Below are 57,671 nucleotides of genomic sequence, written 5' to 3'. Positions count from 1 at the left end.
GCGAATACCTGCAGTCCTTTGACCGTGGGGCGGCAGAATGGCGGCAGGTCACCAATGATTCCTGGAACCGACTGCCACTCGTTTGCCCATGGCCATCGAGTTATCGCGACTGCCTCTCATTTTCTCTCCAAGGCGCGTTTCACCCGCGCCAGGGTGGCGATGATGCGGCGGGGAGTCAGGGTGCATTCCCAGATGCGCAGGACCGACCAGCCATCCCTGCGCAGTACACGACTGACTTTGCGATCTCGCGCTTGGTTGCGGAGGATTTTGGCTGACCAAAACTCCCCGTTCTGTCGCGGCCGGGTCCCATGCCTGGGGCAGCCGTGCCAGAAACACCCGTCCACAAAGAGGGCCACACGGGCGCGCCAGAAGACGAAATCCGGACGGACTTTGAGAGCGATTTTGGCGGTTTTTTTTGGCTTTTCACCTGCTCTGCTTCTGGGGGATGCGGACGAGGTCGTCCGCACTCCGCCCGCTGTCGCTGCGGCGACCTTGACGATTGCGTGCCGCCGCCAGCCTTTGATGTCCGCCTCCCGCAGGGCGGCCATGAGTTTCAACTCAGTATCTTTGTTACCTGTGGAGCGGATGCGCGCCATGACCTCGCTGCGCTTCTCGGGGGTGAAGATGTCGGTCATGAGGAGGCAATATTACAACGTGCAGGCCTTCGTGGCTAAGTCGTTTTGTCTTTTGCATCTCTGTGGGGATTCCTTTATGACTGGGGCGGTTTTATAACATGCGTTATCGTCTGCACGAACATCCGGCGTTTCCGGGGCTGCTGTCCAAAGAGGATCTGTTTCTCCTGGTGGAGAGGGGGTCGCTGGCGCGAGGAGATTTGTGCGCAGATACGGTGACCGGGCGGGACCATACAGTGGGGGATGTGATTGGGGATATGAGGGCGGCAAGGGCGCGGGCGGGGGCACAGATCGAGAGGCCGATGTTCAGGGAAATCCGTGCGGACGCACCGGGGGAGATGGAGGAAGATCTGCCATGGGAAGAGGATGATGACGATACGGGAGAACTGCCGCTGGACGAGGGGCAGTTCACGTTGGCGGGGGAGCTAATCCTGCATCGCTCCCACCCAGCGTGGCTTGGGGCGGGAAAGTCGCTTTTTTTGGTTTTCCTCCTGGGGATCACGACCTGGATGCTACTGCAGATCCAGCCGGATTATGCGTTGCTGAGCGGGGTGTGCGCAGGGGGCGTTTTGATGGCTGTGTGGGTGGCGCGGGCAACGAGGGTGTATGTGGTGACGGAGGAGCGGGTGGAGGTGGTGTGGGGGATCCTGGGCCGCAGTTCCAAGGAGGTGCGGATCTGCGACATCCGCAGCATCGATGTGTATGAAAGCGGGCTGAAGGGGCTGCTGGGGCTGGGCACAGTGGATTTTTCTTCGGCGGCAAATTCGGGGATCGAAGTGCAGTTTCGCGATATCCGGGGGGCGCACGCAGTGAAGGAACTGGTTCGGAAGTTGCAAAGAGGACAGGGTAAGAGGGAGGATTGAAGGGGGCCCCCGAAAATCAGGCCAAGGTGGATGGGACAAAGGAGTTGCGGAACGCTTGGGGGCGTGTGAAATCTTGTTTCTATGATGATCTCGGATTCATTGTTGGAGCTTGCGCAGAAGATTGCGACTGAGGCTCATGAGGGGCAATTCCGGCGGGGCGGGGTGGTTCCGTACATTGAACATCCGAGGGCAGTGGTGGGGCGGGTGGGGGATGACAAGGATGCGCAAGTGGTGGCTTGGCTGCATGATGTCCTGGAGGACTCTGGCCTTACGGCGGAATCGCTGGTGGAGGCGGGGATCCCGGCGCATCTGGTGAAGGTGGTGGTGCTGATGACGAAGACAGAGGGGACGGATTATGAAGCGTATCTGGAGGGGATCGCGGGATCGGCGCTGGCGAGGAAGGTGAAGATTGCGGACATGCTTTCAAATCTGGCAGACGGGCCGAGTGAGAAGCAGATGAGGAAATATGCAAAGGGGTTGTTGAGGCTGGTGGGGGCGGAGGAGTGATCATCATTGCGGGAATGGAATGCAGCATGGCCTATGAAGACCTGAAGCGGGGCGGGAATTCAGGCGGAAGAGGCTTAATTAGGTGAGGTGTGCTAGAATCTTGGGCCATGAAACGCGGAGGGCACCGCCGGGGGCTTCAACAGCCAGGAATTTCATCTCACTGCAACGTGCAGTCTGAATCGATTTATATTACGAAAATCGTAAACGGTTGACGTTTAAAGAGGGGTGGATATTTTCATCTTCATGAAGGTGTCAACATTACCTGCTGTTTCAACCCATGCGGCCATTCCGCTTATCCGTCTGATGGTGGGTGCGGTCTTTCTGTCGGAAGGTATCCAGAAGTTCCTTTTACCTGCGGAAGTGGGTGCGGGGCGGTTTGCCAAGATTGGTCTGCCGGAGCCGGAACTTCTCGCTGCGTTCGTGGGTGGATCTGAGATTATTTGCGGGGCCTTGGTATTGGTTGGTTTCATGACTCGCCTTACCGTGCTGCCTCTGCTGGCCATCATGTTCACGGCTCTGTGGACCACCAAGCTACCCATTCTCACGAACAAAGGTTTTTGGAAGATGGCGCACGAGGCACGTACGGATTTTTCCGTGGTGATGGGCTCGCTGTTTTTGCTGCTGGTAGGAGCTGGAGCGTTTTCAGTGGATGCATGGATGCGCCAGCGCAGAGATGCAGCTGATTCCTGAGGCGTGGTTCCAATGGAAATCCTGGTCATAGCACTGGTGGCGTTTCTGGCCTCAAGCCTGACGCTGTTTTCCGGGTTTGGCCTGGGAACGCTGCTGATGCCGGTCATCGCACTGTTTTTTCCGCTGGATACCGCCATAGCCATCAGTGCGGTGGTGCATCTCGCCAATAATTTGTTCAAACTTGGGTTGTTAGGCCTGAAGGCAGATTTTCAGGTGGTGATTCGCTTTGGTGTGCCTGCCATCTTGGCCGCAGTGGCAGGAGCCTGGTTGCTGGGCTGGTTAGCGCAAATGACGCCCCTTTTGGAATATAACCTGGCAGGGCGGGAGATTTCTGTGATGCCCGTGAAGGTGGTCGTTGGATTGCTCATCATCCTGTTTGTCATCTGGAGTTGATCCCGGCCTTTGAGCGGATGGCGCTTGATGTCCGGTATCTGCCTCTGGGGGGATTTATCTCAGGCTTCTTTGGCGGACTCTCTGGCAATCAGGACGCTTTTCGCAGTCTGTTTTTGTTGAAAGCGGGTCTGTCCAAGGAAAAGTTCATTGCCACGGGGATCGTGCTGGCGGCGGTGGTTGATGTGGCGAGGCTGCCTGTCTATGCGGGTGATTTTTTACGATCAGAGCGTTCGGCAGACTGGCCGCTTATTGGGCTGGTATGCCTCTCGGCTTTTCTGGGCGCATTCCTGTCCGCCCGGTGGTTGAAGAAGATGGAGTTCGGCTTGATGAAAAAGCTCGTTAGTGCACTCCTGCTCCTGGTGGGAGCCGGATTGATCTCCGGCTTGTTTTGAGCGCCCGTTCTTTAGCATGTTGCCATGCTTCTCCGCCTTTTTTTCGACAGCCTCATGACCTGATCCTGATTTTTTTCTTTTATTGTGATAGATCAATCCGCTTGAATAGTTTTACGCCGTCCGTAATCGCTTCTCGTTTAACACCTGCTTTTTTTCACTCCCGTTCTGCATGAATTTAGCCCGTTTCGCCCTTCGTCATCCTTGGACTGTTCTTGTCGCCGTGGTGGCCGTGTGCTTGGGGGCATGGCTGGGTCTGCAACGGATGACGCGGGACATTTTTCCACCGCTGGGCATCCCCACCATCTATGTGGCGCAGCCGTATGGAGGCATGGATCCTTTGCAGATGGAGGGCTACCTGACCTACCGTTACGAGTACCATTTCCTCTACATTGCCAATATTTCTCATGTGGAGAGCAAGTCCATCCAGGGAGCTTCCATCATGAAGCTGCAGTTCCATCCCGGCACGGACATGAGCCAGGCGATGTCTGAGACGGTGGCACAGGTGAACCGCTCACGCGCCTTCATGCCGCCCGGCACGGTGGCTCCGTTCATCATGCGCTTTGATGCGGGCAGTGTGGCGGTGGGGCATCTGGTCTTTTCCACGGACGATCCTAATATTACGCTGAACCAGATGCAGGACCAGGCGCTGAACCGGGTGCGCCCGGCCTTTGCCACGTTGCCAGGCGTGTCCGCACCGCCGCCGTTTGGCGGGAGCTCGCGCGCCATTTTGGTGAATGTGAATCCGGACCGCATGAAAGCCTACGGCCTATCACCGGATGATATTGTAAAGGCGATTTCGCGGGGCAACCCCATCAGTCCATCAGGAAACATTAACCTGGATGGTCTCTACCCGATTGTGCCGACAAATGCGATCGTCTCCAATGTCAAGGACCTGGAGGCGGTGCCGCTGAAGAAGACGGAGGCGGGCGCGGTCTTCATCCGGGATGTGGCCACCGTTTCTGACGGGGCGGATGTGACCACTGCCTATGCCCTGGCCAATGGCAAGCGCACCGTTTATCTCCCGGTGACGAAACGTGCAGAGGCCTCCACGCTGGATGTGGTGAAGAAGGTGCGGGAGAGCATTCCTGAATTTCAGAAACTGCTGCCGGACGGCATCAAGGTGGACTTCGCCTTTGACCAGACGCCGGTGGTGAACCGCACGATCCGGGATCTGGTCAAGGAAGGGGCCCTGGGGGCTGTGCTCACCGGCCTGATGGTGCTGGTGTTCCTGCGGGATCTGCGCACGGCCTTCATCGTGATCATCAACATCCCGCTGTCCCTGCTGGCGGCGGCCTTTGGCCTGTGGATCACGGGGGAAAACATCCACCTCATGACCCTCGGTGGCCTGGCCCTGGCGGTGGGCATCCTGGTGGATGAAGCCACAGTGACAGTGGAAAACATCCACACCCATCTGGGGCGTGGCAAGTCCCTGGCGCGCGCGGCATTGGACGGTACGCTGGAGACGACTCTGCCGCGCTTGCTGGCCATGCTTTGCATTTTGGCGGTGTTCATTCCAGCCTTCTTTATGGAGGGCGCGGCAAAGGCTTTGTTCGTGCCGCTGGCCCTGGCCGTGGGGTTTGCGATGTTCGCCAGCTTCATTCTTTCCAGCACCCTGGTGCCAGTGCTGTCGGTGTGGTTTCTGCCCAAGAATGCAAAGCATGAGGAGAACCGTCTGAGTTTCTTTGGCCGTGCCTACCAGGGGTTGGTGAAGGGGGCGGTGGCCATCCGCTGGATTTTGGTGCCAGGCTACCTGGCTGGGGCGGTGCTCATCATCATGAGCTTTGGCCCGTTTCTGGGGACCGAGATTTTTCCGAAGACGGACAGCGGCCAGTTTGCCATCCGTTTTCGTGCACCGAGCGGCACGCAGGTGGGCATCACGGAAAAGATCGCCCAGCAGATCCTCAAAACCATCGCGGATGAAGCAGGCGGCGAGGACAAGGTGGACATGACCATTGGCATGGTGGGCGTGCATAACTCCAGCTTCCCGGTGAACCTGGTGCATCTCTGGAACGGAGGTCCGGAGGAGGGCTGGCTGGCGGTGCAGCTCAAACCGGAAGCGGGAGTGGAGGTGGAAGCTTTTCAGGAAAAACTGCGCGGCATCTTTGCCCGGGATCTGCCAGATGTCCGGCTGTCGTTTGAGCCGCAGGATATTGTCAGCCGTGTGATGAGTTTTGGCTCGCCAACTCCTGTGGAGATTGCGGTGAGCGGGCCCAGCCTGCCTGCCAGCAAGGAGCATGCGGAGAAGATCATGGCCAGACTGAAAGAGCTGCCTTTCATGCGCGATGTGCAGATCGCCCAGACGCTGGATGCACCGACGGTGAATGTGCAGATTGATCGTGAGCGGGCGGGATTGCTGGGGGTGGATGTGGAAGATGTCACGCGCTCCCTCGTCGCGGCGACAACCTCAAGCCGTTTCACGGCCCCGGTGTTTTGGGCGGACCCGGGCAGCGGTATCAGTTTCAACGTGCAGGTGCAGATTCCTGAGGAGCGCACCCAGTCCATCGAGGACTTGGGCAACATGACGGTGACCTCCAAAACCGGCACGCCGGTCTTGCTGCGGAATCTGGCGAAGATTGAAAAGGGGACGGCGGTGGGAACCTATGAGCGCTATAACCTGGTGCGGATTGTCAGCGTGACCGCCAACGTGGTGGATACTGATTTTGGCAGCGCCATCAAGGCGGTGAACAAACTGCTGGCAGAGCTGGGCCCGGCGCCGGATGGCAAGACACGGGTGGATGTGCGCGGACAGGTGATCCCGTATAACCAGCTATATGAAGGATTCAGCAGCGGCCTGGTCATTGCCATTGTGGTGATCTTTTTGCTGCTGTGCGCCAACTTCCAGTCCCTGCGGCTTGCATTGGTCGTCATCTCCACCATGCCGGCGGTCATCGCCGGGGTGGTGCTGGCGTTGTTCTTTACCGGGACGACTGTGAACATCCAGTCCGCGATGGGGTCCATCATGGCCGTGGGTGTGGCGGTGGCGAACGCGATCTTGCTTGTCACCTTTGCAGACCGTTCCCGCATCAGCCATCACGGAGACCGTCGCCTGGGCGCGGTGGAGGGTGCGGTCAGCCGTCTGCGGCCGATTTTGATGACCAGCTTTGCCATGATCGCCGGGATGATGCCGCTGGCCCTGGGCCTGGGCGAAGGCGGCGCGCAGTCCGCTCCCTTGGGCCGTGCCGTGGTGGGCGGTCTGGCCCTGGCCACGGTGGCCACCCTGCTGGTCCTGCCCGCAGTCTTTGCCATGTTTGCCAGCAAAAAACCGACCTCCGCCTCGCTGGATCCCGATGATGAGGAAGGCGCTTTTTTTGAAGCTCATGCTGTCTGATGACGAGCCCTATTCAGCCCCATTCCTCACACCGCCTTTTTCGTTCCGCAAATCTTGTTAATCCTGAAATCTTGTGAATCCTGTTTATATCCTCACCGCCCTCCTGTTGATGCCGCTCGCTCCCAACGTGCTAGCTGTGGAGCTCCCCGCAACCAAGCCGCAAAAAGGCACCATTCACCGCTGGATCAGCCTTCCTGCCAGCCTGGCACCTTGGCAGCAGGTGGCGCTGAAAGCACGGGTGGCAGGGTATGTGAAAAGCGTTTCTGTAGATCTGGGAGACACGGTCTCTGCCGGACAGCAGCTCATCGAAATTGAAGTGCCCGAGCTGGAAGCCGGAATCATCAGCCGCCGTGCGGAAGTGACCGCAGCGGACATCGAAGTGAAGCGTCTGCATGAAGCCCGCAAGAAGTCTCCTGACCTGATTCTTCCCCAGGCAGTGGATGATGCGGAGGCCAAGCTAGCCATCGCAAAAGCTGGCATGCAGGAGGCAATGACGCTGCTGGATTTTGCCCAGATCAAGGCACCCTTTGCAGGTGTGGTCACTGCCCGCAATGTGGATCCAGGTGCTTATGCTGCTGCCGGTGGCGAAACCCTGCTGCACATTATGGACACAAACACGCTGCGCATGCGGGTGCCGGTGATTGAACTGGAAACAGGTTTTCTAAAGGTGGGTCAGCAGGTGGAAGTGAAGGCTGAAGCCCTGGCAGGCAGTGTGGTGAAGGGCAGCATCAGCCGCATTTCCGGCGGACTGGATGAAGCGACGAGGACCCTTATTGTGGAAGCAGACCTCAAAAATGAAGATGGCCGCATGAAGCCCGGCCTGTATGTGACGGCGCGTCTCGCCGTGGAGCAGCATGATGATGCAACCATCATCCCGGTGGCTGGTCTGGTGAAGGAGAAGGCCGCCAGCTTTGTCTTCAAACATGTCAATGGCAAGGCGGTGAAGACCGCAGTGAAGCCTGGATTCAACGATGGCGTGAATGTGGAACTGCCAGAGCTGAAACCTGAAGATGTGATCTTGCTTCCTGGCACTGTGGTGCTGGCAGACGGGCAGGATGTGACGGTGAAATGATCCCTTTTGAAGGAATGAATGACCCATTTCCGAGTTTGTGACAAACTATTTGTTAGATCTTAGCCTGCCATTTTTGCATGAATGTTTTTTCCAAAAGTCCCTTGTTCCGGAACCCGACCCTCGGTCTGGGACATCTGGCCCTGATGTTTATCTGTACCGGGGGCCTGCTTTCGGCGGCTCCGATGCATGTTAATCTGACGACGGTCATGAAACTGGCAGGAGCCAATAATGATGAGATCGAGCAGGCGCGGGTGAGGCATGTGGAGACCATCGCGGAGAGCAAGCAGGCCTGGCAGCGCTTCTGGCCCACGCTTTCGCTGAATGCCGGATACCGCGGGCATGAGGGAAATGTGCAGGACATCGGAGGAGCCGTTTTCAACGCACGCAAGCAGCAGTACACCGTGGGCACTGGAGTGATGATTGACTGGTCGCCAGGGGACATCTATTACAGCGCCCTCGCCGCCAAACAAAAAGCCCTGGCTGCTGAGCACCTGGCGGAAAAAACCCGTCGTGACATTGTTCAGGACGCGATTGAGCGATACTATGATCTGCTGGCAGCCGAGGCGGACATGGCGGTGATCGAGGATGATCTGCGGCTGACCCAGGACTATGAAAAACAACTGACCGGTGCGGTGGATGCAGGTACAGCTTTCCGGGCGGATTTGCTGCGGGTGACCACGCAGGTGAGCCGGGCCAAAATAGCCGTGAGGCAGGTTCAGGAGCGGCGTGATATGGCGGCTGCGGCACTGGCGGAAATTTTACGGCTGTCACCAGATACGGCGTTGAGGCCAGCCAAGTCGGATCTGGTGCCAGTCTCACTCATGAGCACATCAGGCGTGGCGACGCTGATTTCGCAGGCCAACCAAAATCGTCCGGAACTCAGGGCCACAGGTGCAGCCCACACAGCAGCGGCTTTGGAAAGTGATCGCACCCGCATTGCGCCCATGATCCCCAGCGTGCAGGCTGGCTACAGTGTCGGCGGTCTTGGCGGCGGTTTTGCCGGAGAGTTTGGCAACTTCGATGACCAGCAGGACTTTTTCGTCGGTCTTGGCTGGAAGATCGGCCCCGGTGGGTTGTTCGACCGGCAGCGGCAGAAGATCGCCGATGCGCGTGAGCAGGGCATCGCTCTTCAGGCAAACCAGGTCAAGGCGGCCATCGGCAGGGAAGTGGTGGAGGCCGTGCTGAGGGCTCAATCCGCGAAGGATCAGCTCGGCATCAATGACGAAGCGGTGGGCGCTGCGGAAGAGATGGTTAAACTGGCCAAAGACCGCCAGGCCAGCCAGCTCGGTGTCGTGTTGGAATATTTGTTAGCCCGTGAGGAACTGACCCGTGCCCGCCAGGGGCGGGTGAAGTCTGTGACGGACTTTAACAAAGCCCAGCACGAACTGAAACGGGCGGTGGGGAAGTAAACACGGCCATTCTTTTGACTGGCCTCAAGGAGCTTTGATGTCCGGATTCACCTTTTGAAGGGCGACCCACAAGGCAGGATCCTGGGGGTGGCCGTTGAAGAGGATCTGCCCGTTGGGGGCGATGAGCACCATGCGGGGGATGCTTTCGATTTCCAGCAGCTTGGTGAATGGACGCTCGGCCGGCTCGATAAGCCACGGGAACTCGATGCTAAGCTCATCATGCAGCTTGGCAGTGACGGCCTGGGCGTCTTTGTCATCTTTGTTCATGCCGGCGACGACGATGCCGTGCTTGGACAGTTCGGAGGCTTTCTTTTTGAGCTCGGGCATGAGCTGCATGCAGGGGCCGCACCAGGAGGCCCAGAAGTCCACCAGGAGGGCTTTTTTATCGCCAAGCTGATCCGCCAGGGTGGTGGCCTCGCCATCATGAGTGGTGATGACCTGGCCGAGGTCCACTTTGAGGCTGGCCATCTTGGCCTCAATGCGTTTTTTTTCGATGACCTGGGTGAAAATCTGAGCCTGGCCGGGGTTCAGCCAGATGGCTTCTAGAATTTGCTGTTTAAATTCGGCATCATCGTTTTTCGCCTGGGCCTGGAGAGCTTTGGAATAGGCGATGAAGGAACGGATTTCATCAGCAGACTTCAGGCCTGCGGACTGGGTGCGGTCGAAGTTTTCGGCCAGGACTTCCAGCTCCGGGAGGATTTTTCCCAGCCATTCGGCGTCCTGGTTGCGCAGGCCCCAGACGAGTTTGGCCTCAATGATCTGCTGGCGTGGGATGCCTGCCATGCCGGCTTTTTTGGTGGTTTCCAGCAGTTCATCGCCGCTGGCCTTGGGATCAAACAGGCGCTGCATCAGTTCCTGAGGACTTTGAGCGGTCTCCTGGGCGTGAAGGCTGGCGGTCAGGAGGGCAGCGATGAGGAATGGGCGAAGGGGTTTCATGGACAGAATAGGATACGTCAGCTAGGTGGGGATATGTCGAGACGGATTTGTAAGCCCTTTTTCATCGTCGGCCCCACGGCCAGCGGGAAATCGGCGTTGGCGGTGGCTTTGGCGCAGAAGTGGGACGGTGAGATTGTGAACGCGGATGCTTTTCAGCTCTATCGCGGCATGGACCTTTTGACGGCGAAACCGGGTAAAAAGGATTTCCAAACGCTGCCACATCACCTCTACGGCGTCTTGCCGCTGACGGAGGCCTGCGATGCCCAAAGGTACCGTGACATGGCTCTGCCTGTCATCGCAGACATCATGGCTCGGGGAAAGCTGCCCATCGTGGTGGGAGGCTCTGGCTTGTACATCAAAGCACTGTCCCATGGCTTGGCTCCGCTGCCGCCGACGGACCCAGAACTCCGGGCACGCGTGGTGGCAATGGCTGCGGAAGAGGCGAGGGAGATGCTGTTAAAACTGGACCCGCAGGCGGCTCAGAACGTGCCGCTGGCCAATCCTAGATATGTGAGCCGCGCCCTGGAGATCTGCCTGCTGACCGGGCAGCCGCAATCGGCCCTGAGACAGACCTTTGCGCAAACGGAGCCTGCCGGGGCAGGGGTGCTTTTGCAATGGGAGCGGGACGTGCTTTATGACCGCATCAACAGGCGCGTTCACATCATGCTGGAGCAAGGTCTGCTTGCGGAGGTATCCGCCCTGCCGGAGCTGGGCATCACCGCGCAGAAAGCCATCGGGCTGCGGGAGATGCAGGCGCACCTGCGCGGGGAGATGACCCTGGAGGCGGCCACGGAGCAGATGCAGCAAAACACCCGCCGCTATGCCAAGCGGCAGGGCACATGGTTTCGGCGTGAGACCTGGCTGCAAACGATTTGCCTGAATCCCGAGTCCACGGCAGAGTCCCTGCTCGAAATCCTTTCTGATCACTTTCCATGCCTGCCACCCCCACTGCCATCCAGTCCGTCGCCGTCAATTTAGGCCCCCGCAGCTACACGGTGCAGGTGGGCAGCGGAATCCTGGCTGGCATTGGCGAAGCAGTGACCGCGAAAATGGGCGGGCGGAAAAGCTGCGCCGTCATCACCGATTCCAACGTGGCCCCCCTCTATGCAGACACCGTGCTGCAGAGCCTGCGTGAGGTCGGCATCGCGGCGCATCTCATCACGGTCCCAGCCGGGGAGGCCAGCAAATCTTTGCTTTGCGCACAAACCGTCTGCGGGGAGATGGTTCGGGCTGGCCTGGACCGCAAAAGTTTTGTCGTTGCCTTGGGCGGCGGAGTGATCGGGGACCTGGGGGGGTTTTGTGCCAGCATTTTTCAACGGGGCATTCCTTACATGCAAGTGCCGACGACTGTGCTTAGCCAGGTGGACAGCAGCGTCGGTGGCAAGACGGGGGTGAATCTTCCCGATGCCAAAAACATGGTAGGCGCCTTCCATCAGCCGCTGCATGTGGTTGCGGATGTGGCCACGCTGGATTCGCTGCATAAGCGGGAATGGAACGAGGGTTTTGCCGAGATCATCAAACATGCCTGCATTCGCGATGCCTCCATGCTGGACGCGATTGATGCCGTGGCTGACGGGGCAGGGGATGTGGCGGAACTGATCCGGCGCAATATCGCGATCAAAGCGGCGATTGTGGAGGCGGATGAATACGAAACCCTAGGGCTGCGTGCGCTGTTGAATTTTGGCCACACGCTTGGCCATGCCGTGGAGGCGGCCGCAGGCTACGGAGTCCTTCTACACGGGGAGGCCATCTCCTTGGGTCTGCGGGCGGCACTGTGGCTTTCGGTCAAACATGCCGGACTCCCGAAGGCAGACGCTGCACGCATTCTGGCCCTGCTACAAAAATTTGACCTGCCAACGCGTCTTCCTGACGGCTTCGATACGGCGGAACTGCTGCGCATCACACGCATGGACAAAAAATTCGAGACCGGTAAAATCCGCTTTGTCCTTCTCCCCAACCTCGGGGATGCCTACGTGAGTTCAGACTTAACCGAACACGATCTGGTCGCTGCTGTGGATGAGATCCGGAAGTGAAGCCGGATTGCGAAAGTCTCTGCAAAATCACCTTCCTGCTGCTGCCAAAGCCCACTTTTTGGGTGAGGGACGCCGAACCAGTGAGCTAGGCCGCAAACGTGACCGCCGGGTTGTCGTCAAAGCCACCCAGAGAAAGGCGTTTTTTTTTTCGGCCTCAGCCAGCTTTTCTTCCAGTTGGGTAAACTTGTCCTGATCGACAAAAATCATGTTTTCATTGGATGGCTGCTCTGCCGGTGCTGGCGGTGCCGCCGGAATGAAACGGGAAGGCAGCGAGGCCCCGCCGCCGCTTAGATCCGGCATCGGGGTGACAGGAGATGATGGCATGCCGCCGTCTTCATCACTCCCGGAAGGGGGAGGAGGCGGGGTCGGAGCGCTCTGGTGAGATTCCAAGTACAAAATGCGTGCCTTTGCAGCAGGCAGTTCACTGCACATCTGCTTGGCGATGTCCAAAGCGGTTTGGAGTTCGTACTCACGCCTGGTGGACTTGGCCAGGAGTTCGTTAAACCGCTTTTCTTCCACGCCAAGCTGATCGCTGGCCATGTGCCGGAAGAGATCAAACTGACGCTGCATCTCCATGCGCCAGGCATTGGATTCCTGGCGCACTGTCAGCAGATCCTTCTGTTGAAGGACGATCTGCTTTTCGAGAGCTTCTTTGTTTTTAAGGAGCTTTTCTTCCACGCGGCGCAGGAGCCAAAGGCGGACCATGGCGGCTACGAAGAATGCCGCCATCAACGAGGTGGCGAAGACATAGATTTGGTGTTCGGTGGGACTGGCCATCAAAGGCGGAATGGAAGCAGGTCATAAACCAACTCGCAAGACATACTGTGTGACATGCAATAATTTCAGCTAAAAGCCTGTCGTCTTATGAAAATCAGGAACTTCTAAACGTCTGACAGGAGGTCGAGTTGAAAATCTGAAGACCTTGGCAGGTATTCCCCACTTTTTTTGTTTTTAAAAGATGCCAACGAAAAGAAATACTGATATTCTTATCATGCTAAATGAATGACCATTGACGGCTTTCAATAGTACATTTAGCATATTTAATAATCAAATTTGACTCTCAATTTATAACTATTTATGGCCAAACTGGTAATCATTGACGACGAGGCTGCCATCCTTGAGCTGATGAGCAAGCTGTGCCGTGCGGCCGGCCATACAGTATTTGGTTGCACCACGGGTATTGACGGCATGGCGGCGATACGCAGCCAGCAACCGGACCTGGTGATCGTGGATCTGCGGATCGGCGATGTCAACGGCCTGGACTTGGTAAGCATGTGCAAAGAGCAGTTTCCGAGCACGGCTGTCATCATGGTGACCGGGCATGGCACCGTGGAGACTGCTGTGGAGGCGATGAGGCTGGGGGCCTTTGATTATCTGACCAAGCCCTTCGATTTGGGAGACCTGATTAAAACGGTCAATCAGGCCTTGAACCGCAACAGTCAGAACGGAAGCCAGGTATCAACCTCTCTCAGCAGCACTGCCAGCGTGCGCAGCCCTGCATCCTCAAAATTGATCGGCCATAGCGAAGCCATTCAGCGCATCTTTGAGATTGTCCGACGGGTTGCGGATAATGACAGCCCCGTGCTTTTGGAAGGGGAGTTTGGCGTAGGTAAGCACATGGTTGCGCGCGCTTTGCATGAAGCCAGCCGCCGGAGCACGGCACCCTTCAAAGAGCTGCAGTGCAGCGCCATGCCTGAAGAAGCTCTGGAAGCTGAGCTTTTTGGACATACCAACGGCCAGGGAGGCATTTTTAGCCGTGCCAGCGGCGGCACGGTTCATTTGGCGGAAGTGCACGTGCTGCCTGCCCGCATCCAGGCCCAGTTGAACACATTCCTGGATGAAATGCAGTCCCGGCGCAGTGCCTGGAGCGGTAACAGCGTGGCGGACTTCCGGCTCGTCGTCAGCACCACCATCTGTCTGGAGGACGCCTCCCAAAAAGGCACATTCCGTGAAGACCTCTACTACAAGCTGTCCGTCGTTCCTCTGAAAATCCCGCCGCTGCGGGATCGTCGTGAGGACATCAAACCGCTGGTGGATCATTTCCTCAAGGAACTCGCAGACCGCACTGATTCGAGATCCAAGGCCCTGGATACGTACGCGCTGGAGTTTCTGGAAAAGTATCCATGGCCAGGGAACATTTCCGAGCTGAGAAACGCTGTCGAGCGCGCCTGCGCCTTTGCTGAGAATGACCGTATCCGTCCGGCAGACCTGCCAGCGAAGGTCACCCAGCAGGTGGAAGTGCCGACTTCATCGGTTTCCGGTGGCACCACACAGCTTCCCATTGGGTCCACGCTGGATGATTTCATCCGCGGCCAGGAGCGCCTGTTCATTCAGGAAACGCTTAAATACAACAATGGCTCTCGCGAAAAAACGGCTTCCATGCTCGGCGTCAGCATCGCCACTCTGTACCGCAAGATGGGTCTCAATGTGGACCGAAAGACCACGGCGTAGTCCTGATGCCGGATTTTCCCGCTTCCACAGCCATAGGCTGTGGGAAGGACGATTGAATGAAAGACCCCGGCCGGGTGTCTAAAGTCAGAACTTATCCATGAAACGCCGTCTCCTTCTTGCCACCCTTGTCTCCCTGTCCACCCTCAGCCAGGCCCAGTCTGATGCCACCCCCACCGCCGAGGAGATTTTGGGACTGGTCCGGCGCAGCTACGCCATGCAGGATCACAGGATGACAGGCAAGCTCCGAGACCGGGAAACCGGGAAGGAAGAGCCCCTGGAACTGACGCTGACAAAATCAGTGATGCGCTTCCGCTTTACCAATCCGCCGCCGGAGATCGTCCACTTGGATCTGACGACTGTGCCTGCGACCCTTTGGGAAGTGAAACCCGGCGGCAGCAGTCAGGTCCCGATGAGCAATGCAAGCAAGTCCGTGCGCGGCATGGATTTCAATTATGAAGACCTGTCCCAGCGTTTCCTGTACTGGAAAAACGTCAAACTGCTGGATGCCAATGCCCGCATCACGGCTGCCCGCGTGAAGTGCTGGCTCATCCGTGTGACGGCACCGGATACCAAGGGCGCTTACTACACCGTGGACCTTTGGGTGCATCAGGACAGCGGCGGGGTCGCCAAGATGGAGGCCTACAATGCCGCCGGGAAAATGGTGAAGCGGTTTGAGGTGCTGAAAGTCTGGAAAGTCGGTGAGGCAAGCGCCTTGCGTGAGATGAGGGTGCAATCCTTCAACCCCCTCAATGGTGATACCAAAGGGATGACTTACATGACCATGGACAAGCCGGAAAAACAGTGAGGAAACTGGCTGACGAAGTCAGCACAGGCACCTTCCTGATTTTTCATAAAACTGCTTGGCACAGCCCTCTGGCACGGTAAGCCAGACTGTCCCGTGTCCGAACCGTTTCCCTTTGCCCAGCTTTGGTCCCAAGTGCGCCGCAAGTCCTGGATGTGGCTGTTCAAGCGCCAGCAGATTGAGTCCGCAGCGCGCTGGACAAAGCTGCACACAAAGATCAAAACGGTGACTTTGATCAATCCGCTGGAGCTGGAGCTGGCAGGGGCTGTGGGCCGCAGTGACCTGACGCACGAAGAGCCGCGTCTGCGCCTGCGCCTGGCCGCCAACGGCGACATGTGCGTGACGACGGAGTGCACCTGCCATGCCGGTGCCCTGTGTGAGCATGCCGCCGCCTTCATGCTGGTCTGTGACGTGCAGGCCAACCGTGAATTGATCGAGCGCATGGCTCGGCCTGGTTTGGCTACTGTGGGGGAGGATGCCCATGGCGGCACGGCGAGCGGTGCGGATGATGCGGAGCAACTGGCCAACGACAGCCCCCGGCCGCATCTGCGCCTGCGCCGCATCACGGTGGAGCGTCCGCAGGTAAAAATTGGCCGCAGCCAGCTCGCCCAGGTGCAGTTGAGCATCGGCATTGCAGAGCTTTTTATCAGCTATGAAGGATGTAGTCAGCGCTTTCAACTGCCAGGGCGCAACGCCGGTGCCCGTTGGAAAGACGGCGACGGGCGGACTTGGGCGCTGACCCGAAACCCCAGGCTGGAACGTCTTTTCCTGTCTGATCTCATCCAGACCCGTTTGCTGCCGCTTACGCAGGCCCTGCCAGACGCACGCCTCACGGAACCAGCCGGGCCCTTGTTCACCATGGACGAGCGTGAGCATTCCTTGCATTGGTCCACCTTTTTGCGGGATTACGTCCCCTTGCTGCGGAGTGAAGGCTGGGAGGTGGAACTGGCGGAGGACTTTGGTTTTAGCATCCATGAAACGGGTGAAGACGCCTGGTTCACTGAGCTGGAGGATGATATTCATGGGCGTGACAGCTTTTCCCTGGATCTGGGCGTGGATGTCAAAGGGGAACGCATCTCCCTTGTCCCGCTGCTGGTGGATTGCATTGACCGTGGGCTGACAACGGCCCTGCTGGAGCAGAACCTGGATCAAAATTATCTCATCGCCCTTCCGGGGCCCGGAAATCCTGTGCTGGCCGTACCTGCACGGCGTCTGCTGGTGCTGCTGCGCTTTTTGGATGAACTTCTGGCCACCCGTCCCGCACAGAAGAACGGCCGCCTGCAACTGGACAAGCTGCGCGCTGCCCAGCTCGCCAGTCTGGACGGGCTGCCCATCCGTGTACCGGCAGAGCTGGCGGTGCTGAAGGAGCGGCTGCAGGCCTTTACCTCCCTGTCTGTAGTGCAGCCTCCTGCCAGTTTGCGCGCCTCCCTGCGTCCCTATCAGCAGGAGGGCCTGAGCTGGCTGCAGTTCCTGCGGGCATTTGGCCTGCATGGGGTGCTGGCGGATGACATGGGTCTGGGCAAGACTGTGCAGACGCTGGCCCACCTGCTTTTGGAAAAGGAATCCGGGCGCATGGACCGCCCCTGCCTCATCCTGGCACCCACCTCCGTGCTGAGAAACTGGGCGCGCGAGGCGGCCAAATTCACCCCTCTGCTGCGTGTGCTGCTGCTCCACGGGGAGGAGCGCCGCAGCGAATTCCGCCGCATTGGCAAATATGATTTAATCATTACCTCCTATCCGCTGCTGGTCCGGGATGCGGATGTGCTGGGGGCGGTGGACTGGCATCTGGTGGTCCTGGATGAGGCCCAGCACATCAAGAACCCAAAGAGCAAGGTGGCCCAGGTCTGCGGCACGCTTAAAAGCCGCCATCGTCTCTGTCTGACCGGAACGCCTGTGGAAAACCACCTCGGAGAGCTGTGGAGCCTCTTCCAGTTCCTCATGCCCGGCATTCTGGGGGATGCGGAGGGCTTTCGCAGCTTTTACCGCACTCCTATCGAAAGGGATGGTGACTCCGAGCGCCAGCAGCAACTGGCTTCCAGGCTGCAGCCGCTGCTCCTGCGCCGAACCAAAAGTGCGGTGGCCAAGGATCTGCCGCCCAAGACCGAAATCTTGCACACCATTGAGCTGGGCAAGGCGCAGTCGGACCTTTATGAGACCATTCGCGCCGCCATGGACCAGCGGGTGAAGGAGGCCATTCACGCCCAGGGGCTGGACCGCAGCCAGATCATCGTTCTGGATGCCCTGTTAAAATTGCGCCAGGTCTGCTGCCACCCGCAGCTCCTGAAGATGGAAGCGGCACAAAAGCTCGCGGAATCTGCCAAGACCGCTTTCCTCATGGAAGACCTGTTGCCGGAGTTGATTGATGAAGGACACCGGGTCCTCATTTTTTCCCAGTTCACCCAGATGCTGGCCATCATTGAAGAGCAGTTGAAGGAAGCCAGGATTCCCTTTGTCAAACTGACCGGCGAGACCAAGGACAGGGAGACGCCCATGCGCCGTTTCCAGGCCGGGGAGGTGCCGGTCTTTCTCATCAGCCTGAAGGCCGGCGGCTCCGGGTTGAATCTCACCACGGCGGATACCGTCATCCACTATGATCCCTGGTGGAACCCGGCCGCCGAGGCACAGGCCAGCGACCGGGCACACCGCATCGGCCAGACCAAGCCGGTCTTCATTCATAAGCTGATCTGCCAGGGCACCATCGAGGAGCGCATCGTCGGCATGCAAAAGACCAAGGCCGCTCTGATCGAAGGACTCTTGTCCGGTCGCACGGAAAAACTGCGCCTGACCCAGGACGACATCCAGCGGCTGCTGGAAGCCTCATAAGGCCAACCTTTTTGCTGGCCGTCCCCAACTGTTTTCGCTAAAACAGCGCGATGATCGAAATCGAAGTGTATGCCCGTGGGCTCCGTGCGGAGTCAAGACTGCTGGAACTGCGCGGCCAGATGGACATGCAACCGCATGTCCGTTACAAGGTGGATGCCCATCATGATCTGGTCTATTTTGAACTGGATGAGCCTGCCCAGATTTCCTTAAAGGACATCATGGAAGTGTTCACCAACATTGGCCTGGAGCCCCGCCTTGTCGGCCAGGTGCCGGAAGGTGTCCAATAAGGCGGGGGCTGCCTTTCTACCTGCGCACTCCTGGCGGTGGATTTGTCACTGCGCGGGGCGCTGGGTTGCGGCGGAACATGCGGGAAAAAAATCCGCCCTGGGCTTGGGCCTCAAGGTCCATGACTTCTTTGTCATGAAGGATGCGGGCGCTATCCACATCCACACTTTCAGGGAAGCGCGCGGCGGCATCGGCCCCCACCTGGGTGCGTGCGTCTTCGCCTAATGATGTGCTGCGCAGCCCGACATTGTCCGTCACCACTTGCGGCTGGATGAAGATGATCAGCTCGCTGCGGGTGCTGTTGTCTTTGGTATCCTTGAACAGGTTCCCCACGCCGGGGATGCGGCTCAGGAAGGGCACTCCGCCTGTCGCCTTGTCAGTCTTTTCGGAGATGAGGCCGCCCAGGACAATGGTGTTTCGGTCCGGCACCGTCACCGAGGTCACGATCTGTTCCGTGCCGATGATCGGGATGAGGTTGGGCTCCACAAGCTGCGTGCCAATGACCGTGTCGTTCACCTGGGCGATGGTCAGGGTCACCTCGCCGTCCACGTTGATGAGCGGCACCACTTCCAGCTTTAGCACCACATCGCGATATTCGATGTTGGTCGTGACATTGTTGCCATTGCCGATGTTGTTGGTATTGACCACCGACTGGACCGGCACGGGGATGAGCTGGCCGGAGGTGATGGTGGCTTTTTTATTGTTCAGGGCAAAGACGCTCGGTCGCGAAAGTACCTTGAAACGGTTGGTCGTTTCCAGCGCTGTCACAAAGATGTCCAGGCTGTCGCCGATGGCACCATAGACGTTCAGGCCCGCTGCGGGACCGAAGGCATTGCTGATCACATTGTTGCGCAGGTCTCCGATGGCGCGGTTGGCCGTGTTGCCCAGGATGTCCTGGCGGGAATTAATGTTGCTGCTGCTGAAGTTGGTGCCGTTTTTATTTGTTAAAGCGCTGAGGTAATCAATGCCAAATTGGAATTCGTCGCCCAAAGTGAGCTGGCCGATGACGGTGGAAAGGTAAACCTGTGAGGGCTTGCGGTCCAGCACGTCCAGGAGCCCGTTGACTTTGTCAATCGCCTCCTTGCGGCCCATGACCAGGATGGAATTGGCCATCGGATCGGCCACCACGCGGGTTTTGCCCACCAGCACGGAGATCGGCGCATTGTCCTCACTGGGACCCTGGATCAGGTCTGCCCGTGAGGCACTGCCGCCGGTGGCGGTGTCATCGGCACCCGTGGCACCGCTGGTGGTCAGGACCTGGCCGCCGCGCGTCCCGGTGGTGGTGCGTCCAGTCAGAAGCTGGCTGCTGCTGGCCAGCGGCTGGGAACGTTGTTGCTGGATGGTGCCGCCCCCTGGGAGTTGCGTGGTGCCGGTATTGGTGTCTTGCAGCAGATCAGTGATGGCACTGAGCACATCCACCGCAGCGGCATAACGAAGTTTGCGTTCATAAGGGGCATCCACCTGCAGCGGTTTGTCGAATTCGGAGATCAGACTGGCGATGTAGGCATAGTCCTCCGGGGAGGAGACCACCAGGATCTGATTCAGCCGCGTATCCGCCACCACCTGGGCAGATGGCATTGCCATCTGGGCATTGCCCGGATTTCCTGAATTGTTATTGCCGCTGTTGTTGGAAGACGGTGAGCGTGGTTCTTCACGCCTTTCCTCCCGGTTGCGCCCATCGCTGGCCGCACTGCCCCGGATGGTATTGATGCCCTTGGTCTCCTTCTCCTGCGCCTGGGCAGTCAGCGTGGCCTGGATGATCTGGGCAATGGTGGCCGCCTCGGCGTATTCCACCGGGATGAATTTGGTGACCAACGCCGAGCCTGAATCCCCCACATCAATGGCCTCGCGGATGCTGATGAGCTGCTTGATGACCGTGCTGCTTTCCGTCAGCAGCAGGCCGGGTGGCGTCAGCACCGGGGTGATGCGGCCATAGACGCTCAGGCCCACATGGCCGGAGAACATGGCCGCCGCCTCTTCCGGGTCCAGGAAATCCAGCTTCATGAAATAAGTCACGATGGTCTCCCCCATCGGCAGGTCCAGGGCTGATGTATAAAAGCGTACGCCATGAGAAAATTGCACTGCGTTGGCGCTCTGGTTACGTGCTGGAAGAATGCGCGCACTTTTGCCATCCGCCTCCATGACGATGGCATAACCATTGGTCAGAAGAGTCGCCTCAATGAGCTTCACGGCTTCCTCTTTGCTCACCGCTCTCGGAGTGGCCAGGCTGACTGGAGCTCCGTCATTGAAGATGTTCGTGTCCTTGATCAGCGTAACATTGGTCAGCAGCTCATAGATGCTCAGCATGTCCGCCACGGGATTATTGGGAAATTGGAGGACGATGCGGTCACCCTCCATGCGTATGGTCTGCGCCAGTGTGCTCTGGATATTGCTGCCGCCAGGTCCCATGCCTGGAGCACCAGGGGCACCTGCTGCGGTGCCGCCAAAGCCTGGACCGCCTTCACCGGGACGTCTGCGGCCACCAAAGCCGGGGCCTCCCGGGCCGCCTGGAAATCTGCCACCAGGACCCATGCCGCCCTCAGTTGGTGGTCCGGTCCGTTCACCGCTGCCCTCGGGAGCAGGTGCGGGCGGTGCTGGATCCGCCGGCGTATTTTCTGCCGGGGGAGCCGGAGCCGGGGCTGCCTCCTGGCTGAGAACTGGCCCTGCGGAAATCAGCATGGCACTCAAGGTAAGAAGCGGGTGGGGGCGGAGCCGGGAGAGGAACATGAAAATGGGGTGGCTGGGAAAAGGGTAGGGGTGTGAGAGGAGAGGTGGCAGCGGTCACTTGCCGCCTTTGTCCTCTTTTTCGATGCGCTCCACCTCCTTGCGAATGATGTTCCTCCGCTCCTCTTCGGGAGCATTGCGGAATTTTTCATCGCTGAATTTCGCGCGGAGGGTTTCTCGCAATTTTTCGCGCCCCTTTTCTGACAGGGCTTCATAGCGCTTGCGGTCCTCTTCCGAAGGCCCCCGGGAACTGCCCCGGAAGCGTTCTCCACCCGACGGGCCGCCGCGGTCACTGCGCTCGGAGGACTTGCCGTCGCTCTTCATGTCCTTGGCATTCAGTGCAGCATAGCGCACGCTGACCACCTCTCCACCGATAGTAATGCGTGCCTGGCTGCGGGTGATGTCCGGGGCCGGCATGGCCTCTTGCAGCGTCCAGCCCTGGAAATTGGGCTCCGAGCTGACGATGTGGGACTGCTTGGTCTCCATGTTAAAGACCGTGGCCACCGGCTTCCCGTCAATATAGGCGATGCCAGTCAGCACCAGGTTGTCCGACATGTTCACCATGCGGGTGAAGGGCGAACTTGCCACCACCGGGGTGAGCCGCGCTGCATCAAAAGGTTGCGGCAGATCAGGATCAGGATCAGCCGCCATCAATGCCGCTGCGGGCAGCAAAAGAAAAATGGCAAGGGGCAGGGAAGTCTTCATGGGCTGGGTGGGTTAAAGGCCGGTTTCAGGTTTAAACCACCGTGCGACGGTCAGGTTGCACACGACTTGTGGGGTGACTTCCCGTGAGCGGGTGTCTATCTCGATGTCCAGCAGCCGGATGGCCTGGAACTTTTCCGGCGACTGCATGGTGGAGAGCCAGCGCAGCACGGTGATCTGGTCTCCACGCAGACGCATGGAGACAGTCACTTCCCGGAAGTTTTCGTTCGGCGCAGCCAGGGGTGGCAGGGTGGGCTGCTCGGCGGTGATGCCATATTCCAATGCCTGGTTTTGCAGATCCTCCAAAAGCTGGCCCTGGGCCCGGCCCAGGCTTTCCGTGGTGGGCATTTTTTCCACCAGCCAGTTGCGGCGTTTTTCCCAAAACTCACGGTCAGCCATCCAGGTGGCGTTTTCATTTTTTTGGGCCTGCAAGGTGGCGATCTTTTGCAGCGCGGTGCTGCGCCGTTGCAGGAAGTCATTCACAAAGACGGCGAAGACCATGAAGACCAGCACGCCCACACAGCCGAGCAGGAGGTTCTTTTCACGGGGTGTCAGTTTTTGAGCCATGGGGGTGGGGGTCAAAGGGGGCTTTGGTTACTGCAATTTCCCTTGGGCGCGGAACTGAGCCGTTTTTTCACGAACCGTCGGCTGGGGTTTGCTCCATTGGTACTGGCCCAGGATTTTGTGCTTTTGCAGGTCCTCCACAAACTGGACCGCCATCTGCGCATCCCTTGCTTCACCCCGAATTTCCAGCTCTGTGTCCTTGGCCTCAAATTCACGGATCACGATGCCGCTTGGCGGCATGAGCTGGGTCACTTCCGCCAGCAGGACCATGGGATAACGTTTAGGCTCAATGGCAGGTGCCAGGGCCTTCCAGCGCTCCACCGTCTTTTTCACCTGCATCGCGGGTTCCGAGGTTGCTTCCACCGCCTCGGCCAGTTCGGCCGCAGTGCGCTCTTGCAGATTCAGATAAGCGAAGGCCATGAACATCAGCGCCACCAGCAGCGCCCCGCCCAGGATGCCAAAACGCACCAGCTTGGCCCGGCGTGCTGTACTGTTCTGAGACTCCCGCACGCTTTGGGGCAGCAGGCGGGGCCAGGCCCGTGTGTCCAGCTCCGCATTCGGCGGCAGTTGCGCCACCACTTTGGAGGGCAGGTCCGTTAGTTTTTCCAGGGTTCTGGAGGTGTCCTGGCTCCAGGAGGATCCCGCCAGTGTGATGCCCGAAATGGCACCCACTCCCAAGTCCTGCTCCAATGCCAGACGCGATAGCAGAATCTCCTGTGCGATTTCCTCCGGTGAAGACGTGGCCGGGGCAAAGAGGTGGCTGTGATAAAGCTTGCCTTGGTAATTCGCTGCCAGGACCAGTGAACCGTGCTCCTCAGTGATGAGCAGATGCCCGTTGGGCAGCATTAGCAGACGGAGCGCGGAAGTGTAGTCAGATGCTTGCGGCAGCGCCAGATCCTGCGGAAAAGGCTCCGCCAGGATGTCCACACTGACCGTGGCCACGGAGGCATTTTGAGTGAGCAGATGCCAGCGGAAATTGCGGTTCGCTCCACCTTCCAGTTTCAGACCTTTCCGGTCCAGGTGGGTGATGATGATCTGCTCCAGGATTTCATGATCCGCGTTTGGCAGTACCAGTCCCACCGTCCGGCAGGCGGAGGCCGGCAGGCCCACAATGAGTGGCTTGCCCTGGCTGGAGACAGATGCCGGGCTTTCCACCGCTTCACCGCCGCTTGTACTCCTCGGTTTCCAAACACGCCAGGTGGCATCAGGTGAGGGTAAAAGAAGTGTAGTGGCGGCAAACGACATGCGATGGGGGATAAACGTTGTTTGCGCCCAGGAGTTGCGCGGGAGTTGCACAAAGAAAGACCTTATTCTTCCAGCCGGGCCAGATAGGTCAGGGACCGGTCCTCTCCACGGCGGGCGATGACGATGATCTGGGCGCGTTTTTCCCCCACGTAACCGGTGCTGGTGATGCGCCGCAGATCGTCATCACTGGTCAGGATGCTCTGCATAGCCCGGGCGCGGTCGCCGGTCAGCCCCAGCATGCGGAAGGCCTCCCCGTCGGAGATGCGCTGATCATCCTCCGTCCCCGCGATGCCGTCCGGCCCGTCGCGGCGGCCAATGTAGCTGTCCACATCCGTCTCAGACGCGCCTGCCACGGCGATCAGCGTCTCTTTAAAAGCTGTGCGCAGGTCAATCGTGCCGTCTCCAAAAACGCTGAAATACTCCCGCCAGTCCGGCTTCAGGCGGTCCACCATGCCCATGCCGCGAACTAGCAGCATCTCATCCACATTGATGAACCCCTTTTGGCGCGGCAGCTCAAAGATGCCCTGGCTTTCATAAAAGGCCGTCTCGGCTCCGTTGCTGCGCACTTCATCATCGCGGTCCACCCAGTCGGCCAGGGATTCGCTGGCGATGGTGGCCTCGTCACTGTTCAGCCCCCAGCGAACAAAGAGTTCATACACCGCCTCGCGCAGCCGCTCATCCGTGATGTAGTTGATGGGTATGCGCGCGCCTTCGTAATTGATCACTACATCAAAGCCGCTGTCCGGGGTGAGCTTTTGCTTGAGCACCTTGTCCCCGCGCCGCGCACTCGGGTGCAGACCCACGGCCAGGCCGCTTTCCGCCAGGTGCAGGGCACGAAATTCAGCCGAGGCGAGAATAGCCTCCTCCGCGCTGTACCGGATGTATTCCCCCACGCCCATCACAGTGATGGCCATGAGCATCAATGCCCACACCATGATCATGAGAGCAGAGCCGGAGCGCTTTTTGAAAGGCTGGATCGAAGAATGTTTCATCGTGAGCCCCCTCCTCCCGTAGAACCACCGCCACTGCTTTGACCTCCGCCCGGACCTCCACCTGGGCGTCCGCCACCGCCACCTTGTCCGCCCCCTGGCCCTCCTCCTCCGGTTTGGCCTCCACCACCGGGACGTCCACTGCCACCATTCTGACCACCGCCACCAGGCCTGCCACCACCGCCTTGATCTCCCCGGCCTCCGCCTTGATTGCCTCCCGTTTGACCGCCCTGGCTGGAGCTTCCTGAACTGCTCCCGCTGCTGCTGGAAGTACTGCCACCAGTGCCTGCGATGATATGGATAGTTGGAACACTATAGACCATCCGCATCGGTGTGCTCCGGTCGCGCATTTGAAGCTGGATTTCGATGAGGTCCGGCCAGTCACTGTCATCCCATTCCTCCAGCCAGGTTTCATCGTCTTCTTTGTAAAAGCGCCACTTGAGCTGCACCACGTCCGGCAGCAGCGGCATCCAGTAGCGTCCCTGTTCGTCGGGGGCGCTCAGGCCGGTGGTCTCCTGGCGCAGGGCCATGCCGCTGTCATCCGTTTGGGGAATCAGATCTTCACGGGAAAGGCTGAGGTATTGCAGCAGCAGGCCGTTGGCGTCCGTGGCTCCGTTGGGGTCCGGGCGCAGGCCGAGAATCGTGTCCTCATACGAGATCGGGCTGAGGCCAAAACTGAAGCAGTGCGTGGAGCCGCTGATGGTCAGCTCCTGTCCGGAGGAAAGGGGATTGTTCGGATCCAGCGCGGTGAGCGTCAGCGTGGCCGTACTGGGCAGGGTGGTGAAGGCCTTCCGGCTCAGGTCCAGGAAGCGGTTGATGGCATCGTTTTCCCGCTGCAACTGCTCGATCTGTGCCGCTGCGCGCACACTGCCCTGGATGATGGCAAACAGCGTGCCCATAATCATCCCCAGAATGGTCAGCGCGATGACGACCTCCATCAGGGAGAAGCCCGCCGGCCTCCGCCCTCTGGACGTTGACGGTTTATCGGGTGGCGGGTTTATAAACATACACGTCCACGCTTTCCTCCTGTTGCTCGCTTCCTGCCACAAAGGTGGCCACGACTTTGAGGTTATAAAGGTCGCTTAGCACCTCCCCGCGCGTGGTGGTCAGCGCCACCCGCTCGATGCTGCTCGTGTAGGTCACCCCCGTCGCCACATCCACATAGTTGGTGGACATATCGCTCAGAGGCTTCCGCCGCACTTCTTCCAAAAACGATCGCAGGCCAATGCGCACCCGCTGGTCCTTGTTCAGGATGTTGGCCACCTCCATGGAGGTATTCAGCGTCTGCGCCAGCCCCAGAACCCCAATGGCAAACATGGAGAGCGCAATGATCAGCTCCAGCAGGATGTAACCCCCACTCGAGCTTCCAAGCATGCTCCGGTGGATCTTCATCGCAGTTCAATGACCTCCCGGGTGATGTCAGCCGTCAGTGCGCCGAATTCCACATCAAACACAGCGCTAGGTCGCTCCAGGTGCAGCTTCAGCGGCTGGCAGATCCCGCTAGGCTGAAAGACCCACAGCTTCACCACCTCGCCCTCGATGAACGTCTCCTCCATGTCATGCCAGTACTTGATGGAATACTGCGCATCCTGCGGCAGTTGGTAATGTTCCTCCCAGTTGTCATTCAACGGCGGACCCTCTGGGGCCAGCGCCAGGTCCGTTTGGGAAACTTTGTCCGACCCACCGTCCAAGTCGGACCCATCATCGTCGGCATTCGGATTCAGCCGGTAAACCCCGCTCTCCCCTTCCTGAAGGAAAGTCGTCAGCTCCGCCAGTTGTAGATACGGGCTGAAGTACCGTGAAGCCATGAATCCCCCGGGATAAAAAGCCACCTGGTAGGGCCGCTTCTCCCGCATCGCCCGGATGCGTGCTTCCTTCGCCAGACGCACCAGTTCAATGATCGGCTCCCGCGCCAGCTGCTCCTCCCGCAGCCCCTTAAACATCGGAACCGCCCCGGCCGCAATGATAATGATGATCGTCAGGGAAACGACGATCTCGACGAGGGTGAAACCCCGGCGGTGAGAGAATGCCGAATTCCGAATGACGAATGCCGAATGATCACGCGTGCGGACACGAATGCCGAATGAAGAAGAACCGGAAAACTCCGATACTCCGTTCACTTTCTTCATTCTGGATTCGTCATCCGTCATTTGGCACTCGTCACTCGTCACTCGTCACTCGTCATTTCCAACCCCAGACATCATCTTCGGTTCCATCTTTTCCGTCAGGTCCGGAGGACCACAGGTCAAAAGGCCTATCAGTTCTCACTGCAGGATGGCGGTATAGATAAGGATTGCCCCACGGATCCCGGAGGGCCGCGGCTTCAGCCAATTTCTTTTGAGACCGGGCGTTGGCGGGTGGTTGAACAAGAGCGGCCAGCCCTTCCTCAGTGGTAGGCAGGGTGCGATTCAGCGTTTTATACTGAGTTAGGGCCACAGCGATCGTGTTCATCTGGGCCTCGGCCGCTGAGGCTTCGGCCGCTCCTTCAGGAGGCGGGCCAATGGGCCTTATAAGCACCACCACAATCAGGAAAAGAATGGCTAGCCAAAGAAAGACCCGAATCAATCTGTTGGTGCGGTTGACGCCTCGCTTGTCGGGATTGGATGATTCTTCAGTCACATAGCCTGAAGAAGTCTGAATGCCGAATGACGATGAACCAGACTCATCCGGCTCACCGTTCACTTCCTCCTTTCTGGATTCGTCATTCGTCATTCGTCATTTCAAGGAGTCACTTCACCACATTCTTCCAGTTCCCCACATCATCCTCGGTGCCGTCCGCGCCGTCTTTGCCGATGGACCAGACGTCATAGGACTTCTTGGATTTCTGCGCCGGGTAGCGGTACTTGTATTCCTGGCCCCAAGGATCCTTCGGCACTTCTTCCATGAGAGCGGTCCACTTCTCCGGCAGCGGCTCGGTGGTGGGGCGCTCCACCAGCGCCTTCAGGCCCTGGTCTGTGGTCGGCGGGCGCATGTTGCGGGCTTCATAGAGCTGAATCTGCGTCATGATGTTTTGCAGGTCCCCGTCCACCCGAGTTTCCTTGGCCACATCCACGTTGCCTTTCAGCATGTAGATGGAGCCGGCGGCCAGGATGGAGATGATCGTCAGCACGATGACGATTTCAATGAGGGTGAAGGCGTGGCGCGGTGCGCGCTGGAGGCGGCTTGGGATGTTCATGATGAGAGTGGAGAAGTTGCAGATTATCAGAAACTGAGACGGGAGTGGAGGCGAAATTGTTGACTTCTTGACCTTTGACCGGCCGTGGTCCTTTACACACGGCTCTTGATGCCATTGACCGACTGAAACACAGCCGAGATGATGGAGTAGGCCACCACCCCCACGATCACGGCCATGAAAAGGATGATGATGGGGGAAATGAGCGCCGTCATGCGTTTGATGCGCTTGTCCAGCTCCTTGTCATAACGCGTGGCGCATTTTTCCAGAGACTTGCCCAGCATCCCCGTCTGCTCCCCCACGGCAATCATATCAATGAGCATCATGGGGAAGTGCGACACCTTTTTCAATGAGCTGGAAAGTGACCCGCCCTCCGCCACCATTCCGGTGACCTTGGCCAGGAGGGACTGGATAAAAACGTTCGCCGAGATCTTTGACACCAGCCGGATGCTGTTCATCAGCGGCACGCCATTCCCCACCAGGCTGCCCATGGAGTGGGCAAACTGCGCGTAAAATCGCGTGGCGATGATGGGGCCAAACAGAGGCGTCTTCAGCTTCGTCTCATGCCACCACATCAGCCCCTTCGGCGTGGCGACGTAGGCTTTGAAGGACAGCGAAACGATCGTAATGACCGTCAGAATCACCCACCACCATTGCGCCAGGAAGCTGTTAAAGCTGATCAGCATCTGCGTGGCGAAGGGCAATTTCTGCCCGCTCTTGGCCAGCAGGTCCGTGATCTGCGGCACCATCACCGTCATGAAGACGACCATCAGCACCGCACAGGCACCGATGAGGAAGGCCGGATAAATCATGGCCGAAGTCACCTTCGACTGCAGTTCCGCCATCACCACCAGGTTCTGCCCCAGCCGCCGCAAGATCTCGGGCAAGGAGCCGCTCACCTCACCAGCGGCCACCAGGTTGCAATACAGCTCGTCAAAGCTGGGCGAGGCCTTCTTCAGCGCCTTGGAAACCGTGGACCCCTCGCGCAACTGGTCCCGCATGATGGTGGAGACGCGACGCAGACCCACATCCTCCTGCCGCTCCGCGATGACCTTCAGCGCCTGGTCAATCTGCAAACCGCCGTCCAGCATGTCCGCCAGTTCCTCCGTGAAAAGGATGATCTGTGCCCGCCGCAGCGGTACTGGCTGATTGTCCAAGGCTGCTTTGGCCGTGGTCTCCGCCGCTGATTTGGCGGATTTGGCCTCCTCCGCCACCTTCACCGGCGTCAGCGCCTGCGCCTCCAGCTTGCGGAAAGCCTCCGCTTTTGACCCGACAGCCAGGCTGCCGGTGACCGTCTGACCGGCGGGATTGAGAGCAGTGTAGGAAAAGGAGGGCATGCTAGCGGGAGCAAAAAACAGACGGCGGCTTTAGCTGGCAATCCAAACGGCATGGACCCTCGTCATCTCGCTGGAAATACGAAGGGAAGGTCAGGAATCGGCCAAAACTCAGCAGCATCAACCCCCGTCACGGCAGGAAGTTCCAGGAAAAACGCTGTGGAGGCAATGATATTCTTGTGTCGCAGCAGCATCCCGGATTGTGCATGCTGGTCCGGCTGAGCATTGACGGTGATTTTGTGGCGATGTCAGGCGGTTTTGCAGTCATGGCGGCCGTGGCCGCGTGGCCTGCTGCTTTTGAAAGCACCGTCCGCAAATGAATCCGTTTCGACTAATACAAAAAAACGCCGGGGACTTTCATCCCCGGCGTTTTGAGCATAGCCTGTCAGGCCGCTTAAATGTACTCGTTCACTAAATTTTCCAGCATCTCCTGACGGCCGCTGCTGATCAGAGGCTCGCCGTTTTCCAGCGTATAGGCTTCCAGTTCGGCGAAGCTTGTCGTGCCCGCCTCGATCTTGGCGCCGATGCCCTGGTCAAAGGTGCTGTAGCGCGCCTTTCTAAAACCTTCCAGACGGCCGTCCTCAATGATTGCCGAGGCGATTTTGAGCCCGCGTGCAAAGGCATCCATGCCGCCGATGTGCGCATGAAACAGGTCCACCGGCTCAAAGGATTCACGCCGCACCTTCGCGTCAAAGTTCAGGCCGCCAGTGGTGAAACCGCCGCTCTTCAAGATCACCAGCATCATCTGCGTGGTCAGATAAATGTCCGTCGGGAACTGGTCCGTATCCCAGCCGATCAGCTCATCCCCGGTATTCGCATCCACAGAGCCCAGCGCTCCAGCGGCCACGGCCACCTCCATTTCATGCCACATGCTATGACCGGCCAGCGTCGCGTGGTTGGTCTCCAGGTTCAGTTTAAAATGCTCCATCAGTCCATGCTCGCGCAGGAAGTTCAGGCAGGCCGCCGCATCGCTGTCATATTGGTGGGTGGATGGCTCACGCGGCTTCGGCTCGATATAAAACGGCCCGGTAAATCCGATCTCCTTCTTGTAATCCACCGCCATGTGCAGGAAGCGCGCCAGATGGTCCAGCTCCCGTTTCATGTCCGTATTCCACAGTGAGGCATAACCCTCGCGGCCGCCCCAGAAGGTATAGCCCTCGCCGCCCAGACGGTGGGTCACTTCGAGAGCCTTCTTCACCTGGGCCGCCGCATACGCATACACGCTCGCATTCGGGCTCGTCGCCGCGCCCTGGTTATATCGTGGATGGGCGAACAGGCAGGCGGTGCCCCACAGCAGCTTCTTGCCCGTCTCCTTTTGTGCCTTCTCCAGCTCATCCGCCACCGCATCCAGGTTGGCATTGCTTTCAGCCAACGTTTCCCCCTCGGGGGCCACATCGCGGTCATGGAAGCAGTAGTAGTCCACCCCAAGCTTGTCCATGAATTCAAAGCAGGCCCACACCCGGCGCTGCGCATTCGCCACCGAGTTCGTCCCATCATCCCAGGGCCGCTGCGCCGTGCCCGCACCAAACGGGTCCGCCAGCGTATTCCTCATTGCATGCCAGTAGGCCACGCCAAAGCGGAAATGATCCCGCATCTTCTTGCCGGCGACCACCTCGTCAGCGTTGTAATGTTTAAAGGACAGCGGGTTCCTGGATTTGGGTCCTTCGTATTGGATTTTCTGGATGTCGGGAAAGGCTTCGCTCATGATAGGAGCGCCATTGGAGACCTTTGCCTCGAAGGCGTCAAGCTTCAAAGAAAGAATGGTCCGGAACGCTTCTTGTCAAAAGCGGCCCGGTGGGACCCAACCAAAATCCCACCGGGCCTTAATTGACCGGGCTGTCCCCAACCATGAAGTGACAGTCCAGCTCGTTGTGGTGAAGCTTGCGCTTCGAGTATTGTTTAAGCAGCTAGCAGGCCAAGTGTCGGCGCATTTTATCGAAAATTTTAATGCCTGATTTCGTGCAAATCGCGCAAAAAACAGCCTTTCTGACCGGGCTCTAAAGCTCCGCTTTGATCGCAGTCAGGAGGTCCTCATACCTGTCGAAGGGCCGGAACTGGGGGAACTGCGCCTGGATGCTCTCCGGGCTGTGGAATAAGAAACCTTTGTGTGCCTCTCCCAGCATGGTGGTGTCATTGAAGGAATCCCCGGCGGCGATGACGTGGTAGTTCAGGCTTTTGAAGGCGGCCACGGCATGCTGCTTTTGGTTAGACTGGCGCAGCTTGTAATTCACGATCCGTCCTTCCGGGTCCGTTTCCAGGTAGTGGCAGAAAATGGTCGGCCAGGCGAGCTGGCGCATGAGCGGATGGGCGAACTCCTCAAAGGTATCGCTCAGGATGATCACCTGGGTCAGTGACCGCAGTTCATCCAGAAAGTCCTTTGCCCCTTCCATCGGGGAGAGGGTGCCGATGACTTCCTGGATGTCCCCCAGCTTCAGACCATGCTGGTCCAGGATGGCCAGGCGGCCTTTCATCAGTACATCGTAGTCCGGTTCATCCCGGGTGGTGCGGCGCAGCTCGGCGATGCCCGTCTTCTCTGCAAAGGCGATCCAAATCTCCGGCACAAGCACGCCTTCGAGGTCCAGGGTGACGATGGTCTGTTTTTTCATGGAAAGCGCTTCTGTGTCATCACTTGGTCTTCCTGTCCAGCCTGTCAGGCTTGTTGAGCAAATAAAAAAACACATCTTATTCGTCAGTTTGGGCCGAATAAGATATGTTAGACTTATTCACCAAATTGCGTAGGCAAGCCTCAATTCATGGATGCTGCCAGCAACCCCCCTTCAATCCAATGTCTTCTCTTTCTTTCGGCCTGCTGGCCTTGACTGTCGGTATGGTTCTCGCAGGCACAAGCTGCAGCCAGGTTGAGCCTGCTGGCTCCCTGGGCTACATGATGCGTGGCGATACCAATTTGCGCCCCACTCCGACCAACTTTCGCCATGTCCCCCCACGCGATCAGGACCGCACGCCTACACCGATGCAGTGGGGGCTGGATTTTTAATCCCGTCCATATCCTCACACCAGGATGACCTGCGCCTGGGCCAGGTCACGTGTATGGGTAAGGGAAACAAGGCAGCGGGTCACGCCCTGCCTTTCGGCATGCATCCTGGCGCCGCCATGCAGATGGAGAACCGGTTTGCCTGACGGCTCCCGGCTGATCTCGAAGTCCTTCCAGTCCACCCCCTCCGCCCATAGGCCGGTGCCGATGGCCTTGGCGGCGGCTTCTTTGGCGGCGAAGCGGGCGGCATAATGCATGGCCGGATCTGCACAGCCATCGCAGTAGGCGATCTCTCCAGCCGTATAAGTCTTCTCTTTGAAACGCTGGCCATGCTTGGTGAGCAGGTCGCGTATACGGCCTACTTCCACCAGGTCTATACCGAGGCCGATGGGGTTCATGGCCGGGTATAGGTATCCATGACGGCCCGGAACTCGGCGATGGCCTGCCGCATGCCGACAAATACGGACCGGGCGACGATGCTATGGCCGATGTTCAGCTCTGCCAAATGCGGTACAATAAAAAGCTCCGGCAGATTGGCGACGGTCAGGCCGTGGCCGGCATTGATCTGGAGGCCGAGGCTGTGGCCAAGCTCGGCGGCGGCTTTCAGCCGTGCGGCTTCCTGGGTGCGTTTTTTCCCCTGCTCATTGGCAAAGGTGCCGGTATGCAGTTCCACCATGCTGGCTCCGATTTCAGCGGAGGCGCGGATCTGGTCGAGGTCAGGATCAATGAACATGCTCACACGGGTGCCATTGGCCTCAAGCTGGCTGACGCTGGCCCTTAGCAACTCCTTCTGGCCCACGACATCCAGCCCGCCCTCAGTGGTGACCTCCTCGCGGTTCTCCGGGACCATGCAGACAAAGTCCGGCTTCACCTCCAGGGCGATGGCCAGGATCTCCGGCGTATTGCCCATCTCCAGGTTCATCTTGGTGCCGATTTTCTTGCGCAGCAGATACACGTCCTCATCCACAATGTGACGCCGGTCCGCCCGCAGGTGAATGGTGATAGACTGCGCCCCCGCCGCCTCCGCCTCCAAGGCAGCCTGCAGGATAGAAGGCTCCACATTGTGCGCCCCCAGCATCGTGCGGTAGCGGGCCTGGCGGAGTGTTGCGACGTGGTCAATGTTGACGCCGAGAAGGAGTTGGGAGCGCATCAATGAAAGATTGTTTGGGCCTGGTAAATCTCAATGCAGGAAGTGGCGGTAGCCGGTGAAGACCATGGCCATTTTGCGCTCATCGGCAGCGGCGATGACTTCTTCGTCGCGCATGGAGCCGCCGGGCTGGATGGCGGCGGTGGCACCGGCTTCGGAGCAGGCGATGAGACCGTCGGCGAAAGGGAACATGGCATCGCTGGCGACGACGCTGCCGGTCAGGGAAAGTCCGGCCTCTTTGGCCTTCCAGATGGCGATGCGGCAGGAGTCCACGCGGCTCATCTGGCCGGCACCGATGCCGAGGGTACGGTCATGGGTGGCGAAGACGATGGCGTTGGACTTGACATGCTTGACCACGCGCCAGGCAAAGCGCATGGCCTCCAGCTCCTCGCGGGTGGGCGGGCGCTGGGTTTTGACTTTGTTTTCCAAGTCTTCCAGACCCAGCGCACGCGGATCGCTGTCCATGACGAGGACGCCGCCGGGGGCGCTGCGGATGATGGGGTCGCTGAAGGTCTTGGTGACTTCCGGCAGCATCTGGATGAGGCGGAGGTTCTTTTTCTTTTGAAGCAGGGCGCGGGCATCCGCATCAAAGTCCGGGGCGATGATGATGTCAGTGAAGATCTCCGAGATGATGCGGGCCAGGCCGACGGTCATGCTGCGGTTGATGACGATAACGCCGCCAAAGGGGGCCTGCTTGTCGGTTTCAAACGCCTTCGCCCAGGCCTCGCGCAGGTCCTCGTCCGCGCAGCCGATGCCGCAGGGGTTGGTGTGCTTGAGGATGGCGACGGTGGGGCGGCGAAATTCGTGGATGAGGGCGGCTGCTCCGTGGATGTCCAGGATGTTGGTGTAGCTCAGCTCCTTGCCGTGCAGTTTCACAAAGTAGTCGCTGAAGTTGCCATAAAGGGCGGACTTCTGGTGCGGGTTGTCGCCGTAGCGCAGTTCGCTGTGCAGAGGCAGGCTCAGGGAGAAAGTTTTTTGGGTGACCTGCTCCTTATTAAGGAAGCTGGCGATGGCGGCATCGTAGCTGGAGGTGCGCTGGAAGACTTTACAGGCCAGGCGCTCACGGGTGGCGAGGGTGGTCTCGCCCTTGTGCTCCTTCAGCTCTTCCAGGACGATGGGGTAGTCTGCCGGGTCAGAGATGACGGTTACCCAGCGGTGATTTTTGGCCGCGCTGCGCAGCATGGACGGGCCGCCGATGTCAATGTTTTCAATGGCCTCTTCCAGGGTTACATCCTTCTTCTCGATGGTCTGCTCAAAGGGATAAAGATTGATGGCCACCAGATCAATGACCGGGATGTTGTGCTTGGCGGCGTTCCTTTTGTCTTCGTCATTGTCCCGGCGCTGAAGCAGGCCGCCGTGGACTTTGGGGTGCAGGGTCTTCACGCGGCCATCGAACATCTCCGGGAAACCGGTGTGTTCGGAGACATCAATGACGGTCAATCCGGCGTCCTTGAGGTGCTTTGCCGTGCCGCCTGTGGACAGGATTTCGATGCCGAGCTCAGCCAGACCTTTGGCAAAGTCGAGAAGACCGGTTTTATCGGAGACAGAAAGAAGAGCGCGGGCGATGGGCATGTGTTCGGAGTGTGATTCGGGAAAGGGGGAGTAAAGGGCGAAAGTGGCTGGCGGCAATGACGAATGTTGAGGCTGCGTGATGACCGGGCGACCTGTGGGTGCCGAGGCAGATCAAGCCCAAGCTATGGTTCTTGCGCCTCAACCCACCGCTTCCACAATGATTTTCGGCCCCTGGATCTCCCGGATACGGACGTTGCTTCCGCTTTGCAGGTAGCCGCCTTCCACCATGGCTTCCACGCGGCGCTCGCCAAACTGAACGGTGCCGTAGGGCCGCAGGGCGCTGCAGGCCTGGCCTTCATCGCCCACCTGCAGTGTTACAGTTGGCGGCATCATCGCATCACCACCATCAATGGAAGTGGCCAGAACCAGCCTTTGAAAAGGCCCGGTCTGCGGGAGAAAACGGAACACGGCCAGAATCAGCACCCCGGCCCCCAGGATGCCGATGGCAAAATTGCGCAGGCCTGTTGCATAGACGTTAAGATCAAACCGGCCGCCCTCACCTGGCTCAGCAGGAACGCCGGGGACAACGGGGGCCACTGGCATCTCCCAGCCTGACATGGTGTACACGAGCGCCACCATCACCAGGACAAAACCCAGGATTCCCGGCACCAGGAGGCCGGGGAAGATGGCCAGCTCCACAATGATCAGCGCAATGCCAATCACAAACATGGCCGCCACGGTGGCGAATGCCTCCTGGCCGACCAGGCTGCCCGCGACATAGTGGCCAAAGAAAAACAGGCCAAAGGCGGCGATGGAGACAAAACCGGGAATGCCAAAGCCGGGAGCCTGCATTTCCAGATAGCCTCCGGCCACACCGATTAGGATGAGCAGGGCGGCGTACTTTGTCACCCAAATGGCGATGTTTTCAAAACCTGTGGGTTCCGCAATCACCGTCTCGCCCTTCAGGCCTTCAGCCTTCTTGATGTCATCCAGCGAATCCACGATGCCCTTGGCAAAGACAGGCTTGCCATTGTCCAGCTTCAGGATGGCCTGCTCGGCATCCAGGGTCAGGATGGAGTCCTTGTCGTCCAGCACCAGGTCACCAATTTTCAGCTCCCGGCTCATGTCAATCATCGCCTCAATCACGCGCGGGTCGTGCCCCTTGCGCTTGGCCACGGCGCGGGCCATGCCCATGGTGGCGGAGTTCATCTTGGCACGCTCCGCATCGCCCATTTCCTGTCCGCCTCCATAGACGGGTGAGGCCGCACCGGCAGTGCCGGCAGGTGCCATGTAAATGCCGTCTGTCGCCACCGCAATCATCGCCCCGGCGGACAGTGCCCGTTTGTTGACAAAGGCATAGCTGCGAGGCTTCAGCTTCTGCAGGTCATTCATCATCAGATCTACCGTGTCCCAAAGCAGGCCCCCGGGAGTGTCCAGTTCAAAAATCACCGCCTCTGCGCCTTCGTCCGTGCAGCGCTCCAGCGTCCGTGACATGAATTCAAAACGCGCTCGGGCGATCAGATCCTCTTCCCCCACTGGAATGACCACCACCTTGCCTTTATAGCTTGTTTCCTGCGCTCGAACCTCCGGGACAGACACAGCCATCAGCATCGTCAGGCAGACCAGAAAAGGCATTAAAAAGGCGGACTTCATGTCCTCAGCATACGTGCCCGCAGCAAGTGTGGCAATCGCAGAGGTAAAATCCTCGCCGGGGTTATGGCTGGCCCTCTTTGATCTCTGCCAGCACCTCGTCAAAACGCTCTGCCATCCGCGCCGCGCTGAATTCGTTTCTCACCCCGGCCAGGCCTTTGTTCGTGATCTGCTCCCGCTGGTGGTCATCCAGCAGCAGTGTCTCCAGCGCATCCGCCAGGGCGCTCACATCGTCAGGCGGGCACAGGACACCACCGCCGGAGGCCGCGATGAGTTCCGGGAAGGCGCCATGATCTGGCTGCACCACCGGCACGCCACTGGCCATGGCTTCCAGCACATACAGGCCAAAGGCCTCGCCATAGGTCGCAGGCACGGAGAGCACGGTCAGGTTGCGGAAGAACTTGACTTTATCTGTAAAGTTCAAGTTCGGATGCCACTCCACGCGCTGGGCACAGCCTGCGTCTTTGAGCTTTTTTTGCAGGCCTTCCACATACTTTTCATCGGCAGCCGTCTTGGCTCCGCCGATCTTCAGCTTCACCCGGGGCACCGTGCCGCGTTTGGAGAGGGCAATGAACGCATCCACCAGCGTGGTCAGTCCCTTGCCATGGATCATCCTGGCGAAGTAGCCGATGACCGGCCAGTTTGGGTCAGGCTCTGCAACGCCGAAGGAATTGGCATCCAGACCATTGAAAATCACCGCCATTTTGTCTTCGCCTACCCCCAGCTTTTCCTGCATCACCCGCGCATAAAACCGGCTTGGGGCCACGAATTTTGATACATGCTGCGCGTTAGCCCGCATCGCCGCCCAGGACTGCTCGCGGTAAGGATCAATGAGCGTATCCAGAAACGAATCCTCCCCCTGGAGCGAGACCACCACGGGAATGCCCAGGTCCCGCTCGATCACCGGGCACAGGCCGATGAGCAGGCTGTTGGACAGGGACACGACATCCGGTTTGCCTTCTGTACGGATCCATTCGATCAGCCGCTGCCACTCCGGCCACTGGCGGCCTGCTTCTCCCTGCAGTGCGCCCAGGGCCATTTCCCCCAGATCCCGCGCACTGGTCATGCCCATGAACCGGGCGGCAAAGCGCAGCCTCTCCGGTTTGTCCAGCCACCGGTGGATGAAGCGCGGCAGGTGCCGGAACCACGGAAATTTCTGCTGCAAATACAACGATATGCCGCCCACCCGGATGCCGATTTCCGGGTTGGAAACCTCCCGGTCCGTCACCAGCGGCAGATAAAGCGGTGCCATGATGGCATCGTGGCCTCGGGAGCGCAGGGCTTTGATGAGCGCATGGTCCCGCAGGCAGCTTCCGCAGTGAAAGTTGCCAGTTCCGGGGGTGAGATGGAGAATGCGCATAGGGTCAGGACAAAGAGGGGCGCGATGTTTAACGCATGGGATACGCATCGGCAAGGCCCATGGAATCATTCCTCTGAAATCAGGCCACGCGCACATATCGCCTTCCAGGCAGCGCACGGATTAGCCGTTTCATTTCCAGCCGCATCAGGTTCACATTCACCGTGCCTGCCGCCAGGCCGGAGCGTGAGGTCAGCTCGTCAATATGGACCTCCTCCGTCGTCATGGCATCAAAGAGGATCTGCTCATCCAGGGTCAGATTGGCCGCAGGCGGGAGAGCTTCCACCTTTGGGGGCATCGGCGCGGTGGGGAAGAGGGCCATCAGGTCATCCAGGATGTCCGCCCCATCCATCACCAGCTTGGCTCCTTGCTGGATCAGCCTGTTACAACCGGTGGAGGTGGGTTTGTCAATGGGCCCTGGCACCGCATATACTGTCCGGCCTTGCTCAGTTGCCTGCTGGGCCGTGATCAGAGATCCGCTCTTGATGGGCGCTTCGACGACCAGAAGACCGCTGCACCATCCCGCCACGATGCGGTTCCGGTACGGAAAAGTCTGCCGGTCAGCCATCCGGTCCACCGGGTATTCGCTGATGACCGCCCCGTTCTGGGCAATGCGCTCCGCCAGGGCCAGGTTTTCCGGCGGGTAGAGCTTGCCCATGCCGGAGCCAATCACCGCCACCGTCCGGCCTTTTGCAGCCAGGGCAGCCTCATGCGCAGCGGTGTCAATCCCCCGGGCCAGGCCGCTGACGACAGTGTAGCCCGCATAAGAAATCTGGTAGCTCAGCTTCTTGGTGGCATTCATGCCGTAGAGGGTGGCATGGCGGCTGCCCACCACGCCGATGGCCTGGTGATCCCGCTTCTGGAGCTGGCCCCACACGTAGAGCAGGACTGGCGCGTCATAGATCTGCTTCAGCAGCGGCGGGAACAGCTCATCCTCCTGCGTCAGCAGCGTCAGGCCCCGGTCACGGACTTTTTTCAACTCCACTTCCACCTGACCTCGAGCGTCCCAGGCCGCGATGGCCTCCGCCTGGGCCATGGCAATGCTTTCTACCCGGGCCAGTTCCGTTGCCTTGGCCGTCAGCACCCGCTCCGGGGAGCCAAAGGCCTGAAGAAGCCGCCTGATGCGCACCGGCCCCACTTGCGGGATGAGGTTCAGGGCCAGGTAAGCTTCGGTTCTTGTCATCCGATCACCGTTGCGAAATTGCGCCTCCGCACAAGCAGAACGGATTGTCCGCCTGATTACAGATACAAGGTGGTTCCGGGAGCCAGAGCCTGGCGTTTGGGGATCTTGGAACGGCGTTCGGGCCGCAGCCAGTTGCTGGAGCCGGGTATACTGGCAGGCTCAGCGGGGGCGGGGACGGTGACCGGCTGCTCATAAGGAGCCAGCGCCGCATTGCCCACAATCTTTACCGGCGTACCATGCGGCGTGGCATTGTAAAAATGGGCCGCCATGTCCGTGGGCAGGCGGATGCAGCCATGGGAGGCCGGGTAGCCAGGCAAGTAGCCTTCATGCATGCCGATCGCCCCGACCACACGCATAAAATAATTCATTTTGGCTCCGAGAAAGCGCGTCCCAGGCGGGCGCGGATCCTTCCTCACATCCACATCGGAGACCACCACATTGCCTGCATCATCCACATAATCCCCGTACAGAGATGAACGGTGGTAGCGGGATTTCTGGGAAATCCTGAAACTGCCAGTAACGGTTGAATGACTTTCCCGTCCAGAGGATATCGGGGAGACCCCGACCAGCTTTTCTCCCTTATAATAACGGATGCGCTGGGCGCTGAGGTCAATCACCAGCCGCGGGCTGCCGGATACCTGGTCGCCGATCCAAAAGGCGTCGCTTTTGCGTTCAGGCTGCGCGGCAGACTCTTCGTTCGACGTGGAACTGCAACTGCTCAGTGCAGTTCCAAGACAGACGACGAAGAGGAATGAACGGAAGAGGGAGTTCGCGAGAGTCATGGATCAATTCTCGTCCATCAAATAACGCCGGGGTCAAAATGTCGAGACATGACTTAATCGGCTGGCTCGCCAGGATTGGATGGCTGCTTCCAGATCAAATTTTCCCAATTCATGATCAAATGATCTTGGTTCTTTAAGCAAAAAAGCTCATGCTCGGCCCGTTCTAACCCCATGTTCTCTTCCCGACGCTCCTTTCTCCAGACCACGGGCTGTGGTTTCGGATACCTCGCAGCGTCTGCGCTCGCGCAGAAGCAGGCCTGGGCTGCAGGCAGTCCCCTCCCAGGTCCGCAGCCTCATCATGCACCGCGCGCCAAGCGGGTCATTTTCCTGTTCATGCAGGGCGGCGTCAGTCATGTGGACTCGTTTGATTACAAACCGCGCCTGTTAAAGGACGACGAGAAGATCATTGATATCGCCGATCCGCGCACGGTCGCCAAGACCGGCAAAGGCTCCCCTCAGAGGATCAAAAAGCCATTGTGGGACTTCGCCCAGCATGGTGAAACCGGGCGCTGGGCCTCCAATTTGTTTCCGAACATCAACAAGCACGTGGATGACCTCTGCTTCCTCCACGGTATGCATACGGAGGGGGTGGCCCATGGCCCTGCCACCCTCTTTCTGCACACCGGAACCACCAGCTTCATTCGCCCCAGCATGGGTGCCTGGGTGATGTATGGCCTGGGTTCGGAGAATGAAAATCTGCCCGGTTTTGTCACCATCAGCCCCAGCCTGGGCAATGGCGGCCCCCGCAATTACGGCAATGCCTTTCTGCCTGCCCTTTATCAAGGCACCCCGCTGGGCCGCAGCGGCCTGCCGAGCAAGGAGGCCACCATCAAAAACATCGTCAACAGCACTTGGACGCCCGAGCAGCAGCGGCGGCAGTATGAATTGCTAGGCGCGCTGAACTCGCAGCAACTCCGGCCCGGGGACAATGAGATCGAAGCCGTCATCCAGAGTTATGAACTCGCCTGGCGCATGCAAAACAAGGCTCCGGACGCCCTGGATCTCGCGCAGGAATCGGAGTCCACCCTCCAGCTATACGGCATCGGTGACAAGACCACGGACAACTTCGGCCGCCAGTGCCTCATGGCCCGCCGCATGGCCGAACAGGGCGTGCGTTACATCCAGGTCAACTACGGGGACAACTCCAACAATCCCGCCTGGGACCAGCACAGCAACCTGCCCAAACATGGCGATCACGCGGCTGCCGTGGACAAGCCCATAGCCGGCTTGCTGACCGACCTGAAACAGCGTGGCCTTTTGGAAGACACCATCGTCTGGTGGGGAGGCGAATTTGGCCGCACGCCGTATGCAGAAAGAAATGGCACCGGACGTGACCACAATCCACTGGGTTTCACTGTCTGGCTCGCCGGCGGCGGGGTGAAGGCAGGCTTCGCCCACGGGGCCACGGATGACATCGGTTTCATGGCTGTGGATGGCAAAGTCCACATGCATGACCTCCACGCGACCATTCTCCATATGCTCGGGCTGGATCACGAAAAACTGACTTACCGTTATGCCGGCCGCGACTTCCGCCTCACCGATGTGCACGGGCATGTGGTGAAGGAGATCCTTGCTTGATTAGCGAAGACCGCTCCCGCACTTGCCAGCCTTCTTGCCTTCGGGATACTGGCCCTTGATGAACACACGTTACGATGTTGCAGGACTCTCCGTCGTTGTCATGGGCGGCACCACCGGGCTCGGTCTCTCGGCTGCACAGGCGCTCATTGCCAATGGCGCGCGCGTAGTCGTGACCAGCCGCAGCGAGGCCAATGTCCGCGCCGCACTAGATTTGCTCGGGCCGAAGGCGCGCGGATTTGCCGCAGATGCCAGCCAGCCTCAGGCGGCTGACCGGGCCGTGGCGCTGGCGGTGGAATCTTTTGGCCGGCTGGATGCCCTTTACCATGTGGCTGGCGGCAGCGGTCGCTCGCGAGGGGACGGGCCACTTCACGAGATCACCGATGAAGGGTTGCAATACACCCTCAATTTAAACCTTGCCTCCCTGATCGCCTCCAACCGCGCCGCCGTGCGCCAGTTTCTTCAACAGGGAGGTGGCGGCTGCCTTTTGAACATGGGCAGCGTTCTCGGCTGGTCGCCGTCGCCTCAATACTTCGCCAGTCATGCCTATGCGGCGGCCAAGGCGGGCATCATTGGATTTAGCAAATCCATCGCCAGTTATTATGCACCCCAAAACATCCGTGTGAATGTCATCGCTCCCGCTTTGGTGGAGACACCCATGTCCCAGCGCGCTGTGGGAGATGAGGGCATCGTCCGCTTCATTTCGGCGAAACAGCCGCTGGATGGGGGACGTGTGGGCGCGCCGGAGGATGTGGAAGGCGCCGCGCTCTTCCTGCTTTCGCGGGCTTCCCGCTTCATCACTGGCCAGGTGCTGGCCGTGGATGGCGGCTGGACGGTCTCTGAAGGCAGGGAATGACCGCCTTTGCTTTTTGCCTCTTTATTTTCAAATATGACCCATCTTTCCAGCAACCTCGCCATTGGTATTGACCTTGGCGGAACCAACATCAAAGCGGCCCTCATTGACTGCGGCAGCGGCCAGCTCATCACCAGTCTGTCCCGACCCACCCTGGACGGTGAGTTTGAAGATAAGGTGCCGCGGTTTGCCCTGACAATCCGGGACATCATCGAGGAATTTGAAAGCCGTGCCGGCCAGTCAAACCTGCCCGTCGGCCTGTCTGCTCCCGGGCTCGCAAATCCTGCGGGCCATTGCATTGACTGGATGCCTGGGCGCATGCATGGCCTGGAAAAGCTGGACTGGCCCGCCTTTCTCCAACGGCGCGTCAATGTGCTGAATGATGCCCATGCCGCCCTGCTCGGGGAGGTTTGGACAGGGGCGGCAAAAGGCTGCCAGGATGTCTTTATGATTACCCTCGGCACGGGCGTCGGCGGGGCGGTTTTCAGCGATGGCCGCCTGCTCAAAGGGGCCATTGGCCGCGCCGGGCACTTGGGCCACATCGCCACCGATGTGAATGCGCCAGTGGATCTTTATGGCAACCCTGGCAGTCTGGAGGCAGCGATTGGAAACAATACCATCCAGGCGCGAGGCGAAGGCCGCTACGCCACCACCCACGCCTTGCTGGATGCCGTCTCCGCTGGAAATGCCCACGCTGAAAAAGTGTGGGGGGAATCCGTGCGCTGCCTGGCTGCCGCCATCGGCAGCCTCATTAACGTGCTCGATCCGCAGCTTGTCATTCTGGGTGGTGGAATTGCTACCGGGGCAGGGGACCGCCTGCTGAATCCGCTGGCCACCTATTTGGATATTTATGAATGGCGACCGGGAGGGCACCGGGTGCGCCTGGCCCTGGCCAGCCTGGGGGACGAGGCCGGGGCTGTGGGTGCAGTCCGCAGCTTACTTTGATGGGGGATGGCATTCCTTACCTGCATCTCTGTTTGACCCATTCTCACCGCTCGCCAACCCTTCTGCGTGGACGAAGAAACCAACCTCCTAGACCGTGACCGCCTTTGCGCCGGCCAGTGGCGCAAGCTGCGCTCCATCCTGCTGGCCGTGACGGCGGCGGACGGCTTTTACGTGCCCAAATTCAAGGCCGCAGGTGTCGTCGTCTCCGCCATGGACGGGGTGGAAGATTTCATCCGCCAGATTCCTTTTACCACCAAAGACGAACTGCTGGCGGACCGTGTGGCCCATCCACCCTTTGGCACCCACCTGACTCAACCACTGCAAAATTACACGCGCTTTTGCCAGACCAGCGGCACCAGCAGCGGTCAGCCTGTGGCCTGGCTGGATACCTGTGAAAGCTGGGAGTCCATGCTGGCCTGCTGGCGGCGGGTTTATGAGGCCGCCGATCTGGTGAAGGGAGTGGACCGTATTTTCTTCGCCTTTTCCTTCGGCCCCTTTCTCGGTTTTTGGACTGCTTATGAGGCCGCCAGCGGTCACTACCTGTCACTTCCCAGCGGCGGTCTTTCCAGCCAGGCCCGGTTAGAAATGATGGCCCGTTATGAGGCTACGGTTCTCTGCTGCACGCCCACCTATGCTCTTCGTCTCGGAGAGCTCATTGGTGAAGTCAGCGGCGTATTCCTGGAGTCCCTGCGCATCCGCAAAATCATCGTTGCCGGAGAGCCTGGAGGGAGCATCCCGGAGGTGCGCGCCCGTATTGAAAAGCTGTGGAATGCCCGTGTGTATGACCATCATGGCATGACGGAGGTGGGCCCTGTCAGTTACGAGCTCACCGAGGCACCGGGGCTCTTGATGGTCCTTGAAGAAGCTTACCTGGCGGAGGTGATTGATCCCGCCAGCGGCCTGGAAGTGGCCGATGGTGAGCACGGAGAACTCGTCCTCACCACACTCGACCGCGCTGCGGGGCCCTTGCTGCGCTATCGCACAGGCGACTGGGTGAAAAAACGTCTTTGGAATGGCCGACTTGCCCTGGAGGGCGGGGTGCTCAGCCGGGTGGATGACATGGTCGTCGTGCGCGGGGTGAATGTCTATCCCAGCGCCGTGGAAGCCGTCGTCCGCCAGTTCAGCGAGATCATCGAATTCATGGTGGAGCAGCGCAAAGTGGATGCCATGGACGAGATTGAACTGCTGATCGAAGTTCCTGGCAACGTCCCCAAGACACTGCTCAAACGTCTTGAATCAAAACTGCGCGACACCTTTTCCATGCGCATCCCCGTGCGCCTGGCAGATCCGGACAGCCTGCCGCGTCATGAATTTAAGGCACGCCGCTGGAGAAAGATCTGAATTGCCATTCCCTGGCATGATCGGGCACTGTGGAAGCGTTGATAGCCCAGCCTTTCATGCACCTTCGTTTATCCAGTTTTCTCTTCCTCAGTGCCGCCTGCCTCAGCCCGGCGGCAGATCCCTTGCCTGGCCACTCCCTGCATGGCGAGGCCTTCAATGAGGGGCCTCGTCAGGCTGCGGTGCTCATTCCTGGCACCGGAAAGGTGGACTTCGCCATTTCTTCGAAAAACGCCGAAGCCAAAAAGTTCTTCAATCAGGGCATCGGCCAGCTTCATGGATTCTGGTATTATGAGGCCGAGCGCTCCTTCCGCCAGGTGGCGGTGCTGGATCCTGAATGTGCCATGGCCTATTGGGGCATGGCGATGGCCAATGTGAACAACGACGCCCGTGCCAAAGGATTCGTCAAAAAAGCGGTCGCTTTAAAAGGCAAGGCCAGTGCCCATGAAAAGCTCTGGCTGACCACGCTGGAGAATTTTTATAAAGAGGACAAGCGCGACAAAAAACAACGTGCCCTGGATTTCATCCGGGACCTGGAAGCCATCGTCCAGGAGCACCCTGAGGACGTCGAGGCAAAGGCCTTCCTGGCGTGGAAAATCTGGCATGCCAAAGGCGAGGCCCCCATCAGCAGCCCGCAGGCTGTGGACGCTCTGCTAGACCAAGTCTTCGCCGCGAATCCTGAGCATCCGGCCCATCATTACCGCATCCATCTTTGGGATGGCAGCAAGCCCGCCCGAGCTCTGAAATCCGCCGCCCAAAATGGCCAGGCTGCACCGGGCATCGCCCACATGTGGCACATGCCAGGACATACCTTTTCCAAACTGAAAAGATACGACGATGCCGCCTGGCAGCAGGAAGCCAGCACCCGTGCCGACCATGCGTATATGATCAAAAACTGGGTGCTGCCGGACCAGATTCACAACTACGCGCATAATGAGGAGTGGCTTGTCCGCACATTCAATGAGCTTGGCCGTGCCAAAGAAGCCATCGCCCTGGCCAAAAGCCTGATCGCGAACCCCCGGCATCCCAAATACAACACCCTGGCCAAAGGCAGCGCCAGCTACGGGCGCACCCGCTTGATCGAGACACTGCTTAAATGGGAGATGTGGGACGAGCTTCTGGCCGTCACGGACAGTCCGCTAATCGCTGCTGTGGACGATGCCAGCCATGAGGTCACGCGCCGTCGTGCCCGCGGCATCGCCTTTTATGAAAAGGGCGACCTCAAATCCCTCGACATCAACATCGCTCATCTTGATGAATGGCAGTGGAAAGCCAAAAAGCAGGCGGCTAAGAAGCCGAAAATCGGCGCCAGCAAAGGGGCGAAAAAACCTGAAGCCGCCGCTTCGGCTGCGGCCGAACTGCGCGCTCTGAGGGCGGTCCTGGCGGGCACCAAAGATGCCTCGGCAAAACTCAAGGCCGCCACTGAAATGCCCAAAGAGAGAGCCGCTGTCCTGTGGCTGAAACTGGGAGACAAAAAACAGGCGGAGGCCAGCCTGAAAGGCATGCCGGAGGACATCCCAGGCCTGGCGGCCAAGGCGGAAACTCAGGCGGCCCTTGGCAAAATGGAAGAGGCTAAAAAGACCCTCAAGCAGGCTGGCAAGCTGGCGTTCTCCATGGATGCGGACTTGGCCGTGGGCGGACGTTTTGATGCGCTTGCCTCTCGACTCGGCCTCAAGGACGGCTGGCGTGGACCCGCACCCAAACGCGATGACAGCGGTGAACGTCCGGCGCTAGACACCCTGGGGCCGATGCACTGGCAGCCGCCCGGGGCTCCCAAATGGGAAGCGCTGACCCTGGATGGCAAGCCGGTGGACAGTTCTGTCTTCGCAGGAAAGCCGCACATACTCCTCTTCTATCTTGGCAGTGCTTGCGGCCATTGCATGGAGCAGGTGAATGCCTTTAACAAGGTCGCTCAGGATTATGAAAAAGCGGGCATCCAGCTTGCCGCTGTCACCCTGGAACCCATGTCCCTGGCCGGCCGCATCACGGAGCAGATGAAAACAGGGCAACTGCCTGCTTTTCCCATCTATTGCAATCCAGGGCTGGAGATGTTCAAGAGCTTCCGCGCCTACGATGACTTTGAAGAGGAGCCGCTGCACGCTGCTGTTCTGGTGGATGCCCAAGGCAGGCTGCGCTGGTGGGATGTCAGTTGGGAACCGTTTTCAGACACCGGTTTTCTGCTGGCGGAATCACAGCGCTTGTTAAGCCTGGAGTGATGATTTCCGGCGAACCCTTTATTGTATGAAAGTGTCGCTTTGCGGGGTGACCGTGCCGCATGCCTGTTGCCTCTATAGTTTTTGACACCCGGAGGGGTAAAACAAGACGTTGACTCAAAAAGCATGACACCGGCAAACAAAGCCGGTGGCCATGAACCCAAAAAATCAAAGAAGAGACGCTGCCGCGCCTGCGGCAGCGTTATTCCGGGTGCCATATCTAATTTCTCACACCCTTCCAGGGCGGCTTGCGCTGGTATCACTCCACGCCCATGACTTCCTTCAAATAGCTGATGCTCTTGCGGGCGATGTTTTCCGGGCCGGGGCTGTAGTCGAAGACTTCGACGGAGAGGTAGCCCTGGTAGTCCACCTCGCGCAGGGCGGAGATGATGGGTTCATACTTCACCTCACCCATGCCGGGGCCGAGGAGGTTGGGATCGTTGGCGTGGAAGTGGACGAACCAGTCTTTGCTGTCGCGGATGATGTCCGCAATGGGTTTGCCTTCATCGCTCATGGCTTTGACGTCCAGGTGCAGCTTGCAGCTTGGGTGGTCCACCATCTTGCATAAGCGGATGGTTTCCTCGGCGTTGTTCAGGAAGTTAGTTTCTTTGCGACCCAGGGGTTCCATGGCGATGATGACGCCGTATTTGCCAGCTTCCTCAGCGACGGCACGGACGGAATCGGCGGCACGTTTGAAGGCGTCTTCGTATTCCCATTCAGGCAGGGTGTTGCGGGCTTTGGGGCTGCCCCAGACCATGATGCGGCCGCCGGTGGTGGCGCAAAAACGAGCTAGGTGCTGGCCAAATTTAGCGGTCTCTTTGCGCTGAAGTGCATCCGGGGTGGTGATGTGAAACCAGGTGGGCTTGGTCAGCAGCCAGTGAAGGCCGAGAATTTCCAGGCCAAAGGAGGAGGCGATGTGGCTGAGGCGGAGGGCATCGGCTTCGGTGAGTTCACGCGGGTCCTCTTTAAGAGTGAAGGGGGCCAGTTCCAGGGCGTGATAACCGGCGGCTGCGGCATCTTCGCACACTTTTTCAAAGGGCCAGTTCGGGTAGGTTTCGTTACAGATCGCAAAGCGCATAGGGCATCCAGAGTCGGATGCGCTCAGGCGTGCGTCAACCCTGCTTTTGCCCGTCCAGATGGGAGAAGAGCTGCTCAATGGCCTTGGTGATTCGATCCCTGGCGGTGAGCTTCTCCATCCAGGCTTCTGGAATGCCTTCCATGCCGGTGGCAGCGCCCAGCCAGGCACCGACCATGCTGGCGCGTCCGGCATTGTCACCGCCTGCCTTGATGGTGCTCAGGACAGCGACTTCAAAGCAATCGTGGTGCCGCCAGGCGGCGTGGAGGGCTGAGGGGAAGCTTTGTGGCAGCGGGCAGCTCTGGCCATAACGGCCGGTGGCGGTGATGACGTCCATCTCCCGCAGCATATAGGCAAATTCAAAGTAGTCCGAGCCGTCGCAGCTCACTTCACGTGATTTACGGGTGAGCTCAAAGGCATCGCGAAAAGGGGTGCCCTGAAGCAGGGTGCGCAGCAGCATTGCGTGGGCGGTAGCACAAGCGATGGCGGTGGGATGGTTTTGGGTGACGAGGGTCAGCCTGCGGATGGCGTCTGCGGTTTGAATAAAGTCATCTTGCAGATAGGAAATGACAACTGGAGCCAGGCGGCTGACGGTGGCGAGCTGATCGTCATCGGCACCGTTTTGGAAATTGCCGGGCTCTTTTTGAAGATGCTCCAGGGTCTCACGGGTGGCATGGTCAAGGTAGCTGCGGCATGAAGGGCTGCTGAAATGGCTTTCAAAACGCATGCCGAAGTCGCTTTCACGAAAACGTCCTCCGCAGGCGGCGAGAGATTCCAGCAAGAGCAGGGCGGCATCACCATAGTGGGTCTGGTCGCCGGACTGCTTGCCTTCGTGATAATGGCCTTTTTTTGGGGTCTCGAAGCCCTGAATATTCGGGTGCTTTTTGGCCAGGTCGTCCAAATCATAAATCCAATGCGTGCCGAGTGCGGCAGCATCGCCAACGAATTGCCCCCATAGGGCAGCTTGAAGACGGGACGAAGGAGAAATCACGGTCCCTGTCTGTGCCCCAGATCGTGAGTGAGGGCAAGTCTGGACGTGTGAATGTTTCCTTCATTTGGGTGCCAGGGTCACTCTTACTGTACAGTGTTTATAGCTGGGCTGCCGGCTGTGCGGATCCACGACCCAAAGGGTGAGCTGGTTTACGCGGGCATCGTGCATAGGCAGGAAGACCTGCCCCTCGCCGACAGCGGGAGAGAGGCGGGCCTTGGTGGTCAAGGATGCCCTGCGGGAGGTGACGATGACTTGATCATTGTCGCGAATACGGAGCGTGGCGGCATCTTGCGGATGCAGGTCCAGGAAGAGCTCTTCAGGAGCCAGCAGGCTCAGGACTTTGGATTTGCCGGTGCGCGTTTCGGTGTGCCATTGGGCACTGGTTCCACGGCCGGTCAGGAGGACTAGAGGATAGTCCTGGTCGGGCATTTCCGGTGACTCTGTAGAAACGTCAAAGATAAACCTGGCACGTTGGTCTGGGGTATAGAAAAGGCCGTCGGAGAACAAACGACGCTCGGTTTCAAAGGAGGATGAGGCTTCTTTAAGCGGCCACTGCACGCCGCCACTGGATTCGATCATGGCATAGTCCTGAATGCCGGTGATGTCGCAGGGCTGGTCCTGGGTGCAGCGCTTCATGACCTGGAAGGCAGCCTCAGGGGATGTCCATTCAGCAAACATGTCATCCAGGCCCCAGGCATGGGCGATGAGACGGAAGATGCGGAAATCGCTGAGGGCCTGGCCGGGAGCGCGGCGCACCTGGCGGCTGAGGCCGATGCGGCGTTCGGAATTGATAAAAGTGCCTTCTTTCTCACCCCAGGCGGCGGCGGGCAGAAAGAGGTGGGCGCGCCGGGCGGTCTCCGTGGTGGCATACATGTCCTGCACGACGAAGAAATCGAGCTTCGACAGCAGGTCGTTGAAACGGTTTTGGTTAATCCAGGAGTGGCTGGGGTTGGTGGCGATGATCCAGAGGGCTTTGATCTTTCCGCTTTCGATGCCTTCCAAGATCTGGTCGTAGGCGAGGCTGGGCTGGTCCGGGATGCTTGCCACGGGGATGCTCATGGCCTCAGCTATCTTTTCGCGATGGGCGGCATTTTTGAAGTCGTGTCCGCCGATGAGGTTGGTGGTGTTGGAAAAGAGGCGGGAACCCATGGCATTGCACTGGCCGGTGATGGAATTGGCACCGGTGCCAGGATTGCCGATGTTGCCCGTCATGAGTGCCAGATTGATGATGGCCTGGGCGGTGCGGGTGGCCTGATGGCTTTGGTTCACCCCCATGGTCCACCAGAAGGAGACACGTGGCGTGCCGCTGCGGATGGTATCGGCAAACCGCTGCAACTGCTCCGTGCTCAGGCCTGTTTCGGCGGCGACATGCTCTGGGGTATAGGTTTGAATGAAGGTGGCAAATTCGTCGAAGCCGGTGGTATGAGAGGTGACAAAGGCGGTATCCAGGGCTCCATCCCGGATGAGCAAATGGGCGATGCCGTATAGCAAGGTGAGGTCGCTTTTTGGCTTGATGGCGTAGTGCTGGGTGGCGGCCATGGCGGTCTCCGTCATGCGGGGGTCCACCACGATGATTTCGGGCTGGCGCTTGTTCCTCAACACGCGCTGCCACATGATGGGATGGGCAATGCAGGGATTGGCCCCGATGAAAACGAGCACGTCGCTCTCCTCAAAATCAGTATAAGTGAAGGGCGGGGCATCAAATCCAAAGCTTTCTTTATAGGCTGTCACGGCCGTAGCCATGCACTGGCGGGTATTGCCATCGCCATGGATCATGCCCATGCCAAACTTGGCCAGGGAGCCGAGGAAGGCCATTTCTTCACACATGATCTGGCCGGTGCTGATGAAGGCGGCGGACTCGGGTCCATGCTCGGCCATGACGGCTTTCATGCGGTCGCAAAAGACCTGCATAGCGGTTGGCCAGTCAACGGGTTGGTTATTGAGCAACGGGGTGGTGGCGCGGTCGGGGGAATCGAGGGGAGTCAATGCCTCCCAGCCTTTCGGGCAGGCGGTGCCGAGATTGACGGGATAATCCGGATCCGGGGTGGCATTGATGGCGATGCCGTCTTTGAGATGCAGCTTTAACCCGCAGCCGGTGGAGCAGAATCCGCAGACGGATTTGGCCGTGCCATTGGGTTGCAAACGCCGGGGAAGCGGGCCTAACCCGAAGCGTGACGGCTCACGTACAAGATCCGTGGTCAGCGGGCCGTTCCATTCGCGAAAGGTGGGTGCGGGCAGGGTGATCATGAGCGGTCAGTTTCCTGGCATCTTGGAGCCTGCTGAGGCGGTGAAAAAATACAGCCGTTCAAGGATCTGGCTTGAGAAGGTCAGTGTGACGGAGAGGGTGAAAAGAACGGGTGCGTGAAGGCCTCCAAAAATCATGACCGGAAACAGGAAGCCCGTTGCAGCAAGCAGGAAGCGTCTTGCCTCGAGGTGCCTGGGGTGGAGCTCCTCCAGGATGCGGGCGGAGCGATGCCAGGAGCTTTTTTCATCCGCCAGGGCTATGGCGTTTTGCTTCATCTCAAACAGTGAGACCAGCCAGCGAAAGCCGAGTGTGCAGGCAATGGCGGTACACATCATGGGGAGGTCCATCCAGCTCCAGACGACACCTGCCAGACCGGTGCCCAGGAGCAGCATGGTGCCGATGAACTTGCCTGCGGTGAGGTGGAGCGACCAGTAAGGGCGGCGGGTATCCACATAGACCATGATGGAGGTGATGACGGCCACCAGGCCCATGAGGGCGGTGCCGGTGACGGTGAGCTTCAGCAATTGAAGATCGCCCCACCACCAGGCGGCCATGACGGCGGAGCCCGCACCTGCGAAGCCACCGAAGGCCAGGATCTCACGTGAGAGCCAGGACTTCCTCCAACCCATGAAAGCGCGCCAGGCTTTCAACGGCTGGCCGAGATGAAGGACGCTGAGGTGGATGCCGATGAAACCGACGAAAAAGGCCACGGCACTGGTGATGCCGGCCTGGTGCAGCGTGAGAGCATCCATCCAAAGGGCAACTGCACAGGCGATGAAGGCTCCGGCGCTCATCTGCGTCATCACCAGCATCCAGGAGAGCGGGGTATGCGCATGGTCGCGCTCCAGATGGCCGGCATCAGCAGCGCGTGCATAGTCGGGCATGGAACGCTTGCTGACGTAACGGGTGGTGGGGCCGGTGTAGCTGCTGTCAAAGGCACCGGTGATGATGCTGCCGCGCCGGGGGATGTCTGATACTTTGACGGCAACGATTTTGATGGCTTCATTGGGGCAGGCTTGCACACAAGCAGGGGCTTCGCCTTCGGCCAGGCGGCCCTGGCACATGTCGCACTTGCGGACGATGCCACGCTTCAGGTTAAACTTGGGGACGTCATACGGGCATTTCAGGATGCAGTAACTACAGCCGATGCACTGGTCATCCAGATGACGGACGATGCCGGTGACGGGATCCTTGTCATAAGCCAGGACGGGGCAGCCCTCCGCACAGGCCGGATCTGCGCAGTGATGGCAGGCGGTGGTGACGGTCTGCAAATAAGGCTGCTTGCGTGTGCCGACCAGCAGGCCCATGTCGCGCCAGGATTCATGGTCATCCAGGCCGTTGAGAGAATGGCAGGCGGCCACGCAGGCCTTGCAACCGGTGCAAGCATCCAGATTGACCTCAAAGGAATATTGCTCCCCCGGCTGCGGTTGGGTCAACGGAATGAGATGGGAGAAGCGAGTGGCCGGGGTGGCCTGATCGTAGGCCTCTGAGAATAGGGTGACGGGGGTTCGTAACGTCTGCTGTTCTTCCAGCAAGTTCTCCAGCAGCAGGGCATCCAAGGTGGTTGATGCATGAGGACCGCTGCCGTTGGCAGCCTTTCGGCTGCCAGGGACAGGGTCGGCAAGATCAAACAACATATGATTAGGATGATTATTGGTTAGACGGCTTCACAGAAGATTTCCTGGAGCTGGCCCACCGTGTGGCGGTTGCAGAAGCTATGGAAGGATTCGTCGGCTTCGCGCTTCTGTTGGTAGCCTTTCAGCATGGTCTCCAGCGTGCTGCCCAGGGATTCAAAAGGGACGCCACTGAAGATCTGGCGGCCGATTTTGCGGTTCTCGCCGAAGCCTCCACCGACGGTGATGTGATAACCTTCGCCGGACTCGGATTTCACCTTGGTGCCGAGCAGGCCGATGTCCCCCATGAAGTGCTGGGCGCAACTGTGGGCGCAGCCGGTGAAGTGGATGTTGACGGGCCGGTCCAGCTTCACCCGCTTGTCCAGATACTCCATGATGGCGATGGCGTGGCCTTTGGTGTCGGTGGCGGCAAATTTGCAATAGCGGTTACCCGTGCAGGCGACGAAACCGCTTTTCAAATTCGACTGCTCACAGGGGAGTCCCAGCTTGCGGAGGGATTTGGCCAGGGTGGCGGCATAGGCGGCTTTGACATTCGGGATGATCAGGTTCTGCCACACGGTGAGGCGGACCTCGCCGGAGCCGTAGCTGTCGGCAAGATCTGCGATGCGATCAAGCTGCCGGGCGGTGAGCTGCCCGACCGGCACGCTGGCTCCGACATAGACCAGGCCTTCCTGCTTTTGCGGATAGGTGCCGACGTGGGAGTGGCCTTGCTGGGAGAAGCTCCGCATTTCCTGGATGGGGGAGGTGGGGGCAAGGCGGGTGAGTTTGAAGGGAAGCAGTTTCTCCGTTTCGGCAAGCACGCCTTCCAGGCCCATGCCTTCGACGACGTATTTGAATCGGGCCTTTTTGCGGTTGGTGCGGTCACCGTGTTTGATGAAGACCCGCAGCAGGGCCACCATGACATCATTGAGCTGCTCGGGCTTGACGATGACGCCCCAGTCGCTGGCAAAAGTCTGGTGGCCGGTGACGCCACCCAGGGCAATGCGGAAATAGATGCCTGGCTCAATGCTATCGCCGTTTTCAAGAATGCGGACAGCGCTGGCACCGATGTCATTGGTATCCTCTACAGCGCTGATCAAGCCGCCGCCGTCGTAGGCGATGTTGAACTTGCGAGGCAGGTCATAGAACTCTTTGGAGGCGATGATGAGCGTGGCCAGTTCATTGACCAGCGGGCGGACATCAATCAACTCATGCGGATCATAACCCGCACAGGGATTCATAGTGATGTTGCGGATGTTATCCGCGCCTGCGCCTTTGGAATGCAGGCCGCATGACTGGATGCGTCGCAGAACCTCGGGGCAGTTTTTGGGCTCGATGAGGCGGATTTGAAAATTGTTCCGCGTAGTGATTTGGATATAACCTGTGGTTAGGTCACTGGCGATCGAGGCGAGTTCGCGGAGTTGATAGCTTTTCACCACGCCGCCCGGGATGCGCAGCCGGCACATGTAGCCATCCTTGACGGGATTGAGCCAGAAGAGGCCGTTCCATTTGTAACGGAAAACGGATTCTGGTTCGGGCTTGGCATTCCAGCGTGCATCCATGACCAGTTGCTCGATGGCATCAAAGGGATGGAGTTCGCGTTTGATTCGCTCCTCTTTGGTGAGGTCATCGAGCGAGGGGCCTTCAGAAATGGGGGCCTTGGCGGCGGGGGCGGAGGACAGATCTCCAAAGCTGACACCACCGGCGGAGATGCCCGCGAAGAATCCTTCGAGGTAGCGTTGTTGCTCCGGCGAAAAGTCTTTGCCAGGCGAAGGTGGGGCGGCAAGGGCGGTCATAGATGAAAGGGGGACAAGGGTGAGAAAATGATGAGTGCGGGCTCAATACACATCCCGTTGGTAGCGCTTATTTTTCTTCATGTCGGCGACGTAGGCGGTAGCTTCATCGGCGCTTTTGCCACCAGCGGTCTGGATGATTTCGTGGAGGGCGGCGTCCACATCTTTGGCCATGCGTTTGGCATCGCCGCAGACATAAAAATGGGCACCTTCTTCGAGCCATTGCCACAGCTCGGCGGCGGCGGTGAGCATGCGGGTCTGGACGTACACTTTTTCTTCCTGGTCGCGGGAGAAGGCGGTATCGAGGCGGCTGAGGACGCCTTTTTGCACCCACTCGATGATCTGATCGTGGTAGAGGAAGTCGGTGGCGCGGCGTTGGTCGCCGAAGAAGAGCCAGTTTTTGCCCGGGGAGCCGGTGGCTTCGCGTTCTTCCAGGAAGGCGCGGAAGGGGGCGATGCCGGTGCCGGGGCCGACCATGATGACTGGCTTGGTGCGGTCGGTGGGCAGGCGGAAATGCTTGGCGACGTGGAAGAAGATGCCGGTGGTTTCACCGAGCGGCAGACGCTCCGCAAGGAAGGTGCTGGCGACGCCTTTATGAACGATCCCGTGGACCTCATAACGGACGGCTCCAACGCAGAGATGGACCTCTTCCGGATGGGCCTTGAGGCTGGAGGCGATGGAGTAAAGACGCGGCTGAAGCTTGCGCAGATTGGTGACGAAATCGGTCACAGGTCCAGGATTGCCGGGCGTGACCCCGTGCAGGTGACGGACGTCATAATGGCTGATCATGGCATCGCGCAGAGAGGCGGTGCCGATGTCTGGAAGCGAGACTTCGGTTTGGGGATCAAAGCCGTGCGCGGTGATGATGGAATCCACCACTTCAGGGCAATTTTTGACATGGACACCGAGGGCGTCTCCGACTTCATAATCTAGACCGGAGCCGGCGAGTGAGAATGCGATGTGGCGGGTATCCTTGGCGCTGCCGGTGGCATTGAGCTCCAGGTTGGCAATGAGCGGAGCCTGGAAGGGATTCTTTTTGGAGTAACCGGATTCTTCGACGGTTTCAGCAGTGACGATGGGATCTGAAGAGGCGGGCAGTGAAAGGGGGGTGGTGCTTTCCAGGGCGGCGAAGGCGGAGCTGCTCCAGGTTTTGGCAAGGTCGTCAAACTCCACGTCGCAGTCCACGCGCTGGACCACGCGCATGGCACCAAGTTCGGCAAGACGGGCGTCTATTTTTTTGCCGGCGAGACAGAAGGTGTCGCCGTAATTTTTATCGCCGAGGGCAAGTACGCTGTATTTTACGCCGGTGAGGGCGGGGCTGCTGCCGTTTTGATTGATGCTGTCCCAAAACGACATGGCATTGTCCGGCATGTCGCCTTCACCCCAGGTGCTGGTGATGAGAAGCACATTTTGTTCGCGGACAAGGTCGGCCGGTTGCAACGAGTCGAGGCCTGCTGCGCGCGCAGCAAAGCCCCGGCCCGTCGCTTCCCTGGCCAGCCGCTTGGCCAAACTTTCTGCATTGCCGCTCTGACTGCCGAAGGCAATCAGCAGCGGCCGTGTCTCCACCGGGGCCGTCAATGCCGCAGATCCTGCTGACTCCCCCCGGCTGAGGATACCGGCGAGGAATCCGTTCAGCCAGGCACGTTGTTCAGACGTGAATGGAGCGTTTTCTGGGATGAGGGGGACTTGTGGCATGACGGCTGAGAAGTGGAGGTTTTAGAAATCGATCTGCACCTGGACGTAGCCGAAGTGCGCATTGTCGGCGGCCCCGGTATCGGACAGGTAATCACCGGCGACGTAGAGGCTGTAACCGGCCTGGAAGGCCACGTGAGGGTTCAGCTTGTAGATGGCGGTGAGGTCAAACTCCTGGCCACGAAAGCTGCTGGCATCACGGGCGGCGGCATTCACCGGGCGGACGGCGGTGACGCCATTCACACGACGCCAGGCGTCATCGTTACTGGCGTTCCAGTAGAGGTGATAGTCCAGCATGACCTTCAGCTTGGGCGTGGGAGTGAAGCTGAAATTAAGCTGGGGATTGTGGAGGTTCAGCCAGCCGGTGGTGTCCATGTATCCGTAGAACAGATGGTTGGTGGGATACAGGTTCTGGAAGGTTTCGATATCGCCATCTGCGGGATCCTGGTCGCCGGTGGCATAGTTGTATTGAAGGCCGAAGCGCGGCTTCCATGCATGATTGAAATTGTAACCAAGGCCCCAGTGACCGGCGAAAGCGGTCAGGTCGCGGCCATTGACTTCACCGGTCTGGAAGGCCATTTCGGTCTCATAATCCCAGCCGCCAAGTTTCTTTGGATCGCCCTTCCAGAGGGTGCCGAAGGTGAAGAAACTGGTCTCGCCAAGACGTGGGCCAAAGGCACCGGTGCCATCGTCACGCTTATGGAAGACATAGAAGTCCGTGGTTGTGTTAATGGGGATCCACTTGCTGCTGAGATAGATGCCGCTGAAGACTTCATTCAACTGCGTGTCATCATCCAGCAGGGTGGACTGGTTCCATTTGTGGTCCCGGAAAACCACGGGGCTGGAACTGAAGAGATCCAGGGCCCAGGAATCCGAGGCATAGCGGAGTTTGACGGCATCAAAGGTGCGGGCCTGATTCAGCCACTCGAGCGGACCGACCAGACGCTGGTCGCCGTAGCTGAGGAACTGGCGGCCAACGGTGGCGCTGATGCCTTTCTTCAGATCCCCGGCCTGGATGTAGGCCTTGAGGACGTCAAAGGTGTCGTCACCTTCGGCTGCAAAGACGCCGATTTCGTTGGGCCGGCTGCCGCCGATCTCACGCACATCCTGACCCTGGACGTAAAGTTTGAGCCAGGGAGTCATGCTATAGCCAATGCCTAACCGGAAGCGCTGCAAGAGCCAGGAGGCGTCTTGAGGGCCATTGACGTCACTGTTGAAGTCAAAGTTGTTTTCACGGATCTCAGCACGCATCTTTTCCTGGATATCGACGGTGATCTTGCCGTCGAAGAGGGTGATGGGTGCGTAGCCCGGCGGGGGCAGGGGAGCTGGGGCCGCCGGTGGTGGGGTGGGGGTGCCTGCTTGGGCCATG

At 59.1% G+C, this 57,671-nt stretch carries 50 protein-coding genes (1 of these 50 cut by a window edge); 20 read left to right on the top strand and 30 right to left on the bottom strand.

Annotated elements, in window-relative coordinates; translation table 11 throughout:
• Window positions 1-116: 116 nt before the first annotated feature.
• Complete coding sequence (locus tag WJU23_RS12190; protein ID WP_346332851.1) at window positions 117-635, bottom strand: very short patch repair endonuclease; 519 nt, start codon at window positions 633-635, stop codon at window positions 117-119.
• Between the two features lie 98 nt (window positions 636-733).
• On the opposite strand from WJU23_RS12190, the gene WJU23_RS12185 reads away from it, so the two are divergent.
• The 8 genes from WJU23_RS12185 (at window position 734) to WJU23_RS12150 (ending at window position 9,286) form a co-directional block, all read left to right on the top strand.
• Entirely contained in the window at window positions 734-1,495 is a 762-nt protein-coding gene (locus tag WJU23_RS12185) for a PH domain-containing protein (RefSeq protein ID WP_346332850.1), read from the top strand.
• 81 nt (window positions 1,496-1,576) lie between these two features.
• Window positions 1,577-2,002, top strand: coding sequence for a GTP pyrophosphokinase (locus WJU23_RS12180; protein ID WP_346332849.1), 426 nt, complete (start codon window positions 1,577-1,579; stop codon window positions 2,000-2,002).
• A gap of 243 nt (window positions 2,003-2,245) precedes the next feature.
• Window positions 2,246-2,692, top strand: a complete 447-nt coding sequence (locus WJU23_RS12175) for a DoxX family protein (protein WP_346332848.1) — start codon at window positions 2,246-2,248, stop codon at window positions 2,690-2,692.
• A gap of 12 nt (window positions 2,693-2,704) precedes the next feature.
• On the top strand, window positions 2,705-3,085 hold the full coding sequence (locus WJU23_RS12170; RefSeq protein WP_346332847.1) for a TSUP family transporter: 381 nt from the start codon (window positions 2,705-2,707) through the stop codon (window positions 3,083-3,085).
• On the top strand, window positions 3,082-3,477 hold the full coding sequence (locus tag WJU23_RS12165) for a TSUP family transporter (protein WP_346332846.1): 396 nt from the start codon (window positions 3,082-3,084) through the stop codon (window positions 3,475-3,477). Before WJU23_RS12170 ends, WJU23_RS12165 begins: the two co-directional genes overlap by 4 nt.
• 169 nt (window positions 3,478-3,646) lie before the next feature.
• Window positions 3,647-6,805 (top strand): efflux RND transporter permease subunit, encoded by a 3,159-nt coding sequence (locus WJU23_RS12160; protein WP_346332845.1) that lies wholly within the window; start codon window positions 3,647-3,649, stop codon window positions 6,803-6,805.
• 73 nt (window positions 6,806-6,878) lie between these two features.
• Window positions 6,879-7,877, top strand: a complete 999-nt coding sequence (locus WJU23_RS12155) for an efflux RND transporter periplasmic adaptor subunit (protein ID WP_346332844.1) — start codon at window positions 6,879-6,881, stop codon at window positions 7,875-7,877.
• 77 nt (window positions 7,878-7,954) lie between these two features.
• Entirely contained in the window at window positions 7,955-9,286 is a 1,332-nt protein-coding gene (locus tag WJU23_RS12150) for a TolC family protein (RefSeq protein ID WP_346332843.1), read from the top strand.
• A gap of 24 nt (window positions 9,287-9,310) precedes the next feature.
• Here the strand turns inward: WJU23_RS12150 and WJU23_RS12145 are convergent, their stop codons facing one another.
• Window positions 9,311-10,222 (bottom strand): TlpA disulfide reductase family protein, encoded by a 912-nt coding sequence (locus WJU23_RS12145; RefSeq protein ID WP_346332842.1) that lies wholly within the window; start codon window positions 10,220-10,222, stop codon window positions 9,311-9,313.
• A gap of 33 nt (window positions 10,223-10,255) precedes the next feature.
• Here WJU23_RS12145 and miaA point away from each other — a divergent pair, with 33 nt between their 5' ends.
• Together miaA and aroB are read left to right on the top strand one after the other, a co-directional pair.
• Entirely contained in the window at window positions 10,256-11,200 is a 945-nt protein-coding gene (miaA, locus tag WJU23_RS12140) for a tRNA (adenosine(37)-N6)-dimethylallyltransferase MiaA (RefSeq protein WP_346332841.1), read from the top strand.
• Window positions 11,155-12,255, top strand: a complete 1,101-nt coding sequence (gene aroB / locus WJU23_RS12135; RefSeq protein WP_346332840.1) for a 3-dehydroquinate synthase — start codon at window positions 11,155-11,157, stop codon at window positions 12,253-12,255. Before miaA ends, aroB begins: the two co-directional genes overlap by 46 nt.
• 27 nt (window positions 12,256-12,282) lie before the next feature.
• Here aroB and WJU23_RS12130 read toward each other — a convergent pair whose 3' ends face one another.
• Entirely contained in the window at window positions 12,283-13,032 is a 750-nt protein-coding gene (locus tag WJU23_RS12130) for a hypothetical protein (RefSeq protein WP_346332839.1), read from the bottom strand.
• A 300-nt stretch (window positions 13,033-13,332) separates the two neighbouring features.
• On the opposite strand from WJU23_RS12130, the gene WJU23_RS12125 reads away from it, so the two are divergent.
• The 4 genes from WJU23_RS12125 to WJU23_RS12110 all read left to right on the top strand — a co-directional run bounded on the left by WJU23_RS12125 (window position 13,333) and on the right by WJU23_RS12110 (window position 18,618).
• Entirely contained in the window at window positions 13,333-14,706 is a 1,374-nt protein-coding gene (locus WJU23_RS12125; protein WP_346332838.1) for a sigma-54 dependent transcriptional regulator, read from the top strand.
• A gap of 97 nt (window positions 14,707-14,803) precedes the next feature.
• A complete protein-coding gene (locus WJU23_RS12120; RefSeq protein WP_346332837.1) occupies window positions 14,804-15,511 on the top strand; it encodes an outer membrane lipoprotein-sorting protein in 708 nt (235 codons plus the stop codon).
• Window positions 15,512-15,604: 93 nt separating this feature from the next.
• Window positions 15,605-18,331 (top strand): DEAD/DEAH box helicase, encoded by a 2,727-nt coding sequence (locus tag WJU23_RS12115; RefSeq protein ID WP_346332836.1) that lies wholly within the window; start codon window positions 15,605-15,607, stop codon window positions 18,329-18,331.
• A gap of 50 nt (window positions 18,332-18,381) precedes the next feature.
• Entirely contained in the window at window positions 18,382-18,618 is a 237-nt protein-coding gene (locus tag WJU23_RS12110; protein WP_346332835.1) for a hypothetical protein, read from the top strand.
• A gap of 16 nt (window positions 18,619-18,634) precedes the next feature.
• On the opposite strand, the gene WJU23_RS12105 is transcribed toward WJU23_RS12110, so the two are convergent.
• From WJU23_RS12105 to thrH, 13 genes are all read right to left on the bottom strand, one after another.
• A complete protein-coding gene (locus WJU23_RS12105; protein ID WP_346332834.1) occupies window positions 18,635-21,295 on the bottom strand; it encodes a secretin N-terminal domain-containing protein in 2,661 nt (886 codons plus the stop codon).
• Window positions 21,296-21,397: 102 nt separating this feature from the next.
• Window positions 21,398-22,045 carry a hypothetical protein gene (locus WJU23_RS12100; protein WP_346332833.1) on the bottom strand — a complete coding sequence of 216 codons (648 nt, stop codon included), beginning with the start codon at window positions 22,043-22,045 and terminating at the stop codon, window positions 21,398-21,400.
• Window positions 22,046-22,057: 12 nt separating this feature from the next.
• Entirely contained in the window at window positions 22,058-22,609 is a 552-nt protein-coding gene (locus WJU23_RS12095) for a hypothetical protein (protein WP_346332832.1), read from the bottom strand.
• A 27-nt stretch (window positions 22,610-22,636) separates the two neighbouring features.
• Window positions 22,637-23,851 (bottom strand): PilN domain-containing protein, encoded by a 1,215-nt coding sequence (locus WJU23_RS12090; protein WP_346332831.1) that lies wholly within the window; start codon window positions 23,849-23,851, stop codon window positions 22,637-22,639.
• Window positions 23,852-23,913: 62 nt separating this feature from the next.
• A complete protein-coding gene (locus tag WJU23_RS12085; RefSeq protein WP_346332830.1) occupies window positions 23,914-24,843 on the bottom strand; it encodes a hypothetical protein in 930 nt (309 codons plus the stop codon).
• The gene (locus tag WJU23_RS12080) at window positions 24,840-25,847 is read right to left on the bottom strand and encodes a prepilin-type N-terminal cleavage/methylation domain-containing protein (protein WP_346332829.1); all 1,008 of its coding nucleotides are present in this window, start codon (window positions 25,845-25,847) and stop codon (window positions 24,840-24,842) included. The genes WJU23_RS12085 and WJU23_RS12080 overlap by 4 nt, the downstream gene beginning before the upstream one ends.
• A complete protein-coding gene (locus WJU23_RS12075; protein ID WP_346332828.1) occupies window positions 25,822-26,214 on the bottom strand; it encodes a hypothetical protein in 393 nt (130 codons plus the stop codon). Before WJU23_RS12075 ends, WJU23_RS12080 begins: the two co-directional genes overlap by 26 nt.
• A gap of 14 nt (window positions 26,215-26,228) precedes the next feature.
• Window positions 26,229-26,969 (bottom strand): prepilin-type N-terminal cleavage/methylation domain-containing protein, encoded by a 741-nt coding sequence (locus WJU23_RS12070; RefSeq protein WP_346332827.1) that lies wholly within the window; start codon window positions 26,967-26,969, stop codon window positions 26,229-26,231.
• 52 nt (window positions 26,970-27,021) lie between these two features.
• Entirely contained in the window at window positions 27,022-27,552 is a 531-nt protein-coding gene (locus tag WJU23_RS12065) for a type II secretion system protein GspG (RefSeq protein ID WP_346332826.1), read from the bottom strand.
• Between the two features lie 16 nt (window positions 27,553-27,568).
• Window positions 27,569-28,015 (bottom strand): type II secretion system major pseudopilin GspG, encoded by a 447-nt coding sequence (gspG, locus tag WJU23_RS12060; protein WP_346332825.1) that lies wholly within the window; start codon window positions 28,013-28,015, stop codon window positions 27,569-27,571.
• A 92-nt stretch (window positions 28,016-28,107) separates the two neighbouring features.
• Window positions 28,108-29,349 carry a type II secretion system F family protein gene (locus WJU23_RS12055; protein ID WP_346332824.1) on the bottom strand — a complete coding sequence of 414 codons (1,242 nt, stop codon included), beginning with the start codon at window positions 29,347-29,349 and terminating at the stop codon, window positions 28,108-28,110.
• 391 nt (window positions 29,350-29,740) lie between these two features.
• Window positions 29,741-31,051 carry a xylose isomerase gene (gene xylA / locus WJU23_RS12050; RefSeq protein WP_346332823.1) on the bottom strand — a complete coding sequence of 437 codons (1,311 nt, stop codon included), beginning with the start codon at window positions 31,049-31,051 and terminating at the stop codon, window positions 29,741-29,743.
• 292 nt (window positions 31,052-31,343) lie between these two features.
• Window positions 31,344-31,952, bottom strand: a complete 609-nt coding sequence (thrH, locus tag WJU23_RS12045; RefSeq protein ID WP_346332822.1) for a bifunctional phosphoserine phosphatase/homoserine phosphotransferase ThrH — start codon at window positions 31,950-31,952, stop codon at window positions 31,344-31,346.
• Window positions 31,953-32,131: 179 nt separating this feature from the next.
• Here thrH and WJU23_RS12040 point away from each other — a divergent pair, with 179 nt between their 5' ends.
• Window positions 32,132-32,341, top strand: a complete 210-nt coding sequence (locus tag WJU23_RS12040) for a hypothetical protein (protein WP_346332821.1) — start codon at window positions 32,132-32,134, stop codon at window positions 32,339-32,341.
• A 14-nt stretch (window positions 32,342-32,355) separates the two neighbouring features.
• Here the strand turns inward: WJU23_RS12040 and acpS are convergent, their stop codons facing one another.
• The 7 genes from acpS to WJU23_RS12005 form a co-directional block, all read right to left on the bottom strand.
• Entirely contained in the window at window positions 32,356-32,736 is a 381-nt protein-coding gene (acpS, locus tag WJU23_RS12035; protein ID WP_346332820.1) for a holo-ACP synthase, read from the bottom strand.
• On the bottom strand, window positions 32,733-33,488 hold the full coding sequence (locus tag WJU23_RS12030) for a pyridoxine 5'-phosphate synthase (protein ID WP_346332819.1): 756 nt from the start codon (window positions 33,486-33,488) through the stop codon (window positions 32,733-32,735). The genes acpS and WJU23_RS12030 overlap by 4 nt, the downstream gene beginning before the upstream one ends.
• 30 nt (window positions 33,489-33,518) lie before the next feature.
• Complete coding sequence (purH, locus tag WJU23_RS12025) at window positions 33,519-35,057, bottom strand: bifunctional phosphoribosylaminoimidazolecarboxamide formyltransferase/IMP cyclohydrolase (RefSeq protein ID WP_346332818.1); 1,539 nt, start codon at window positions 35,055-35,057, stop codon at window positions 33,519-33,521.
• A 138-nt stretch (window positions 35,058-35,195) separates the two neighbouring features.
• Window positions 35,196-36,632, bottom strand: a complete 1,437-nt coding sequence (locus WJU23_RS12020; RefSeq protein ID WP_346332817.1) for a hypothetical protein — start codon at window positions 36,630-36,632, stop codon at window positions 35,196-35,198.
• Window positions 36,633-36,711: 79 nt separating this feature from the next.
• Window positions 36,712-38,007 carry a glycosyltransferase family 4 protein gene (locus WJU23_RS12015; RefSeq protein WP_346332816.1) on the bottom strand — a complete coding sequence of 432 codons (1,296 nt, stop codon included), beginning with the start codon at window positions 38,005-38,007 and terminating at the stop codon, window positions 36,712-36,714.
• 79 nt (window positions 38,008-38,086) lie between these two features.
• Window positions 38,087-39,187, bottom strand: coding sequence for a DNA-processing protein DprA (gene dprA / locus WJU23_RS12010; protein WP_346332815.1), 1,101 nt, complete (start codon window positions 39,185-39,187; stop codon window positions 38,087-38,089).
• A gap of 56 nt (window positions 39,188-39,243) precedes the next feature.
• On the bottom strand, window positions 39,244-39,969 hold the full coding sequence (locus WJU23_RS12005) for a L,D-transpeptidase family protein (protein ID WP_346332814.1): 726 nt from the start codon (window positions 39,967-39,969) through the stop codon (window positions 39,244-39,246).
• Between the two features lie 171 nt (window positions 39,970-40,140).
• Between WJU23_RS12005 and WJU23_RS12000 the strand changes: the two genes are divergently transcribed.
• The 5 genes from WJU23_RS12000 (at window position 40,141) to WJU23_RS11980 (ending at window position 46,896) form a co-directional block, all read left to right on the top strand.
• Complete coding sequence (locus tag WJU23_RS12000) at window positions 40,141-41,547, top strand: DUF1501 domain-containing protein (RefSeq protein ID WP_346332813.1); 1,407 nt, start codon at window positions 40,141-40,143, stop codon at window positions 41,545-41,547.
• Between the two features lie 58 nt (window positions 41,548-41,605).
• Window positions 41,606-42,400 (top strand): SDR family oxidoreductase, encoded by a 795-nt coding sequence (locus tag WJU23_RS11995; RefSeq protein WP_346332812.1) that lies wholly within the window; start codon window positions 41,606-41,608, stop codon window positions 42,398-42,400.
• A 33-nt stretch (window positions 42,401-42,433) separates the two neighbouring features.
• Window positions 42,434-43,342 carry an ROK family protein gene (locus tag WJU23_RS11990; protein WP_346332811.1) on the top strand — a complete coding sequence of 303 codons (909 nt, stop codon included), beginning with the start codon at window positions 42,434-42,436 and terminating at the stop codon, window positions 43,340-43,342.
• Window positions 43,343-43,408: 66 nt separating this feature from the next.
• Window positions 43,409-44,683 carry an AMP-binding protein gene (locus WJU23_RS11985; protein WP_346332810.1) on the top strand — a complete coding sequence of 425 codons (1,275 nt, stop codon included), beginning with the start codon at window positions 43,409-43,411 and terminating at the stop codon, window positions 44,681-44,683.
• 56 nt (window positions 44,684-44,739) lie between these two features.
• Window positions 44,740-46,896, top strand: a complete 2,157-nt coding sequence (locus tag WJU23_RS11980) for a redoxin domain-containing protein (RefSeq protein ID WP_346332809.1) — start codon at window positions 44,740-44,742, stop codon at window positions 46,894-46,896.
• A gap of 256 nt (window positions 46,897-47,152) precedes the next feature.
• Here WJU23_RS11980 and WJU23_RS11975 read toward each other — a convergent pair whose 3' ends face one another.
• The 7 genes in view from WJU23_RS11975 to WJU23_RS11945 are tightly spaced (at most 60 nt apart) and all read right to left on the bottom strand, a layout consistent with a single transcriptional unit that may run on beyond the window.
• The gene (locus WJU23_RS11975) at window positions 47,153-47,971 is read right to left on the bottom strand and encodes a sugar phosphate isomerase/epimerase family protein (RefSeq protein WP_346332808.1); all 819 of its coding nucleotides are present in this window, start codon (window positions 47,969-47,971) and stop codon (window positions 47,153-47,155) included.
• Between the two features lie 34 nt (window positions 47,972-48,005).
• On the bottom strand, window positions 48,006-48,959 hold the full coding sequence (locus tag WJU23_RS11970) for an ADP-ribosylglycohydrolase family protein (protein WP_346332807.1): 954 nt from the start codon (window positions 48,957-48,959) through the stop codon (window positions 48,006-48,008).
• A gap of 60 nt (window positions 48,960-49,019) precedes the next feature.
• Window positions 49,020-51,206 carry a nitrate reductase gene (locus WJU23_RS11965; protein ID WP_346332806.1) on the bottom strand — a complete coding sequence of 729 codons (2,187 nt, stop codon included), beginning with the start codon at window positions 51,204-51,206 and terminating at the stop codon, window positions 49,020-49,022.
• Between the two features lie 6 nt (window positions 51,207-51,212).
• On the bottom strand, window positions 51,213-52,841 hold the full coding sequence (locus tag WJU23_RS11960; protein WP_346332805.1) for a DmsC/YnfH family molybdoenzyme membrane anchor subunit: 1,629 nt from the start codon (window positions 52,839-52,841) through the stop codon (window positions 51,213-51,215).
• A 20-nt stretch (window positions 52,842-52,861) separates the two neighbouring features.
• Window positions 52,862-54,613: a NirA family protein gene (locus WJU23_RS11955; protein WP_346332804.1), complete on the bottom strand. Its 1,752-nt coding sequence runs from the start codon at window positions 54,611-54,613 to the stop codon at window positions 52,862-52,864.
• A gap of 42 nt (window positions 54,614-54,655) precedes the next feature.
• The gene (locus WJU23_RS11950) at window positions 54,656-56,305 is read right to left on the bottom strand and encodes a flavodoxin domain-containing protein (protein ID WP_346332803.1); all 1,650 of its coding nucleotides are present in this window, start codon (window positions 56,303-56,305) and stop codon (window positions 54,656-54,658) included.
• A gap of 21 nt (window positions 56,306-56,326) precedes the next feature.
• Window positions 56,327-57,671, bottom strand: the 3' portion of a protein-coding gene (locus WJU23_RS11945) for an alginate export family protein (RefSeq protein ID WP_346332802.1). 35 nt of this gene lie beyond the right edge of the window; 1,345 of the gene's 1,380 nt are visible here — the last part of the coding sequence; the start codon falls outside the window, past its right edge; it ends in the stop codon at window positions 56,327-56,329.

The organism is Prosthecobacter sp. SYSU 5D2 (assembly GCF_039655865.1).
GTDB lineage: Bacteria > Verrucomicrobiota > Verrucomicrobiia > Verrucomicrobiales > Verrucomicrobiaceae > Prosthecobacter.
Note: the sequence above shows the minus strand (reverse complement) of the source record. Positions and strands in the feature narration are given on the sequence as shown.

Bases quoted from the DNA above. Each gene is read 5' to 3' on its own strand.
- WJU23_RS12190 (WP_346332851.1), bottom strand. From the start codon at position 635: ATGACCGACATCTTCACCCCCGAGAAGCGCAGCGAGGTCATGGCGCGC.
- WJU23_RS12185 (WP_346332850.1), top strand. From the start codon at position 734: ATGCGTTATCGTCTGCACGAACATCCGGCGTTTCCGGGGCTGCTGTCC.
- WJU23_RS12180 (WP_346332849.1), top strand. From the start codon at position 1,577: ATGATGATCTCGGATTCATTGTTGGAGCTTGCGCAGAAGATTGCGACT.
- WJU23_RS12175 (WP_346332848.1), top strand. From the start codon at position 2,246: ATGAAGGTGTCAACATTACCTGCTGTTTCAACCCATGCGGCCATTCCG.
- WJU23_RS12170 (WP_346332847.1), top strand. From the start codon at position 2,705: ATGGAAATCCTGGTCATAGCACTGGTGGCGTTTCTGGCCTCAAGCCTG.
- WJU23_RS12160 (WP_346332845.1), top strand. From the start codon at position 3,647: ATGAATTTAGCCCGTTTCGCCCTTCGTCATCCTTGGACTGTTCTTGTC.
- WJU23_RS12150 (WP_346332843.1), top strand. From the start codon at position 7,955: ATGAATGTTTTTTCCAAAAGTCCCTTGTTCCGGAACCCGACCCTCGGT.
- WJU23_RS12145 (WP_346332842.1), bottom strand. From the start codon at position 10,222: ATGAAACCCCTTCGCCCATTCCTCATCGCTGCCCTCCTGACCGCCAGC.
- miaA (WP_346332841.1), top strand. From the start codon at position 10,256: ATGTCGAGACGGATTTGTAAGCCCTTTTTCATCGTCGGCCCCACGGCC.
- aroB (WP_346332840.1), top strand. From the start codon at position 11,155: ATGCCTGCCACCCCCACTGCCATCCAGTCCGTCGCCGTCAATTTAGGC.
- WJU23_RS12130 (WP_346332839.1), bottom strand. From the start codon at position 13,032: ATGGCCAGTCCCACCGAACACCAAATCTATGTCTTCGCCACCTCGTTG.
- WJU23_RS12125 (WP_346332838.1), top strand. From the start codon at position 13,333: ATGGCCAAACTGGTAATCATTGACGACGAGGCTGCCATCCTTGAGCTG.
- WJU23_RS12120 (WP_346332837.1), top strand. From the start codon at position 14,804: ATGAAACGCCGTCTCCTTCTTGCCACCCTTGTCTCCCTGTCCACCCTC.
- WJU23_RS12110 (WP_346332835.1), top strand. From the start codon at position 18,382: ATGATCGAAATCGAAGTGTATGCCCGTGGGCTCCGTGCGGAGTCAAGA.
- WJU23_RS12105 (WP_346332834.1), bottom strand. From the start codon at position 21,295: ATGCTGATTTCCGCAGGGCCAGTTCTCAGCCAGGAGGCAGCCCCGGCT.
- WJU23_RS12100 (WP_346332833.1), bottom strand. From the start codon at position 22,045: ATGAAGACTTCCCTGCCCCTTGCCATTTTTCTTTTGCTGCCCGCAGCG.
- WJU23_RS12095 (WP_346332832.1), bottom strand. From the start codon at position 22,609: ATGGCTCAAAAACTGACACCCCGTGAAAAGAACCTCCTGCTCGGCTGT.
- WJU23_RS12090 (WP_346332831.1), bottom strand. From the start codon at position 23,851: ATGTCGTTTGCCGCCACTACACTTCTTTTACCCTCACCTGATGCCACC.
- WJU23_RS12085 (WP_346332830.1), bottom strand. From the start codon at position 24,843: ATGAAACATTCTTCGATCCAGCCTTTCAAAAAGCGCTCCGGCTCTGCT.
- WJU23_RS12080 (WP_346332829.1), bottom strand. From the start codon at position 25,847: ATGTTTATAAACCCGCCACCCGATAAACCGTCAACGTCCAGAGGGCGG.
- WJU23_RS12075 (WP_346332828.1), bottom strand. From the start codon at position 26,214: ATGCTTGGAAGCTCGAGTGGGGGTTACATCCTGCTGGAGCTGATCATT.
- WJU23_RS12070 (WP_346332827.1), bottom strand. From the start codon at position 26,969: ATGAAGAAAGTGAACGGAGTATCGGAGTTTTCCGGTTCTTCTTCATTC.
- WJU23_RS12065 (WP_346332826.1), bottom strand. From the start codon at position 27,552: ATGACGAATGACGAATCCAGAAAGGAGGAAGTGAACGGTGAGCCGGAT.
- gspG (WP_346332825.1), bottom strand. From the start codon at position 28,015: ATGAACATCCCAAGCCGCCTCCAGCGCGCACCGCGCCACGCCTTCACC.
- WJU23_RS12055 (WP_346332824.1), bottom strand. From the start codon at position 29,349: ATGCCCTCCTTTTCCTACACTGCTCTCAATCCCGCCGGTCAGACGGTC.
- xylA (WP_346332823.1), bottom strand. From the start codon at position 31,051: ATGAGCGAAGCCTTTCCCGACATCCAGAAAATCCAATACGAAGGACCC.
- thrH (WP_346332822.1), bottom strand. From the start codon at position 31,952: ATGAAAAAACAGACCATCGTCACCCTGGACCTCGAAGGCGTGCTTGTG.
- WJU23_RS12040 (WP_346332821.1), top strand. From the start codon at position 32,132: ATGTCTTCTCTTTCTTTCGGCCTGCTGGCCTTGACTGTCGGTATGGTT.
- acpS (WP_346332820.1), bottom strand. From the start codon at position 32,736: ATGAACCCCATCGGCCTCGGTATAGACCTGGTGGAAGTAGGCCGTATA.
- WJU23_RS12030 (WP_346332819.1), bottom strand. From the start codon at position 33,488: ATGCGCTCCCAACTCCTTCTCGGCGTCAACATTGACCACGTCGCAACA.
- purH (WP_346332818.1), bottom strand. From the start codon at position 35,057: ATGCCCATCGCCCGCGCTCTTCTTTCTGTCTCCGATAAAACCGGTCTT.
- WJU23_RS12020 (WP_346332817.1), bottom strand. From the start codon at position 36,632: ATGCCTTTTCTGGTCTGCCTGACGATGCTGATGGCTGTGTCTGTCCCG.
- WJU23_RS12015 (WP_346332816.1), bottom strand. From the start codon at position 38,007: ATGCGCATTCTCCATCTCACCCCCGGAACTGGCAACTTTCACTGCGGA.
- dprA (WP_346332815.1), bottom strand. From the start codon at position 39,187: ATGACAAGAACCGAAGCTTACCTGGCCCTGAACCTCATCCCGCAAGTG.
- WJU23_RS12005 (WP_346332814.1), bottom strand. From the start codon at position 39,969: ATGACTCTCGCGAACTCCCTCTTCCGTTCATTCCTCTTCGTCGTCTGT.
- WJU23_RS12000 (WP_346332813.1), top strand. From the start codon at position 40,141: ATGTTCTCTTCCCGACGCTCCTTTCTCCAGACCACGGGCTGTGGTTTC.
- WJU23_RS11995 (WP_346332812.1), top strand. From the start codon at position 41,606: ATGAACACACGTTACGATGTTGCAGGACTCTCCGTCGTTGTCATGGGC.
- WJU23_RS11990 (WP_346332811.1), top strand. From the start codon at position 42,434: ATGACCCATCTTTCCAGCAACCTCGCCATTGGTATTGACCTTGGCGGA.
- WJU23_RS11980 (WP_346332809.1), top strand. From the start codon at position 44,740: ATGCACCTTCGTTTATCCAGTTTTCTCTTCCTCAGTGCCGCCTGCCTC.
- WJU23_RS11975 (WP_346332808.1), bottom strand. From the start codon at position 47,971: ATGCGCTTTGCGATCTGTAACGAAACCTACCCGAACTGGCCCTTTGAA.
- WJU23_RS11965 (WP_346332806.1), bottom strand. From the start codon at position 51,206: ATGATCACCCTGCCCGCACCCACCTTTCGCGAATGGAACGGCCCGCTG.
- WJU23_RS11960 (WP_346332805.1), bottom strand. From the start codon at position 52,841: ATGTTGTTTGATCTTGCCGACCCTGTCCCTGGCAGCCGAAAGGCTGCC.
- WJU23_RS11955 (WP_346332804.1), bottom strand. From the start codon at position 54,613: ATGACCGCCCTTGCCGCCCCACCTTCGCCTGGCAAAGACTTTTCGCCG.
- WJU23_RS11950 (WP_346332803.1), bottom strand. From the start codon at position 56,305: ATGCCACAAGTCCCCCTCATCCCAGAAAACGCTCCATTCACGTCTGAA.